46 protein-coding genes and 1 pseudogene (2 of these 47 only partly in view) are annotated in these 57,671 nt (G+C 71.2%); 18 read left to right on the top strand and 29 right to left on the bottom strand.

The features are described from left to right. Nucleotides 1-16: the beginning of a biotin--[acetyl-CoA-carboxylase] ligase gene (locus tag ACIBO8_RS04720; protein ID WP_396113695.1), read on the bottom strand. The gene continues 839 nt to the left of window position 1, outside the view; 16 of the gene's 855 nt are visible here — the first part of the coding sequence; it begins with the start codon at nt 14-16; the stop codon falls past the left edge of the window. A 44-nt stretch (nt 17-60) separates the two neighbouring features. After that, on the bottom strand, nt 61-1,584 hold the full coding sequence (locus tag ACIBO8_RS04715; protein WP_396113694.1) for a hypothetical protein: 1,524 nt from the start codon (nt 1,582-1,584) through the stop codon (nt 61-63). Nucleotides 1,585-2,490: 906 nt separating this feature from the next. On the opposite strand from ACIBO8_RS04715, the gene ACIBO8_RS04710 reads away from it, so the two are divergent. After that, entirely contained in the window at nt 2,491-4,074 is a 1,584-nt protein-coding gene (locus tag ACIBO8_RS04710; protein ID WP_396113693.1) for an acyl-CoA carboxylase subunit beta, read from the top strand. 160 nt (nt 4,075-4,234) lie between these two features. On the opposite strand, the gene ACIBO8_RS04705 is transcribed toward ACIBO8_RS04710, so the two are convergent. From ACIBO8_RS04705 to ACIBO8_RS04695, 3 genes and pseudogenes are all read right to left on the bottom strand, one after another. Beyond that, on the bottom strand, nt 4,235-4,885 hold the full coding sequence (locus tag ACIBO8_RS04705; RefSeq protein ID WP_396113692.1) for a M50 family metallopeptidase: 651 nt from the start codon (nt 4,883-4,885) through the stop codon (nt 4,235-4,237). Between the two features lie 85 nt (nt 4,886-4,970). Beyond that, entirely contained in the window at nt 4,971-5,711 is a 741-nt protein-coding gene (locus tag ACIBO8_RS04700) for a M50 family metallopeptidase (RefSeq protein WP_396113691.1), read from the bottom strand. Nucleotides 5,712-8,669: 2,958 nt separating this feature from the next. Continuing rightward, nucleotides 8,670-10,061, bottom strand: a pseudogene (locus tag ACIBO8_RS04695) (protein kinase); the annotation flags it as partial. A gap of 101 nt (nt 10,062-10,162) precedes the next feature. Between ACIBO8_RS04695 and ACIBO8_RS04690 the strand changes: the two are divergent. From ACIBO8_RS04690 to ACIBO8_RS04675, 4 genes are all read left to right on the top strand, one after another. Further along, a complete protein-coding gene (locus tag ACIBO8_RS04690; RefSeq protein WP_396113690.1) occupies nt 10,163-10,360 on the top strand; it encodes an acyl-CoA carboxylase subunit epsilon in 198 nt (65 codons plus the stop codon). Between the two features lie 277 nt (nt 10,361-10,637). Then, the gene (locus tag ACIBO8_RS04685) at nt 10,638-10,904 is read left to right on the top strand and encodes a hypothetical protein (RefSeq protein WP_396113689.1); all 267 of its coding nucleotides are present in this window, start codon (nt 10,638-10,640) and stop codon (nt 10,902-10,904) included. Between the two features lie 1,429 nt (nt 10,905-12,333). Beyond that, a complete protein-coding gene (gene mycP, locus ACIBO8_RS04680) occupies nt 12,334-13,458 on the top strand; it encodes a type VII secretion-associated serine protease mycosin (RefSeq protein ID WP_396113688.1) in 1,125 nt (374 codons plus the stop codon). Between the two features lie 58 nt (nt 13,459-13,516). Next, entirely contained in the window at nt 13,517-14,143 is a 627-nt protein-coding gene (locus ACIBO8_RS04675; protein WP_396113687.1) for a Maf family protein, read from the top strand. A gap of 44 nt (nt 14,144-14,187) precedes the next feature. On the opposite strand, the gene ACIBO8_RS04670 is transcribed toward ACIBO8_RS04675, so the two are convergent. From ACIBO8_RS04670 to ACIBO8_RS04655, 4 genes are all read right to left on the bottom strand, one after another. Continuing rightward, nucleotides 14,188-14,928 (bottom strand): polysaccharide deacetylase family protein, encoded by a 741-nt coding sequence (locus tag ACIBO8_RS04670; RefSeq protein ID WP_396113686.1) that lies wholly within the window; start codon nt 14,926-14,928, stop codon nt 14,188-14,190. Between the two features lie 83 nt (nt 14,929-15,011). After that, nucleotides 15,012-15,767, bottom strand: coding sequence for an ABC transporter permease (locus ACIBO8_RS04665; protein WP_396113685.1), 756 nt, complete (start codon nt 15,765-15,767; stop codon nt 15,012-15,014). Nucleotides 15,768-15,770: 3 nt separating this feature from the next. Further along, complete coding sequence (locus tag ACIBO8_RS04660) at nt 15,771-16,721, bottom strand: ATP-binding cassette domain-containing protein (protein WP_396113684.1); 951 nt, start codon at nt 16,719-16,721, stop codon at nt 15,771-15,773. Between the two features lie 81 nt (nt 16,722-16,802). Beyond that, the gene (locus ACIBO8_RS04655) at nt 16,803-17,360 is read right to left on the bottom strand and encodes a PadR family transcriptional regulator (RefSeq protein WP_396113683.1); all 558 of its coding nucleotides are present in this window, start codon (nt 17,358-17,360) and stop codon (nt 16,803-16,805) included. A gap of 65 nt (nt 17,361-17,425) precedes the next feature. Here ACIBO8_RS04655 and ACIBO8_RS04650 point away from each other — a divergent pair, with 65 nt between their 5' ends. Continuing rightward, the gene (locus tag ACIBO8_RS04650; RefSeq protein WP_396113682.1) at nt 17,426-19,177 is read left to right on the top strand and encodes an acetyl/propionyl/methylcrotonyl-CoA carboxylase subunit alpha; all 1,752 of its coding nucleotides are present in this window, start codon (nt 17,426-17,428) and stop codon (nt 19,175-19,177) included. A gap of 341 nt (nt 19,178-19,518) precedes the next feature. Here ACIBO8_RS04650 and ACIBO8_RS04645 read toward each other — a convergent pair whose 3' ends face one another. The 4 genes from ACIBO8_RS04645 to ACIBO8_RS04630 all read right to left on the bottom strand — a co-directional run bounded on the left by ACIBO8_RS04645 (nt 19,519) and on the right by ACIBO8_RS04630 (nt 22,777). Further along, entirely contained in the window at nt 19,519-20,097 is a 579-nt protein-coding gene (locus ACIBO8_RS04645; protein WP_396113681.1) for a GGDEF domain-containing protein, read from the bottom strand. A gap of 428 nt (nt 20,098-20,525) precedes the next feature. Continuing rightward, nucleotides 20,526-20,855: a hypothetical protein gene (locus ACIBO8_RS04640; protein ID WP_396113680.1), complete on the bottom strand. Its 330-nt coding sequence runs from the start codon at nt 20,853-20,855 to the stop codon at nt 20,526-20,528. A 99-nt stretch (nt 20,856-20,954) separates the two neighbouring features. Then, nucleotides 20,955-21,671: a hypothetical protein gene (locus tag ACIBO8_RS04635; protein WP_396113679.1), complete on the bottom strand. Its 717-nt coding sequence runs from the start codon at nt 21,669-21,671 to the stop codon at nt 20,955-20,957. Between the two features lie 707 nt (nt 21,672-22,378). Continuing rightward, on the bottom strand, nt 22,379-22,777 hold the full coding sequence (locus tag ACIBO8_RS04630) for a hypothetical protein (RefSeq protein ID WP_396113678.1): 399 nt from the start codon (nt 22,775-22,777) through the stop codon (nt 22,379-22,381). Nucleotides 22,778-24,368: 1,591 nt separating this feature from the next. On the opposite strand from ACIBO8_RS04630, the gene ACIBO8_RS04625 reads away from it, so the two are divergent. Beyond that, nucleotides 24,369-25,256: a VTT domain-containing protein gene (locus ACIBO8_RS04625; RefSeq protein ID WP_396113677.1), complete on the top strand. Its 888-nt coding sequence runs from the start codon at nt 24,369-24,371 to the stop codon at nt 25,254-25,256. 4 nt (nt 25,257-25,260) lie between these two features. Here ACIBO8_RS04625 and ACIBO8_RS04620 read toward each other — a convergent pair whose 3' ends face one another. Next, on the bottom strand, nt 25,261-26,661 hold the full coding sequence (locus ACIBO8_RS04620) for an NAD(P)H-quinone dehydrogenase (protein WP_396113676.1): 1,401 nt from the start codon (nt 26,659-26,661) through the stop codon (nt 25,261-25,263). Between the two features lie 105 nt (nt 26,662-26,766). Between ACIBO8_RS04620 and ACIBO8_RS04615 the strand changes: the two genes are divergently transcribed. Continuing rightward, nucleotides 26,767-27,228 (top strand): gamma-glutamylcyclotransferase, encoded by a 462-nt coding sequence (locus ACIBO8_RS04615; RefSeq protein ID WP_396113675.1) that lies wholly within the window; start codon nt 26,767-26,769, stop codon nt 27,226-27,228. On the opposite strand, the gene ACIBO8_RS04610 is transcribed toward ACIBO8_RS04615, so the two are convergent. The 5 genes from ACIBO8_RS04610 to ACIBO8_RS04590 form a co-directional block, all read right to left on the bottom strand. Next, nucleotides 27,225-27,509, bottom strand: a complete 285-nt coding sequence (locus ACIBO8_RS04610) for a GNAT family N-acetyltransferase (RefSeq protein WP_396113673.1) — start codon at nt 27,507-27,509, stop codon at nt 27,225-27,227. The two genes, ACIBO8_RS04615 and ACIBO8_RS04610, sit on opposite strands and share 4 nt — an antisense overlap. 33 nt (nt 27,510-27,542) lie before the next feature. Then, the gene (locus ACIBO8_RS04605) at nt 27,543-28,052 is read right to left on the bottom strand and encodes a hypothetical protein (protein WP_396113672.1); all 510 of its coding nucleotides are present in this window, start codon (nt 28,050-28,052) and stop codon (nt 27,543-27,545) included. A 124-nt stretch (nt 28,053-28,176) separates the two neighbouring features. Beyond that, on the bottom strand, nt 28,177-28,914 hold the full coding sequence (locus ACIBO8_RS04600) for a hypothetical protein (RefSeq protein ID WP_396113670.1): 738 nt from the start codon (nt 28,912-28,914) through the stop codon (nt 28,177-28,179). A 41-nt stretch (nt 28,915-28,955) separates the two neighbouring features. Further along, the gene (locus ACIBO8_RS04595) at nt 28,956-29,912 is read right to left on the bottom strand and encodes a hypothetical protein (protein ID WP_396113669.1); all 957 of its coding nucleotides are present in this window, start codon (nt 29,910-29,912) and stop codon (nt 28,956-28,958) included. A gap of 1 nt (nt 29,913) precedes the next feature. Further along, nucleotides 29,914-30,546: an MBL fold metallo-hydrolase gene (locus ACIBO8_RS04590; RefSeq protein WP_396113668.1), complete on the bottom strand. Its 633-nt coding sequence runs from the start codon at nt 30,544-30,546 to the stop codon at nt 29,914-29,916. A 112-nt stretch (nt 30,547-30,658) separates the two neighbouring features. On the opposite strand from ACIBO8_RS04590, the gene ACIBO8_RS04585 reads away from it, so the two are divergent. Continuing rightward, nucleotides 30,659-31,630 (top strand): DUF4349 domain-containing protein, encoded by a 972-nt coding sequence (locus ACIBO8_RS04585; protein WP_396113667.1) that lies wholly within the window; start codon nt 30,659-30,661, stop codon nt 31,628-31,630. 19 nt (nt 31,631-31,649) lie between these two features. Here ACIBO8_RS04585 and ACIBO8_RS04580 read toward each other — a convergent pair whose 3' ends face one another. Continuing rightward, the gene (locus tag ACIBO8_RS04580; protein WP_396113666.1) at nt 31,650-32,909 is read right to left on the bottom strand and encodes an amidohydrolase; all 1,260 of its coding nucleotides are present in this window, start codon (nt 32,907-32,909) and stop codon (nt 31,650-31,652) included. A 218-nt stretch (nt 32,910-33,127) separates the two neighbouring features. Beyond that, entirely contained in the window at nt 33,128-34,699 is a 1,572-nt protein-coding gene (locus tag ACIBO8_RS04575; RefSeq protein ID WP_396113665.1) for a methylmalonyl-CoA mutase, read from the bottom strand. Between the two features lie 208 nt (nt 34,700-34,907). On the opposite strand from ACIBO8_RS04575, the gene ACIBO8_RS04570 reads away from it, so the two are divergent. Both ACIBO8_RS04570 and ACIBO8_RS04565 read left to right on the top strand, forming a co-directional pair. Next, on the top strand, nt 34,908-36,863 hold the full coding sequence (locus tag ACIBO8_RS04570; RefSeq protein WP_396113663.1) for a serine/threonine-protein kinase: 1,956 nt from the start codon (nt 34,908-34,910) through the stop codon (nt 36,861-36,863). A 27-nt stretch (nt 36,864-36,890) separates the two neighbouring features. Then, nucleotides 36,891-38,534, top strand: coding sequence for a phospho-sugar mutase (locus tag ACIBO8_RS04565; protein ID WP_396113662.1), 1,644 nt, complete (start codon nt 36,891-36,893; stop codon nt 38,532-38,534). A gap of 7 nt (nt 38,535-38,541) precedes the next feature. On the opposite strand, the gene ACIBO8_RS04560 is transcribed toward ACIBO8_RS04565, so the two are convergent. Together ACIBO8_RS04560 and ACIBO8_RS04555 are read right to left on the bottom strand one after the other, a co-directional pair. Beyond that, nucleotides 38,542-39,225: a GPP34 family phosphoprotein gene (locus tag ACIBO8_RS04560; RefSeq protein WP_396113661.1), complete on the bottom strand. Its 684-nt coding sequence runs from the start codon at nt 39,223-39,225 to the stop codon at nt 38,542-38,544. A gap of 58 nt (nt 39,226-39,283) precedes the next feature. Next, complete coding sequence (locus ACIBO8_RS04555) at nt 39,284-42,757, bottom strand: CDP-glycerol glycerophosphotransferase family protein (RefSeq protein ID WP_396113660.1); 3,474 nt, start codon at nt 42,755-42,757, stop codon at nt 39,284-39,286. A gap of 71 nt (nt 42,758-42,828) precedes the next feature. On the opposite strand from ACIBO8_RS04555, the gene ACIBO8_RS04550 reads away from it, so the two are divergent. After that, on the top strand, nt 42,829-43,311 hold the full coding sequence (locus ACIBO8_RS04550) for an NUDIX hydrolase (protein WP_396113659.1): 483 nt from the start codon (nt 42,829-42,831) through the stop codon (nt 43,309-43,311). Here the strand turns inward: ACIBO8_RS04550 and upp are convergent. Further along, on the bottom strand, nt 43,308-43,940 hold the full coding sequence (gene upp, locus ACIBO8_RS04545; RefSeq protein ID WP_396113658.1) for a uracil phosphoribosyltransferase: 633 nt from the start codon (nt 43,938-43,940) through the stop codon (nt 43,308-43,310). The genes ACIBO8_RS04550 and upp overlap by 4 nt on opposite strands. Before the next feature lie 62 nt (nt 43,941-44,002). On the opposite strand from upp, the gene deoC reads away from it, so the two are divergent. The 6 genes from deoC to ACIBO8_RS04515 all read left to right on the top strand — a co-directional run bounded on the left by deoC (nt 44,003) and on the right by ACIBO8_RS04515 (nt 51,440). Further along, nucleotides 44,003-44,953 carry a deoxyribose-phosphate aldolase gene (gene deoC, locus ACIBO8_RS04540; protein WP_396113657.1) on the top strand — a complete coding sequence of 317 codons (951 nt, stop codon included), beginning with the start codon at nt 44,003-44,005 and terminating at the stop codon, nt 44,951-44,953. Nucleotides 44,954-44,958: 5 nt separating this feature from the next. Beyond that, a complete protein-coding gene (locus tag ACIBO8_RS04535) occupies nt 44,959-46,386 on the top strand; it encodes an aldehyde dehydrogenase family protein (RefSeq protein WP_396113656.1) in 1,428 nt (475 codons plus the stop codon). Nucleotides 46,387-46,561: 175 nt separating this feature from the next. Further along, entirely contained in the window at nt 46,562-47,332 is a 771-nt protein-coding gene (locus ACIBO8_RS04530; protein WP_396113894.1) for an aldehyde dehydrogenase family protein, read from the top strand. Nucleotides 47,333-47,437: 105 nt separating this feature from the next. Continuing rightward, nucleotides 47,438-48,343, top strand: coding sequence for a DNA primase (locus ACIBO8_RS04525; protein ID WP_396113655.1), 906 nt, complete (start codon nt 47,438-47,440; stop codon nt 48,341-48,343). Between the two features lie 75 nt (nt 48,344-48,418). Continuing rightward, nucleotides 48,419-50,647: a transposase gene (locus tag ACIBO8_RS04520; RefSeq protein ID WP_396113654.1), complete on the top strand. Its 2,229-nt coding sequence runs from the start codon at nt 48,419-48,421 to the stop codon at nt 50,645-50,647. A 157-nt stretch (nt 50,648-50,804) separates the two neighbouring features. Continuing rightward, a complete protein-coding gene (locus ACIBO8_RS04515; protein ID WP_396113653.1) occupies nt 50,805-51,440 on the top strand; it encodes a hypothetical protein in 636 nt (211 codons plus the stop codon). A 55-nt stretch (nt 51,441-51,495) separates the two neighbouring features. Here the strand turns inward: ACIBO8_RS04515 and ACIBO8_RS04510 are convergent, their stop codons facing one another. From ACIBO8_RS04510 to ACIBO8_RS04490, 5 genes are all read right to left on the bottom strand, one after another. Continuing rightward, a complete protein-coding gene (locus ACIBO8_RS04510) occupies nt 51,496-52,083 on the bottom strand; it encodes a GTP-binding protein (protein WP_396113652.1) in 588 nt (195 codons plus the stop codon). Between the two features lies 1 nt (nt 52,084). Then, nucleotides 52,085-52,459: a DUF742 domain-containing protein gene (locus tag ACIBO8_RS04505; protein ID WP_071807367.1), complete on the bottom strand. Its 375-nt coding sequence runs from the start codon at nt 52,457-52,459 to the stop codon at nt 52,085-52,087. 93 nt (nt 52,460-52,552) lie between these two features. Next, a complete protein-coding gene (locus tag ACIBO8_RS04500) occupies nt 52,553-52,957 on the bottom strand; it encodes a roadblock/LC7 domain-containing protein (protein WP_014447580.1) in 405 nt (134 codons plus the stop codon). Then, nucleotides 52,954-56,598, bottom strand: coding sequence for a nitrate- and nitrite sensing domain-containing protein (locus ACIBO8_RS04495; protein ID WP_396113651.1), 3,645 nt, complete (start codon nt 56,596-56,598; stop codon nt 52,954-52,956). The genes ACIBO8_RS04500 and ACIBO8_RS04495 overlap by 4 nt, the downstream gene beginning before the upstream one ends. Nucleotides 56,599-57,045: 447 nt before the next feature. Then, nucleotides 57,046-57,671: the 3' portion of an adenosine deaminase gene (locus ACIBO8_RS04490; protein WP_396113650.1), read on the bottom strand. 442 nt of this gene lie beyond the right edge of the window; 626 of the gene's 1,068 nt are visible here — the last part of the coding sequence; its start codon lies off the right edge, out of view; the stop codon is at nt 57,046-57,048.

Genomic DNA, 57,671 nt, shown 5'->3' with positions numbered 1-57,671 from the left:
ACGGCGAGGAGGCCATCGGGTCAGCCTAGCCTCGGGGGTGCGACCGGCTCGATGTGCCGGTCAGCTCGGTTCGGCGGCGTGCTTGCTCACGTAGACGGTGCTGCGGGGCTCCGGCTGGCCCGCGTTCGGGCGTGGCCGAGGCCGGGGACGGGGCCGCGCCGGTGCCGCCTCGATCGCCGGGATGTGCTGTGTCGGGTCTCCGCCCCCGCCGCGACGGCGCCGCACCGGGATGGAGGAACGCCGGTAGCGCCGCGACTCCTGGTCGTCCGCGGTGCTGCGCGACCAGGCCAGATCCGGCAGCGCGGCGTCGGGCAGGTCCGGGACGGTCCAGATCGGGCCCTCGGCGCTCTCCGGCCGTCCGGCGTAACCGGTCCCCTGCGCCGACTCCGGGCCCGGCTTGTCGGAGTTCGGGACGGGCACGATGTCGGCGTCCCGGCGGCTGCGGTACGGCGCGTCGGGCTCTTCCGGCACGCTGTTCGCGTCGTCCGCCGCCCAGTCCTCGGCGGCGGCCTGCTCCAGCCGCCGGCGCCGCGGGGGGAACTCGCCGCGTGCGTCGTCGCCGGACCATGCGCGCGGGACACCGATCCGGTCGTCCGGGCGCGCCGGTGGCCACTGTGGGACCACCGCGGTCGGCTCGGATTCCACTTCCGGGACCGGGTCGAAGCCCGACGACGGCGGGTACGGCGGGGCGGCCGGGATCCGCTCCACGGGCACCGGCCAGCCGTACCCCGCGTCGGGAACGGGCGTCCAGTAGTCACCGGAGGCCGGTGCGTCGCGGTACTGCGGGCGTACCCAGCCCTCGACCCGGTCGCCGTAGCGGCGCTCGGACAGGTGCCGGCGTACCGGAGGGTCCGCCTCGAAGGGGTCGACCTCGTAGCCGCCCACCGCGAAGGGGTCGAGGGCTGCCGGGAAGCTGCCGGAGGCGTCGGTGTCCTGCACGGCCTCGAAGTCGCCGGAGAGCTCCGGGTCCTCGAGGTCGCCCTGCTCCCGTCCCACCGGAACGGCAGCGAACGGAAGATCCGCGAGCCGTACGTCCTCCTCGGCGAGCCAGTCGGCGTCGGCCGGCTCAAAGCCGTCGTCGCCGGGCGTCTCGCGTGCACCGGGCTCGAACACGTCCTCGGCGGCCAGCCCGAGCGCGGCGAGACCGTACGGCTCCCGGTCGTCGGAGTGTCCGTCCAGGTCGTCCTCGTCGTCGCCCTGCCGGTCGAGCTCGGGGGTGACGTCCAGGTCAGGCGTGGCGTCCAGGTTCACCAGGCGTACGTCCGTGGGCCCGGCGGTGGGAGCGGCGGGTGTGCTGTCCGCCTCCTCGGCGGCCGGACGCGACTTCCGCAGGCCGAACGTCGTGCGTCGGCCGCCGCGGTTCTCGTCGCCGACCGGCTCGTCCGTGAGGCGACCGGCGGCTGGCGGCTCGAGTGCGTCGGGCGTCGTCGCCGGCTCGGACCGTTCGGCAACCGCCTCACTCGCCGCGGACTCGGTGACGGGCGAGATCGGCCAGAAGCGGCGGGAGCTGCGAGGCCCCGGCACCGGCACGGCGTCCCGCTCGGCCTCGACCGACCGACCAGCACCCTCTGCCCCGACCGACAAACCGGCACGTTCCATCTCGGCCGTGGCGGATCGCCGCCCGCCCGTGACGCCGTCGCCCTCCGCGCGGGACGGACGACGCCGATCCTCAGGACCGTCCTGTCCGCCCGGCCGGCCGCCCGGCGGCCGACCACCCGACTGCCGCCCGGCCGATGCCTGTCCCGCCGGCACCTGTCCGGCCGACGACCGCCCCGCCGGCGCCTGTCCCGCCGGCACCTGTCCAGCCGACGACCGCCCCGCCGGCGCCTGTTTCGCCGGCACCTGTCCCGCCTGCGACCGTTCCGCCGACGACCGTTCCGCCGATCCGTCCCGGCCACCGGACCGCGGACCCGGGCCACCGTCCTCGCCGGCACCCCGCGATCGCCGTCCGCTGCCGGCACTCACGGATGCCCCAGCACCGTCACGCTCCAGATCAGCGACGGAACGACGTCCGGCCCCCACATCCGCCCGCGAGTCCGCAGCCGAATGCTGCGCAGCGCCGGCCCCGTCCGGGCCGGCCGCAGCCGAGCGGCCCCGGCGTCGTCCGGGAACACCGCTGCGCCGTTCGCGCTTGCCCGTAGCGGCGGCGCCGTGGGTTCGCACTGGCCCGTTGGTTCCGCGGTTGCCGGCGAAGAGCGCCTTGCGGAACACGATGAGCGTGGCGATGCCACCGACGATCAACAGCACGCCGACGGGGGTCATCCATGTCGTCACGGGGGATGTAACGAATGGTGCATTAGGAACGAAACGATCCCGGCTCGACGCTGCCGGAGCGCACCGCCGCGCGCTCCTCGATACGATCTCCAGCGGCACGGGCGCAAGGCCGGCCACGTACACGAGGTCGCGCAGCGCGGGCGGCGCAAACAGCGAGCGAGCGCGGGACAACGCGCCCACGGCAACAGCCGTACGGGTGCGGCAAGTGGAGGCACAGTGACGACCCAGCAGGACGTGGAGTCCGACATCCGCACCACGGCCGGCAAGCTCGCCGACCTGGCACGCCGGACCGATGAGGCGGTGCACGCCGGCTCGGCGCGAGCCGTGGAGAAGCAGCATGCGCGCGGCAAGAAGACCGCCCGCGAACGCATCGAGATGCTGCTCGACCCGGGTTCGTTCGTGGAGCTGGACGAACTCGCCCGGCACCGCTCGACAAACTTCGGCCTGGACAAGAACCGGCCGTACGGCGACGGCGTCGTCACGGGCCACGGCACCATCGACGGCCGGCAGGTCTGCGTCTTCTCCCAGGACTTCACCGTCTTCGGCGGCTCGCTGGGCGAGGTCTTCGGCGAGAAGATCGTCAAGGTGCTGGACCTGGCCATGAAGATCGGCTGCCCGATCATCGGCATCAACGACTCCGGCGGCGCGCGGATCCAGGAGGGCGTGGTCGCGCTCGGCCTCTACGCCGACATCTTCTTCCGCAACGTACGGGCGAGCGGCGTCATCCCGCAGATCTCACTGATCATGGGCCCGTGCGCGGGCGGTGCCGTGTACTCCCCCGCGATCACCGACTTCACCGTCATGGTCGACCAGACGTCGCACATGTTCATCACCGGACCGGACGTCATCCGTACGGTGACCGGCGAGGACGTCGGCATGGAGGAGCTGGGCGGCGCCCGTACGCACAACACCCGCAGCGGCAACGCGCACTACCTGGCGGCCGACGAGGACGACGCGATGGACTACGTGCGCGCCCTGCTGTCGTACCTGCCGAGCAACAACCTGGACGAGCCGACGGCGTTCGACGCCCCCGCGGAACTGACGCCGGGCGACGCCGACCTGGCCCTCGACACGCTGATCCCGGACTCGGCGAACCAGCCCTACGACATCCACCACGTGATCGAGGCGGTCGTCGAGGACTTCCTCGAGGTCCAGCCCCTGTACGCGCAGAACATCGTGGTCGGCTTCGGCCGGGTGGAGGGGCGCCCGGTGGGCGTCGTCGCCAACCAGCCCATGCATTTCGCGGGCACCCTGGACATCGCCGCGTCGGAGAAGGCCGCGCGCTTCGTCCGTACCTGTGACGCCTTCAACATCCCGGTGGTCACGTTCGTCGACGTGCCGGGCTTCCTGCCCGGCACCGGCCAGGAGTGGGACGGCATCATCCGCCGGGGGGCCAAGCTCATCTACGCGTACGCCGAAGCCACGGTCCCCAAGGTCACGGTGATCACGCGCAAGGCGTACGGGGGCGCGTACGACGTCATGGGCTCGAAGCACCTCGGCGCCGACATGAACTTCGCCTGGCCCACGGCGCAGATCGCGGTGATGGGCGCCCAGGGAGCGGTGAACATCCTCTACCGCGGCGAGCTGGCGGCGGCCGAGGACCCGACCGCGCTGCGCGCCGAGCTGATCAGCGAGTACGAGGACACGCTGGCCAACCCGTACATCGCGGCGGAACGCGGCTACGTGGACGCGGTCATCGCGCCCTCGCAGACGCGGATCCAGGTCACCCGCGCCCTGCGCACCCTGCGCACCAAGCGCGAGACGCTCCCCCCGAAGAAGCACGGCAACATCCCGCTCTAGGGGGTGTCTCGCGGATCATGGCGTCGCCGAGACGGAGTCCAGGTTTCGTCTCGTAAGTGGGCCGGGCGGCCGGATACCGGGGTTGTATCGGGCCGTTCGGACCGCGCAGCGAGGCGGAAGCTGGGCCCGTCGCAGGCCGTCATGATCCGCGAGCCACCCCCTAATGGCGGAGCAGGAGCGCCCCGCCGTAGACGAGGGCGCCCAGCGACGCCAGCCAGAAGACGAACAGCCAGACCACGTCGCCGATGAGGGTGTGCTTCTCCAGCAGGCCCGCATCGGTGGCGGGGTCCGTCCGCATGGCCCAGAAGAGCTCCGGCACCTGCCGCACACCCCCCATGAGCAGGAACCAGACCCATACGTACGCGAAAGCCAGCTGCACCGCCTCCGCCGACCGCATGGCGACCACCCACAGGATGGCGCCGACGACGAGGATGACGAAGACGCCGAAGAGGTTCCGGACCATGATCAGCACCCCGGCGAGGAACACCAGGCTCAGGAACAGCACGGACCGCGGGTCGGCGTCGTGCACGAGCAGCTGCACCCCGGCGAAGCCGAAGATCGACGGCCCGAGGTAGCCGGCGAGCAGCGACACGAACTTCGAGACCCAGTTCTCCTTGCCGGGCACCATCTCCCCGGCGCCGCCGTGAAAGATCTTGACGTGCTTGACGGCCGAGCCGAAGAGCCACCCGAACACCGCATGGCCGCCCTCGTGAGCGATGGTGATCGCATTGGTGGTGTATCGCCACAGGGGTACCGCACCGACGAACGCCACGACCCCCGTGCTCCACGCCATTCCCAGCCCAGCAGCCATGCCGCCGAACCTACCGACCTCGAGAGTGGCGTGCATCACACTGTCACCGATCGGCTACTTCACCCGGCGCCGGACGCGGGTCCCGCTAGGTCGCGGCGCTCAGCTCCGGCAGCCACTGGCCGGCGAGCATGAACCCGCCGATCACCAGGGCGGCCACGTCGACGGCGAGGAAGACCCCCACCCAGAACAGCGCCGGTACGTGCGAGAGCCCGGCCAGCTGGTCGGCGTCCGAGTCGGGCATCCGGCCCCGGCTGCGGAGCTTCTGCAGCTCGAAGACCGGCCGCACGCCCCCGATGAGCAGGAACCACACCCCGACGTACGCGAAAGCCGCCTGCACCTGCGGAGACGCGTACCAGGAAACAGCGAAGACGATCGCCCCGGTGACCACCACGGAGACCGCACCGAAGACGTTCCTGATGTTGATCAGCATGAGCAGCAGCAACCCGACGGCGAGCCACAGCAGCAGCGTGATCCGGTTTCCGCCCAGCAGCCAAGCACCGCCCAGCCCGATCAACGACGGCGCGATGTAGCCGGCGAGCAGCGTGAACATCATGCCGGGCCCGGTCGGCCGCCCGGCGGACAGCGTCAGCCCGGACGTGTCGAACTCCAGCCGGATCCCGCGTAGCTTGCGACCGGTCAGCAGCGCGACCAGGGCGTGCCCGCCCTCGTGCGCGATGGTGATCGCGTTCCGGGCGATCCGCCACAGCGGCCGGAACCCCACCACCAGCGCCGCGATCACCGCAGTGACCAGGACGAGGAAGCCGGGCGGGTCGGGCTGAGCGCTGAACAGCGCCTCCCACAGGTCAGTCACCGAGTCGATCGACACAGCCCGGCAGCGTAGCCGATCACCGCTCCCCGAGGTTCGAGGACGGCGCCCGCGCGCCCATCCTCACGACAGCGGCTTGAACCCGTCGTAGATCACCTGCAGATCCTTCTTCGCCGCATCCCAGTCCTCCGGCGACGTGTACCAGTTGATGCTGTACGCCTGCTTCGGCCCGGTAAGGAAGTTCCGCTTCACCGCGTGCTGCCGATTACCACTCGACGTGGTGTACAGGAATTCCCAGTCCACGGCCTTCTGGAAATAGTCGACCGGCACCATGCGAATACGCTCGTAATCCCGGTACTTCCCACCGGACCGAGTCGCCTCCTGATCCTTCCAGTCGGCCATCGGATCGGGCGCCGGCTGATCGGTCTGTGCGAGCAACAACAGCCGGTTGTCCCACCGAAACTGGATCTCATCCCCATTCGACGCGTCGATCGAGGCCCCCTCGGGCACCGGCACGGAGAACCCGGTCCGCGCGTCCCCGTACATCCGCCACCCCTTCGGCAGCGCCGCACCAGCGGCAGCGGAACTGGCCGGCGCGCTGGGCGCCGGCGCCGCGCTGGTCTGCTGCTTCGGAGGCGGCGCAGCGGCCGTCGACTGCTGCGGCTTCGCGGCGCTCGTCGCCGGCGCCACCCCGGCCTGACGGCCCCGGCCAGCAGCCGCATCATCCCCGCCGCCCGCGAACGCCAGGGGAATCACCAGCCCGAGAAGCAACAGTACGGCGGCCAGCAAGGCAAACCCGATCACGGTCTGCCGCCGGGTGAGCGTGACCCCGAAAACGGTGAGCCCCCGCCGCCCACCGGTCGGAGTGCGGAAATCCATCGGCTGCCATGCGGGGCGGTTCGCAGGAGCAAGCCCGGGACCGGACGAAGCACCGACCCCCTGCCCGGGAGAGCCGATGACCCGGGTGCGCGCCGGAGAGTCCGCGGCCTGCGCAGCAGCAAGCCTGCGAGCGCGCCGAGGAGGCATGTACGGCTCCGCGACGACAGTGGCGTCAGCGTTCGAGGCACCGGCCGACGCAGCGGCAGAGCCGCTGGTCGCCGGGCTTTTCGCTGCGACGCCGCCGGATCTGGTGCCGGCGGCCTTGCTCGCGCCGCTCTTGTCGCCGGCGTCGTTGCTCGTGCTGCCCTTTTCGCCGGCGTCATTGCTCGTGCTGCCCTTTTCGCCGGCGTCCTTGCTCGTGCTCGCCTCTTCGCCGGCGTCGTTGCTGACCTTGTTTTCGCCGGCCGTGACGCCGCCGGCGTTCGGGACGCCGCTCTTCGCGGTGCTTTTGTTCGCGAGGCCGCTGGTTGCGCCGCCGGTCTTTGCGCCCGCGTCGTCGTTCACGCCGCTCTTAGCTGCGCCGTCGCTCTTCGCGGTGCCTTCGCTCACCCCGCGACTCGTGGCGGCGCCTGCGTTGGGGGCGCCGCTCTTCGCCGTGCCCGCGTGGGGGCCACCGCTCTTCGCCGTGCCTGCGTGGGGGCCACCGCTCTTCGCGGTGCCCTCGCTCGCGCCGCCGCTCTTCGCGGTGCCGGCGTCGGGGCCGCCGCTCTTCGCGGTGCCCTCGCTCGCGCCGCCGCTCATCGCGGTGCCGGCGTCGGGGCCGCCGCTCTTCGCGGTGCCCTCGCTCGCGCCGCCGCTCTTCGCGGTGCCGGCGTCGGGGCCGCCGCTCTTCGCACTGCCGCTGCCCTTGGCGCCGCCGCTCTCCACACGGCTGCTTTCAGCACTGCCGCTCTCTGCGCTGCCTTCGGAGTCGGCCTCGGTGAGCTCAGCTCCGGCTCCCGCGCTGCCCAGCGGGGAGCTTCCGCCGCCCTTCGCCGACTGCTTGGTGGCCGCCGATCCGTCGGCGGCGACTGTGGACGCCGACCCAGCGGCAGACTCGCTCGCAGCCGACTTGCCACCACCCGGAACCGACTTATCGGAGGAATCACCCGAAGCCGGCTTATCGGTAGCCGACCCGCCCGTTACCAGCTCGTCCGCGGCCTGCTGATCCACTGACGTGTCGGAGGCTGAGGTGTCCCCGCTGAGCTTGCCCTCGGCCGTCTTGTCCCCGGCCGCCCTGTCCCCAGCCAGGCTGGTAACCGCGGCGGCGGTCGCAGCTTTGGCAGCCTTCGCAGCGGCGGTGGCCGCCTGCCGACCGCGGCCCTTCTTGCGGGCAGCCTTGGTCGAACCGGCACCGGCCCGGGCACCCACGGCCGGCTTGGCAACCTGACCGGTCGTGCCGGTGTCGGACGAGTCAGCCGTAGCCGAATCCGCACCGCCGGACTTCGCGTTACCGGAGGACGTTTCGCCTTGGGCGTTATCGCTCGCGTCCCGCTTACCGTCCTGCGGAGCCGGGTCCTCAACGGAGCTCGGAGCCTCGGAAACCGCCAGGTCTTCAACGGCGGTCGAACGCGCCCCGACCGACGACGCCGGGGCCGAGGCCTCCTCGACCGACGTGCTGGTCGTGTCGCTCTCCGACTGGACGGCCGAGCCCGAAGCCACCTCCGACTGCGCGGCCGCCCCCGTGGCCACCTCAGACTGCGCGCCCGACGCCGGAGCCACGTCAGACTGTGCACCCGACGCCGTAGCCTTCCCCGACTGCGTACCCGATGCCGTAGCCGCCGGCTTCGCGGTCGACGCTGAAGCCGAATCCTCCCGAGCGGCCGGCACCGACGGCGGCTCCGGCCGAGTGACCGGCGCGGATGCCGCTTCCGGCTGCGCGGCCGGCGTTGCGGCTGCACCCGGCTGCGTGGCCGGCTCCGCCTCGGTGACCTTGGCGGAAATCCGCGTCGTCGCGGCCGGGGCGGGCTCCGGCTTTGCGGTCGACGGTTCGGCTGTCGTCGCCGGTGCGGCTTGCGGTGGGGTGATGGTGGTAGGGGTTTGGGCGGCCCGGTGGCGGCGGGCTGCTGCGACTTCTTCGACCGTGAACGACCCCAGGGCGGAGCCCGCGCCGCGCATCGTCGCGTCCAGGGCGGGGGGTGCTTCCGCTCCTGTTTCCGCTCCTGGGGGCGGCGGGTTTGCTGTGCCCGTACGGGAAAGGCTTTCTCGGACCGGAGGAGGGCCCACCTGGGTCTGGTCGAGGGCGGGGCTCTTGGGGTCGATGCGCGTCGGAGCGTCGGCCGGACGCGGCGAGCGACCCACCGTGGCCTTGCCCGGGGTGAAGATGGGCGCACGGCCGGTAGGCGCGCCGCTCTGCGGAGCGGCGGGATCGATCGGCGGGCGCGCCGGAGCCGTCGGAGGGGTGGCGGACGCGCGGGCGGACGTCACCGGTGAGCGGCCCGCTGGAGTGACGCCGGCGTGCCCGGGAGTCACCGGCGGCGTGGCCCGGCCCGGGGTGGCGCCCGTGCGGCCCGGAGTGACCGGTGGTGTCGCCGCGGCCGCCCGGCCCGGGATCGTCGGCGGCGGCGTGCTGGCACGACCCGGGGCGATCGGCGGGCGACCGGACGTGATGGGCGGGCGAGGACCGGGAACGACCGGCGCGCTGGCCGACACGCCCGGCACGACCGGCGGGCGCTCTCGGCCGACGCCGGGACGGCGCATCGTCGGGCTCATCGGGAAGCTCAGCTTCGACCGCCGGCCGGTGGCGCGCAGCAGCAACCGCTCGGCCTCGTCGGCGTTGATCCGGTGCGCGGGGTCCTTGCGCAGCAGACCGTTGAGGACCGGCTTGAGCGGACCGGCGTTGCGGGCCGGCGGCGGGTTCTCGGTCGCGAGCGCGGCCAGCGTGGCGATCGCGGACGGGCGCGCGAACGGGGACGCCCCCTCCACCGCGGCATAGAGCGTCGCTCCCAGCGACCACAGATCGGCGCCAGGTCCCGCTGTGCCGTCCCGGGCACGCTCCGGAGCGATGTACGCAGGAGAGCCCAGCACCAGCCCGGTCCGGGTCACGTTCGGGTCGCCGGGCACAGTGGCCAGGCCGAAGTCGGTGAGCACGACCCGGCCGTCCTCGCCGATCAGCACGTTGCCGGGCTTGACGTCCCGATGCACGACCCCGGCACGATGAGCGGCACGCAGGGCACCGAGCACGCCTAGGCCGATCTCGGCCGCGCGCACCGGGCTGAAGGGCCCGTCGCTCGCGAGAATGTCCTGCAAGGAGCGCGAGGGCACGTACTCCATGACGATCCACGGATCGGCGTCGGTCCGCAGCACGTCGAAGACGCGCACCACATTGATGTTGTTGAGCCGCGCGATCGCCCGAGCCTCCCGCAGCGACCGCTCCCGCATCTCCTGACGCTCGTCCGGCGTCAGCCCAGGAGGAGGAACCAGCTCCTTGATGGCGACATCACGATGCAGGACGACATCGGTCGCCCGCCAGACACGACCCATCCCGCCCTGACCGAGCGGCGCGACGAGCCGGTAGCGGTCAGCGACAACGAGCGGGGGGGAAGTAGACATCACGCAGAAAATACCCGGTCATGTCGAGCCGCAGCGAATCGATCAGCCGAGTGTGGGACGCGTGTCACCGAGTACCGGCGGGTAGACCGTACGCTTGATCAATGGATGAGGAACCCCTGGTCAGCGTGGTGCGCGGCGTACCGACCCCAGAAGAGCTGGCCGCCCTGGTAGGAGCATTGATCAGCACATCAACCGGTACGGATCCAGCCGGCTCACGCCCCTCGAGGGACGCGTGGCTCCGCAGCGCCCGCCCGACCGCCGGTCACGGCTCATGGAGAGAGTCGGGCCTGCCCCGCTGAACCGCCCGCGGAGATAGACCGTGTTCAGTACGGCGACTGTCCACAGCTGTGGGTACGGGGTCGAAACACGGGCGGTCACCGACTAGTCTCGCGGGAGATTTCGCAGTCTCGGGGGAGGGCACAAGCAGTGCAGGACAACGGGCCAGAATCGACGTTCACTGCCGGCTTTACGTCGATCGAGACGGACATCCACGCCATGGAGGACTTCGCAGCCGCCTTGGCCAAGGAAGTGCAGTCCGGTTATGAGCCACACCTGCAGCAAGTAGTCACAGCCATGATGACGGAGTTACCGGCGGGTAGTCCGGACTTCCCTGAGCTGCGCGGCTTCCTCCAACACCACTACGACGTGCAGCTCCAGACCTTCTCCAACACGTTCAACTTCCGCGACGGCACCCACCAGTTCGCCACGGTGGCTCAGTCGATCAGCGAGGAGTACGCGAACAGCGACGCGTACGCACGCGCCAAGGTCAAGGACGTCAACGACGGCTTCGAGGCCGCCAACAACCCCCTTGCCGACGAGACCGGAGAGAAGGAATCCCTCTGATGTTGGACGCGGGCGGCGGTGGCGGGTACGGCGGCACGGACTGGAACTCGAAGGACGTCCGAGCCATGTGGGCGGCGATCGCCAACCAGGAGACGGACTCGCACTTCGAGGTCGTCCAGGGCTGGCGTCGCACGGCGGACCTCACTCTGGCGCACCTAGGGCAGGTCACCAAATATCGGGATGACTTGGCCAGCGTATGGCCCCCGTCGAAGAGCGCAGCGTCAGCTTCATACATCGAGCGCTTGAATCAACTGATCGCGGATCTGCAGGCCACACATGAAGCCGCATCGGCTAACTACACGGCGTTCTCGACCGTGACGCTGACGCTGAGCTTGGCTCGCACAAAACTCAAGCCGATCCTGGAGCAGTACGAGACCAACGAGCAGTTGAACCTCGACTGGCAAGCCAAGCAGGATGCCGCGAAGGCGCAGGCACCAGCTCCGCTGGCACCTCAGTTCGCAATGCCCCCGGTGCCGACGGCCCGCCAAGAGCAGCTGAACAATGAAGCCCGCGTCATCATGTACGACCTGAGCAACACAGTGATCAGCGGACGCGCGGCGCTGGTGAAGCCGAAGCCGTACGACCCAAGCCACAATGGCGACAGGACGGACGAATCCAGAAGGGGCAGCGATGACAGCGGCTCCAGCTTCGTCGCCCCGCCGATCATCCCGCCGCCGGGCGGTGGCTCTAATCAAAATGCCAGCTCCAGCGTTAGCCACCCGCAAACTCCGACCTCGTTGGCACAGCACCCGACGACGGCTCCGAGCGGCATCGGAGCGGGAGTGGGGGCTGGAGCAGGAGCGCATGGTCCGGTGCTTGGGGGCATCAGCCAAAGCCCGGTGATTACTCCGGCCGCCACAGGGCTTCCGACTCCGCCAATCACGAGTCCAACGCCGGGCACACCCGGCTTGGTACCGGGAGTAATCGCTCCTAATGGGCGGCCGCCGCTACTTACGCCAGAAGGCGTGACTTCCAACCTGGTCAAACCGCCCGGAAGCACGCCTTTCAAGTCGAGCGTCCCACTTGGTCCCTCAGGGCGCATGGCGATGCCCTCCGGCACTGTGATCGGTGAACCCGAGGGGTTCGTCGGCCAAGTTCCAAGCAGTTCGGGCGCGCCCCGAGGAAGCATTACAGCCCGCCCCAATCCCGTCGGCGGGGTAATTGGCCAGCCCAGCCCAGGGCAGGTTGGGGGCCCAGCTGCACGCGGAGCAACTGCAGCGAGACCCGCAGCCGGCGCCGGAGTTTCGTCGGGCCAGGGCAGTCATCTCCTGGGCCAGCCTGGGCGTCGAAGCGACGGAACCGAGAGATCTGAAGGCAACCAGTGGGATCCCGACAATCCATGGGCCACGGATGAAGGTGTAGCTCCGGTCCTCCTTCCTCCCTCAGCAGCTGGACCGATAGATCCTGGGCCCGCCATCGGCTTGAGTCGATGATCGCTCGGAAACTCGTGGCCGGCGCCTTGGTCGCCGTCATCGGCAGCGTTTCACTCAACGGGTCTCCGGCCTTGGCGGACGAATGGCGTGACAGGCAGTGGCACCTTGATTACCTGAAGGTTGAGGAGGCCCACCGACTAGCCAAAGGGAGCGGGGTCACCGTCGCTGTCATCGACTCCGGGGTGGCCGACCATCGTGATCTGGCCGGCTCCGTCTTGCCTGGCAAGGACTTCGTCAAGACCGGCGGGAATGGGCATACAGATCTTACCGGACACGGCACAAGCATGGCCGGGTTGATCGCCGCCCACGGAGAAGGCGATCGAGGCGTTCTTGGCATTGCGCCCGAGGCAAAAATCTTGCCTATACGAGTACTCGGGAGAGGGTCGAGCCAGGTCAATTACGGCCCCGCGCTCGAATACGCCATCTCCAAGGGCGCCAAGGTGATCAACATGTCGCTCGGCGGAACCGTAAATCCTTCCACTATTCGTGCCATCAACGCCGCCAAAGAGGCAGATGTTGTGCTTATTGCCGCCGCCGGCAATAAGCCGGAAGACCAAGGAGTTATCGCCCCCGCGATACTCGACGGCGTCTTGGCAGTCGGCGCCACGGATCGCAAGGGCAATCTTGCGACCGTCTCGGTGACTGGACCGGCGATCGACCTAACAGCACCGGGTGCTGACATGACCACGACTAACAACAAGAACGACTACGCATTCGAACAGTCGGGTACCTCGGACGCTGCCGCTGTCGTGTCCGGTGCTGCGGCCCTTCTTCGTAGTAAGTATCCCGACATGACCGCCGAAGAGGTGGTTCAGCGCCTCGAGGACACCGCCACCGACAAGGGCCCGCCCGGCGTCGATGACGAGTACGGCCACGGCATCGTCAACATCGTCGCGGCGCTGAAAGGCTCCAACGTCCCCGCCTCAGGCCAGCCAAGCAACCCCGCCCCCACCGCGTCCACACCTCCGACGGCTCCCACGCAAACCGCCCAAGCCGCCCCCGACCCCGACCCCGCAAGCAACAACACCCCCCTCATCGTGGGCGCCGCGATCCTCGCCCTCCTCACCGCCCTGACCGGCATCATCTGGATCCGCCGCCGATCGACGAACCGCCCCACCTGACCCTCCACCGCGAGCCGGACAACCCACCCCCACCCAGCAGCTTGTACCGTAATTCCCCGTGCAGAATCACGACGGTTACCGGCTAGTCCTCGCCTCCGCCAGCCCCGCGCGGCTGGCCCTCCTGCGGTCGGCCGGATTCGACCCTTCCGTCCAGGTCAGCGGCGTGGACGAGTCCGTTGTCGACTCGACCGATGCCGCCGAGCTCTGTCTCGCGCTGGCTCGGATGAAGGCGAGGGCCGTCGCCTCCACCATGGCTCCGGATCCCGATGTGCTCGTTCTCGGCTGCGACTCCGTTCTTGCCTTCGACGGGCAGGTTCTCGGTAAGCCCGCGAACCCTGCCGATGCCGTACGCCGGTGGGTGGCGATGCGGGGCCGGTCCGGGGTGCTGCACACCGGGCACCATCTGACCGATCTCAGCGGCAAGCAGGCGGAGGAGGTCGGCGCCACCGTCGTGCACTTCGCGGACCTGAGTGATGCCGAGGTGGAGGCGTACGTCGCCACCGGGGAACCGCTTCACGTTGCCGGGGCCTTCACCATCGACGGGCTCGGCGGGGCCTTCGTCGAGCGGATCGAGGGGGATCACGGGAACGTCGTGGGGCTTTCGCTCCCGCTGTTCCGGCGCCTGCTCGCCTCGTTCGGTGTCAGTGTTCCGCAGCTGTGGAAGGCCCAGCAGGACGCTCCCTAGCGCCGGCGGCCCGTCAAGGCTGCGGAAGGCCGGGAAGACACCCCCTAGAGCCGGCGGCCTGTCGGATCGGTGAAGACGTATCCGCGGCTCTTGTAGTAGCGGATGATGTCGTCGAGCGCACGGACGGTGTTGCCGCGGTAGAGCGGGGCGCCGCCGCCGTCGTGCATCAGGATGATCGGGTGGTTGCGGGTCGTCGTGGCGTCGTCGTAGATGTGCTTTTCGAAGGCTTTGTCCGGGCGCCTGGGCTGGCTCCAGTCGTCCGTGTCGATCGTCCATTGCACCGCGGTCATCCGGCGGGCGACCGCGAGCTCCTGGGTGGTGGACGTGGCGTGCCCGCGGGGTGAGCGGTAGAGGCAGGGCCGCTCCCCGGTGGCCGCGATGATCGCCGCGGTGGCCCGGTCCATCTCCGCGGCCTGCTCCGCCTTACTCAGCGGCGGCATCTCGGGGTGGCTGTACGTGTGGTTGCCGATGGCGTGGCCTTCGCGGACGATCCGGCGGGCGAGCTCGGGGTAGGTCACCACGTTGGCGCCTTTGAGGAAGAAGGTGCCGTGCACCTTGTGCCCCTTGAGCACCTCGAGGAACTGCGGCGTGTACGCCGACGGGCCGTCGTCGAAGGTCAGCGAGATGGTCTTCGGGTACGTGGCCGGTGTCGTCGTGAGCCGGTCCGGCAGAGCTCTCGCGCACGTGGCAGGAGCGGCGGCGGCCGAACCGGGGTGCGAGGCCGCGACCCCGGCGAGGATGAGCGTCACCGTGGCGGCGACGCGGCGCGACCAGGCGGTGATCATCGGCGGTGTCCCTCGGTCAGCGTTGCCATGGCGTACCTACCATCGGCAACGCTGACCGAGAGTTCACCGAAGGGCCGAAGTGATCACCGCACGCTGCGGGCGAACGATCGCGCCGCCCAGGTGACCGCTGCCACCGCCAGGACTGCCATGATCAGCAGGCCCTGCCAGACCGCGGGGGCTCCCAGGTCTCCCCGGAACAGGGCTCGTGTCCCGTCGACCGCCCAGGAGAACGGGTTCCAGTCCGCGATGCCCTGCAGCCAGCCCGGGGCGAACGTCAGCGGCAGCAGGATCCCGGAGAGCAGCAACACCGGCTGGGCGACCGTGTTCATCAGCGGGGCCAGTGCGTCCTCACTCTTCACCGCCAGTGCCACGCCGTACGACACGGCCGAGGTCATGAGCGAGATCAGGGCCAGCATCAGGTACGCCAGGAGCAGGTTGCCGAGGAACACCCGCAGGTCGAACACCAGCGCCAGCAGGGTGATGATGACCGCCTGGGCCAGCAGGGACACCGTGTCGCGCAGGGAGCGGCCCAGCAGCAGGGCCAGGCGGCTCACCGGGGTGACCCGGGAGCGTTCGATGACGCCCGCGCGGAGCTCCGCGATGAGGCCGAAGCCCTGGAAGAGGCCGCCGAAGATGGCCAGCAGGACCAGCAGGCCGGGCACGAAGATCTCGTACGCCTCGGCGTTCGTCCGCACCCCGAGGGCCGGCTTGAGCAGCGGCGCGAACAGCAGCAGGTACATCACCGGCTGGAAGACGCCGACGAAGATCCAGACTGGGTTGCGCAGCAGCAGGAGGGCCTGGCGCTGGAAGATCAGCCAGGTGTCGCGCAGCAGCTTCATCGCTCAGTCCTCCCGCAGGGATCGGCCGGTCTTGGTCAGGAAGACGTCGTCGAGGCTGGGGCGGTGCAGCTCGATCGTGCCCAGCCGCACCTGGGCGGCGTCGAGGGCGCGCAGCACCAGCGGGATGGCCGAGGTGCCTTCGTCGACGTAGAGGCGGACGCTGTCGTCGTGGGTCTCGAGTTTGTTGACGAACTCGGCCGAGCCCAGCGCCTCCGCCGCGAGGGCCGGGGAGGCGACTCCGACGCGTACCACGTCACCGGAGATCTCCCGTTTCAGAGCCGCCGGCGTGCCGGAGGCGACGATCTCGCCGTTGTCCATGATGGAGATGCGGTCGCAGAGCGCGTCCGCCTCGTCCAGGTAGTGCGTCGTGATGAAGATGGTGATGCCTTCGGCGCGCAGCCGGCGGATCTCGTCCCACATGTGGGCGCGGCTCTGCGGGTCGAGCCCGGTGGTCGGCTCGTCGAGGAAGACCACCTTGGGGTCGTGGATGATGCCGAGCGCGATGTCGACCCGGCGGCGCTGACCTCCGGAATACGTCTTGCACTTGCGGTCGGCGTAGTCGGCGAGCTGGAAGCCCTCGAGGACCCGCTCGGAACGCGCCAGCGCCTCCTGTTTGGAGATGCCGTAGAGGCGGGCCTGGAGCACGAGCTCCTCCCGGGCGGTGGAGTCGTCCCACGTCGCTCCGCCCTGGGCCACGTAGCCGATGCGGCGGCGCACCTCGGCCGGGTTCTTGAGCAGGTCGGCGCCCGCGATGACGGCGCTGCCGCCGTCGGGTTCGATCAGGGTCGCCAGCATGCGCAGTGTCGTGGTCTTGCCGGCGCCGTTCGGGCCGAGGAACCCGAAGATCTCGCCCTCGTCGACGGTCAGGTCGACGCCGCGTACGGCCTCGACGGTCTTCTTCTCCTTGCCTTGGCGGGACGTGAACGACTTGCGCAGTCCCCGCGTTTCGATCATCTCGGCCCCCAGTCGTGGGCAGGCAGGTGCCCGCCGCCGGAAGGCAGCGTAGGTCCGTCAAGCCTGACTAGTCAAACTTGATTACTGGGCCGGGAAGTACGGCGTCTCCGCCTCGATGAGCCGCGCCACCCGCTCGCACCAGCGGATCTCGGCCTCCGCCCGGTCCATCGCCAGCTCCCACATCCAGCTGACGTACACCGGCTTCTGCTTCGCCCACTCCGAGCCCATCGCGGCCGAGAGCTGCTTGTTTCCCGCCGAGAGCTGCATCGCACGGTTGCGCAGCGCGGCCACGGCCTCCTCCCGCGGCATGGCCGGCAGGAACGAGAAGGCCGCCATGAACGGGTCCGGCGCACCGGCGAGGTTCCACCAGTTGCTGCGCAGCAGGGCGTGGAACTCGTCCGTGCCCTTGTCGGTGATCTCGTACGTCGTGCGGGCGGGCCGCGCACCCACCTGCTCGGTCGCCACCTCGCGCAGCAGTCCCTCCTCCGAGAGCTTGCGAAGGCCGTGGTAGATCGAGCCGGGCTGGACGTTCGCCCACTTGTCGGCGCTCCAGCTGAGCAGCTCGCGGCGGACGTCGTAGCCGTGGACCGGCTGCATCCACTGGACGACGCCGAGGATCATCATGCGGGTGGCGGACATGCGCTCAGCGTAATAACCAAACTTGACTGAGCGCGCGGTCGCGGCCTGAGGATAGGCTCAGGCCCGTGCGCAAGGTATTGATCGCTAATCGCGGCGAGATCGCCGTCCGTGTCATCCGTGCCTGCAACGACGCGGGCCTGATCAGTGTCGCCGTCTACGCCGACAGCGACCGCGACGCGCCACCCGCGCGGCTCGCCGACGAGGCATGGGCTCTCGACGGCGAGACGGCGGCGGACACCTATCTGCGTATCGACAAGCTCCTCGACGTCGCGGCTCGCAGCGGTGCCGACGCGGTGCATCCCGGCTACGGCTTCCTCAGTGAGAACGCCGACTTCGCTCAGGCCGTACTCGATGCGGGATTGACCTGGATCGGACCCACCCCGGCGGCCATCCGCGACCTCGGTGACAAAGTCACCGCCCGGCACATCGCGCAGCGGGCCGGCGCGCCGCTCGTGCCGGGCACGGCCGAACCGGTGGCCGGCGCCGACGAGATCATCGCGTTCGCGAACGAGCACGGGCTGCCGGTCGCGATCAAGGCGGCCTTCGGCGGCGGTGGCCGCGGCCTGAAAGTGGCCCGCACGCTGGAGGAGATCCCGGCCCTGTTCGAGTCGGCGACCCGCGAGGCGGTGGCGGCGTTCGGCCGCGGCGAGTGCTTCGTCGAGCGCTACCTCGACCGGCCGCGGCACGTGGAGGCGCAGGTCCTGGCCGACACGCACGGCAACGTCATCGTCGTCGGCACCCGCGACTGCTCGCTGCAGCGCCGCCACCAGAAGCTGGTCGAGGAGGCGCCCGCGCCGTTCCTCACCCCCGAGCAGCGCGAGCGCATCCACGCCAGCGCCAAGGCGATCTGCCGCGAGGCCGGCTACCACGGCGCCGGCACCGTCGAATACCTGGTCGGCCAGGACGGGACCATCTCGTTCCTCGAGGTCAACACCCGCCTCCAGGTCGAGCACCCGGTCAGCGAGGAGACCGCCGGCATCGACCTGGTCCGCGAACAGTTCCGCATCGCCGACGGCGAGGCGCTGGCCCTCACCGCCGACCCCGAGCCGCGCGGCCACTCCATCGAGTTCCGCATCAACGGCGAGGACGCCGGCCGCAACTTCCTGCCCGCTCCGGGCAGCGTCACGGCCCTCACCTGGCCGTCCGGTCCGGGCGTCCGCGTCGATGCGGGCGTCGAGGCCGGCAACGTCATCGGCGGCAACTTCGACTCCATGCTGGCGAAGATCATCGTGACCGGCGCCACCCGCGCCGAGGCGCTCGACCGGGCCCGGCGCGCGCTCGACGAGACCGTCATCGAGGGCATGGCGACCGTGCTGCCCTTCCACCGCCTCATCGTGCGCGACCCCGCGTTCACCACCGAGCCGTTCACCGTGCACACCCGGTGGATCGAGACCGAGTGGTCCGGCGGCGTGCCACCCTTCACCGCCGCGGCCTCCGCGACGCCCGAGGCCGAAGAGCGCCGCACCGTCGTGGTCGAGGTGGGCGGCAAGCGCCTGGAGGTGCGCCTTCCGGCCGATATAGGTACGGGCACACCCGCCACCAACCGCACCACCGCCCCCCGCCGCCAGGGCACCCGCACGGCCGCGGCAGCCCCCGGCGGCGCCGCCGCCCTGACGGCCCCGATGCAGGGCACCATCGTCAAGGTCGCCGCCGCGAACGGTGACACCGTGGCCGAGGGCGACGTGATCGTGGTCGTCGAGGCGATGAAGATGGAGCAGCCCCTGCAGGCGCACAAGGCGGGCACGGTCAACGGCCTGACCGCCGAGGTGGGCAGCACCATCACCGCGGGCACGACCATCTGCACGATCGACGACTGAGCCGACCGCCGGGCTGAAGGTGCAGCGTCAGGCCGCCTTCGAGCGGTCTGCCGCCGGGCGTTAGGGCGGCGTCAGGCCGCCTTCGGGCGGTCTGCCGCCGGGCGGTAGGGCGGCGTCAGGCCGCCTTCGGGCGGTCTGCCGCCGGGCGCTAGGGCGGCGCCGGCCGCGTTCGGGCGGTCTGCCGCCGGGCGCTAGGGCGGCGTCAGGCCGCCTTCGGGCGTTCTGCCGCCGGGCGTTAGGGCGGCGTCAGGCCGCCTTCGGGCCGTCTCCGGGCCGGGGCGCCTCGGCCCGGTCGCGTCCGCGCTCCTTGGCCCGGTAGAGGGCCGCGTCGGCGGCCGCCATCAACCCGGGCACGTCGGTGGCGTGATGCTGAGCGTGGGCGCACCCCCGGGCGAGCCGGTCGCGACGGCGAGGGTCCGACGCATCCGCTCGGCCACCCGGCCCGCCGCGGCGCTGCCGCCCCGCACGATGAGGGCGAACTCGTCGCGGTCGAGCCGAGCGGCGAAATCGTCACCGCGGGCCACCGTACGCAGCGCGCCGGCGACGATCCGCAGCACCTCGTCGCCGGCGGCGTGCCCGAAGGCGTCGTTGATCGCCTTGAACCGGTCGAGGTCGACGGCGAGCAGCGACAGCGGATGCCGCGCCGGGTCGGCAACCTCGTCCTGCAGGTGCCGCTCGAACGCCCGCCGGTTCGGCAGCCCGGTCAGCGGGTCGGCGAGCGCCTGACGCCGCAGCTCGGTCACGAGCCGGTCCACCCGGCCACGGAACCAGAGAATGACCACGGTGGCCATCACCACCGCCGTGATCAGCGCAGCGGCGTCGACGATCGCCGCGGCAGCCGGCTTCAGGGTGAAGACCACCGCACACTCCGCCGCCGACACGGTCACCAGCACGATGATGATCAGCGGTCGGCGCAGCAACGTCGCGGCGTACAGAACGGGCAGGAGAAAGAAGAGCTGCCCACCCGCGCTCGAGTCGCCGGTGAGCAGGTCCAGCCCGGCGGTGAGAGCGACGCCGACGAACGGCGCGGCGCTCCCGACGGTGGCCGGGATGCGATGGGCCCACCGCCGGCAGCAGTACCCCGATGCCCGCCGCGGCGAGCTGGTCGAACCGAGTGGCGCCGGCCGCGCCCGGAATCAGCGCGGTGATCCCCACGAAGGCGGCGGCGGCAACCAGGAACAGCGGAAATGCCCGCTCGGCGTCGGGCCGGACGGTGGTCAGGTTCGCCGTTGGCGCGGGGCTACGTTCCACGCCCGTTCGATCGGCGGGCAGCCGCCGGAGCGAAGTAGATCATCGGGATGCAGCCGCGGAATGACCGCGTGGCACCCGGCCGCTCCGGGCGACGGCCCTACGCGCGCCCACGTTGGTTACGGCCCGGCAGAGGTGCGCCATGGAGGAACGCCTCGTACACGTCGCGGACGTCATCGTCGATCATCGGCCGGATATTGCTGTAGCGGGTGTCGGCCCGGTCGCGGTGCGGACCCGAGAGCCAGTACTCCTCGTCGGTGTCGAGGTCGTAGAAGTTCGCGTCGAACATTCCCGGCCAGCGGCGAAGGGTCTTGCCGTGCCAGTACGCCGTCTTCCAACTCCGGTTGAACCGCACCCAGCTGATCCAGGCCGGCCCCTTGTCGGTGTCGTAGCCCGTCTTCACCTGCACGAACATCACCCGGTCAGCCATGGCCGACATCATGGCAATTGATTCTGCCGACACGCAGCCGCATTTCGCGGCCGGAAGGGTGCGGGGTTCCGCGGCCGTCCGAAGATCGAGGCGATCTCCTCATCCTGAGTCGCCATGGCGCCGTGCGGAGACGGCGACGCACGCGACCGGCATCGGCCCTTCGCTGGAGGGCGACGGGCGCAATGTCAGGACCTGGACGCCGGCATCGACGACCTCGTGGCCGGTGACGTCGTCGTGGCCGGTGCGCTGCCAGCAGAGACCACCGTTCAACCGGCGCCGGACCTCGTCGCGGTGCTGTCCGAGCATGATCGAACCGACGCCCGTTCCCGGGGTGACGAGGTACGACGAATCCGCCGGCGTCGCGTCCGCACCGCCCGGGAAGAAGACGATCTCGCCGTGCATCTCATGCCCGGGCCCGAACGCCGTGACCGCCTCGACGCACGCATCCGGCTGCGAGGAGGGCGTGTACAAGGCGATCGCGCCGTCGGCAAGGAGCCAGCCCGAGCCGTCGTCAGCGGCGACCTCGATGCCCGCAGCCCGCAAGTCCTTCAGGACCCCCGCCACCGTGCCGCTGAGGTGAACGCCGCGGTAGTGCAGGCCGTCCGGGTCGGGGATCTCGATCAGATACAGGCCCTCGTCGTCGGAACAGGTGAGCATGAGCGTGCCGGCTTCGTACTGATCTGTCAGGTCCGACGTGGGGCTGCGGCGGAATGCCCGATGCGCTCCCAGGAGCGCTTGCAGCTCGCTCCGTGCGGTGCCGAACCGCAGCGGGCCGACTCCGGAACCGGGATCGACTTCCCATGATCGCTGCGACACGCCTGGATGGTACGCAGCCGTTCGATCCCGCCCGCTCGACTGACTGCACACGGGCGCCTTCCGGCGCCGATGGGGCCGATCGTGAACAGGCCTGGGAGGGCGGGCCGCCGGTACGGGACCGAATGCTTCGATCATGCGGTTCTTCTGTGTCAGAGGGCTCCAGGCCGCGAGGCCGACCGGCAGCCGAATGCTTGATCGAAATTCCCCCGAAGCACACCCGCCCCGCGGAGACGTCGGGCAGAGGGTGCCGAAACAGACCGCTATCGCAGATCACCTGGCGGACGCACGTTGCAGATCATTCGACGGAGGACACAGGCATTGCCCTCGTTGTGGTGAGAAGTTGTACGGGTTCAAGAGCGCGACACACGATGAAGCCCCGGAGCCGCTGATGAAGCCAGCAGATCCGGGGCTTTCTCGTTGCCTGAGAACTCTTCACCAGGACGCCTCCGACCGGGCGCTCGGGCGCTCCGGGATGGGGGTGCCATCCCGTCACCCTTCGTCCAGGCGAAGCCGAGCAGGGCCTGCCTGGCTAAGGTCGGTCAGACATAGGGTGCTCCACCTCGACCAGGCAGGCAATGTCCGCTCCACAACGTGTGGACGAAGGCCGACGGGATGGCGGGTGAACGGTGGGGCCGCTCAACCGATCGCTCATGCCAGGCGGTGTCCTCGGCGCCGCAGTAATCACTCAGTGTCTGGCCGTGTTGTGCCTAACAACGCGCAACATCAATGACACCATTTCCGTTGTCATCCCAAAGGTCCTGGGCGACAAAATTGTCCGTCGAAATCCAGCCCTTGTTGTTCGTGCCGCCCACTCGAACGTAAAACCAGAGATGACCGTAAATGTTATACCGCTGGCACTGCCACCAAATTATCTCGCCGCCGTGGAGGACGACGCCGGTGTTATCGCACGTCGAGTAGGGAGCCTTCTTGAGGTGCCAGTTGCCCGCAAGCACGATCCCTGACCCATCGCCATTCGCGTGTGGGCTACTCGAACCGATACAGTCGTCGGAGGCGTGCGCCGGCGAGGCGGCGACAACGCCGAGCCCTGCGGCTAGCAGTACGGAGGCGAGCGCCACACGTAGCGCCCGGGTGTTGACCAAATGCATTAAATTACTCCGTCCTTGTAGGCCGTACCGCCTAGTCGTCTTGCGCTGCCGGGCGACGCTAACATGGCCGTCATAGTGTTGTCAGTGCTGCACCGACAAGGCGGCAACCATCGAAGCATGACGCTACGGATGCGCTTCGCAGCACAGCGTAAAAAGGTTCATCCCGCTCTGGGTGGTGGCTCGCGAAACTGCTGTAATCGACGTGCTCCCTAGCTGTCAATCCATTCACAGGCGACCATCCACTGTTCACGCAGTGGAACTTGTGCTCAGCATTGCCCACCCCGCGGACAGGACGGAGAAGCGAACCCGCAAGGCGTCGGCGGCACTGTGATGAGGCCGACCCTCGGCGCGTAGGCGCAACTTCGCTGCAAGCGCTGTCGCGCAGGCAAGAGAGGCCGGAGTAGGTGAGACCGAGCGGGTCGGGGGTCTCCCACCCCGGGCCGTACAGCAAGGTACAGCAGCGGAACGAACCGGACCGACCCCAGCTCAACCGCTATACGGCTCGGACCTGCGACCACGTCGGTACGCGAGTGCGTCGCCTCTAATCCTTCGCAATGAGGTCATCTGGGGGCCCCTCGATTAGAGGACAGATGCACGCACGAAATCAGTCCTCGCCGGACGGCAGGCCCCCGGGACGATGGCCAAGCGGCTCCGGTCGCATACCGCCAGGCCAGAAACGTTTCTACCGCGATGACCCTGGAGGCGACGGACGAGTCGGCATGTACGCCGGATAGTGCTTCGGTCCTGGGCTTGCCGATCAGCAAGGATGGACCTTCGGGAATCACAGGCCCCGCAACTCCCGTCGGCCGGCGCAAAATCAGCGGCGGTGGCGCCCCCGCTTGCTCTCCCGATCGCCAAGCCAACGTTCAGCCCGCGCTGCGCCAATCTTCCGATGAACGCACCTCCCGCCGAAGCCGGAAGGCTCAAGAGATGGTCCATATGCGTTCCTCTCACCGGGGCCGGCAAGAGCTGCGTGGAACGCTCGGCGCAAATCCGCAAGCATCACGGACCATGAGGTGCTTGCGGGTTCGGCATCCCTCGCAGCCCCTTCCGGAACGTTGGCCCGCGGCCGGATCCGGAAAGGGCTGGAGGATGCCCCACGTGCGAACGGTTGCACGACAGCGCCAGCGGGGTCGCGGGTCAGGAAGCCCGGGATCGAACCCAGGCCGCCGGAGGTTCACAAACGTTGACCAGCAACGGCCATCGATGCTGGGTTTGCCCAGGTCATGAACACGGCCTGGGAGGGCGGGCCGCCGGTACGGGACCTACCGACGGCCCAGGGGCGCATCGCACCCGGCGTGACCGGGTGGGCGCCGGTCGTCCGGGCGCCGAGAACGGGGGACCCGGCGTTCCGAACTGCCTCCAAGGTACGCGCGCCCGAGCCGCATCAGAAGCAGACGATCGCGGCGTGAATCAGGCGAGAATGGCGGAAAGCGCCCGCGTTGTGGACCACGCGTACGCCGCGGACGACGTACCGTGTCGGGCATCACCGTTAGCCGGGGTCGAGCGGGGCGCATGCTGAGCTCAGCCCATTCTCAGGTGCGAACACGGACAATGCCGTGGATCCTGGAGCCGTGAGGTGGCCGAGCCGATGACCGACCTGTTGACCGTCATGGCGACACCGGCGTGGGCCTATCTCGCTCTCTTCGGTTTCCTCGCCGTCGACGCCATGGTCCCGGTGGTGCCCACCCAGGCCATCATGATCACTTCTGGTGCGCTCACCGTCTACGGCAATCTCAACCTCGCGCTCGTCATCGCCGTCGGCGCCCTGGGCATGTTCGCCGGCGACTCCATCGCCTTCGTGCTCGGGCGGACGGCGGGGCACGTCGGCGGCAATTGGCTCAGCGAGCACCTCACCGCGCTGCGCAACCGGTTCGCGCCCCGGTCCGAGAACGGCGACAGCGCCGGGTCGCGCACCAAGCGGGCCGCCGAACGATTCACGCGGGGGCTGCGCAAACCCGGCCCGCTGGTGCTGCTGCTCTGCCGCTTCGTGCCGGGTGGGCGGATGGCGGCCGGCTACCACGCCGGCCGCGCCGGTTACCCGATCAAGCTCTTCGTGCTCTACGACGGCGGCGCCGCGCTGGCCTGGGCCACGTACGGCGGACTGGTCGGCCACGTCGGCGGCACCGCGGTGACCCAGTCGGCGTGGCGGCTGTTCGCGATCGCCGCGACCGCCGCAGTGATCTTCGGTACGGCCGGCTGGATCCTGGCGCTCTTCGGCGGCCGCAAGGACGCCGACGAGCCGGCCGACGAGCCGGCCGAAGCCGGCCCGGAGAGGGCCGAGGCCGACCGGAAGACGGCCGAGGCCGGCCGGTCGAAGACCCAGGCCGGCGGGCAGAAGCCCGACGCCGGCCGGCAAAGGGCCGACGCCGGCCGGTCGAAGACCGAGGCCAGCGGGCAGAAGGCCGACGCCGGCCGGGAGAAGGACGAAGCGGGCCGGGAGACGGCCGAGGCCGCCGACGAGCCCGCACCCCGATAGCGCGCTACTGCAGCTCGTGCAGCATCAGCTGACGGGCGGCCTCCGCGATCGAGCCGGACAGCGACGGATAGATCGTGATCGTGTGGGCCAGCTGGTCGACCGTGAGGTTGTTCTCGATCGCCATGGTGATCGGCAGGATCAGCTCGCTGGCCTTCGGCGCCACCACGACGCCGCCGACGATCTGGCCGGTTGCCGGGCGGCAGAAGAGCTTCACGAAGCCGTCGCGCAGCCCGGCCATCTTGGCGCGGGCGTTGCCGGTCAGCGGCAGCATCACCTGGCGGGCCGGGACCTTGCCGAGGTCCACGTCGTTCTGCGAGACGCCGACGGTGGCCAGCTCCGGGTCGGTGAAGACGTTGGCAGAGACCGTACGCAGGCGCAGCGGCGCGACGGCCTCGCCCATGGCGTGCCAGATCGCGATGCGCCCCTGCATGGCGGCGACGCTGGCGAGCGGCAGGACGCCCGTGCAGTCGCCAGCGGCGTAGATGCCCGGCACGTTCGTCCGGGAGACCCGGTCCACGGTGACGTAGCCGCCCTGGGCGACGTCCACACCGTACTCACGCAGGCCCAGGTCGGCGGTGTTCGGGACGGCGCCGACAGCCATCAGGGCGTGCGAGCCGGTCACCACGCGCCCGTCGGCGAGGGTCACCTCGACCCCGTCGCCCGTGTTGACCACCGAGTCGGCGCGGGACTGGTTGAGGATCGTCATGCCGCGCTCCCGGAAGACGCGCTCGATCGCCATCGCGGCGTCGGCGTCCTCGTGCGGCATGACCCGCTCGCGGCTGGAGACCAGCGTGACGCGGACGCCCATCGCCAGGTACGCGCTGGCGAATTCCGCGCCGGTCACGCCGGAACCGATGACGATCAGGTGCTCGGGGAGCTCGGGGAGGTCGTACACCTGACGCCAGTCGAGGATGCGCTCGCCGTCGGGCCGGGCGGTGTGCAGCACGCGCGGCGTCGCACCGGTGGCGATCAGGACGGTCGCGGCGTCCACCGCGTACGGGGAACCGCCGTGCGGGGTGATCAGCACCTGGTGGGTGTGGCCCAGGGTGTCCTCGCCCAGCCGCGCCCGCCCCTGCACCACGTCCACGCCGGCCTTGACGAGCTTGGCCTGGATGTCGCCGGACTGGGCCAGCGCCAGCTTCTTGACCCGTTCGTTGACGGCCTTGGCGTCGACCGTCACGCCCTCGAGCCCGGCCGACCGCACCCCGAACCGCTCGTTGTGGCGGTAGCCGGTCACCACCTCGGAGCTGGCGATGAAGGTCTTGGAGGGTACGCAGTCCGAGAGCACGCACGCGCCACCGGCGCCGTCGGCCTCGACGAGGGTCACGTCCGCGTCGAGCTGTGCGGCGACCAGAGCCGCCTCGTACCCGCCCGGCCCACCGCCGATGATCACGATCCGACTCACGTGCTCAACCTCCATTGTTACGTTTCGTCACTTACGTGACTGAGATGTGCCGACACGCACGCCTCGTATTCTCCCTCAACGGCCCGCCGGGCTATCGTCATCGCCGTGGGTCATTACGCCGCGTACGGCTCCAACCTCGATCCGGCCCGGATGCGGGCCTATTGTCCGCACTCGCCGATGGTGGGTGTCGGGTGGGTCGAGGGGTGGCGCCTGACCTTCGCCGGCGAGGGGGACATGGGCTGGGAGGGCGCGGTCACCACGATCGTCGAGTCCCCCGGCGACCGCGTCTTCGTCGCCCTCTACGACGTGCACCCCTGGGACGCCGCCCAGCTCGACGAGGTCGAAGGGGTGACCGCGGGGGCGTACCAGAAGCTCACCGTCCGGGTGTCGACGCTGGAGGGCGACCTGAGCGCCTGGGTCTACGTCTTCGACGGCTACGAGGGCGGCATGCCGACGGCGTGGTACCTGTCGGAGATCGCCAACGCCGCCGAGAAGGCCGGCGCGCCCGACGACTACGTCAACGACCTGCGCAAGCGGCCCACCCGCACGTCGTCGCCGGAGATCTAGATCACCCGCTGGTAGATGTTCGCCTCGTAGAGGGGATGCATCCCGACCGCCCGGTAGAGACGGGCGGCCCGCGTGGGGTTCGCCAGGTCCACCCCGAGCCCCGCGGCGGTGCGTCTCTTCCCGGCGTAGGCGGCGAACGCCCGGCGCAGGAGCGCCTCACCCACACCCCTTCTCCGGTACGCCCGCAGCACCGCGAGCGCCCGCACCCACCCCGACCGGTCCCCGGCGTTCGAGTCCGACGACTGCAGCACCCCGGCCCACGCCCCGTCGGCCAGCCCCACGAACCACTCGTCGTACGAGATGCTCGTCTCGGCTTATATCCGCGCGCGCCAGGTCTCGTAGTCGGTGGCGCGGTGGTCGCTGTCCTGGAACGCCTCCTGAATCGTGGCGTGGAAGCGGCGCATCTCGGCCTCGTCGTGCGGGCGGACCGGGCGGACGGTGATCCCGGCGGGCGGCGCCGGCGCGACGGGTGACACGCCGGCCAGCGACATCGTCATCCGGGCGTGCTGCTTGAGGAAGGCGAATCCCGCTCCGGTCAGCGCCTCGATCCACGGCTTCTCGGTGGGGACCGCTCCCGCCCGTACCGTATAAGGCTCGTGACCCAACTCGGCACCGCGCTCGGCGGCGCGGCCCAGCAGCAGGTCGAGCAGCGGACGCTGCGCCGGCTCACCGCGCCCGGGCCACACGTAGACCTCGACGAAGTCGCGGGGCCCGCCGTCGGCGTTGTGCGGATACGCCCAGCCGACGATGACACCGGCGGCGTCCAGCGCCACCCAGCAGTCCCGCGTCATGTCGGTGTGCGGGCCGCTGAGCGCCTCATGCATCTCCGCGGCGGCGAATGTCGGGCTCCCCCACCGCCGCGATGTCACTGGTGTGCGCGAGGGCGAGGACCTCCGGGCCGGCGGGTACGCCAGCCGGCGGGCAGCGCGGTCACGACCGAAGACTGCCCTATCGGGCAAGCCGATGCGACAGGGATTCCAGCAGACCGATCAGCTCGATGCGCTCGGCGCGGCCGAGGGCCCCGTACGCCTGCCCGGCCAGCGAACCGGCGACGGACTCCGCCCACATGAGACGCCGCACGATCGGGCCGGCCGGCGGGTACGGCGGCTGCCACCCGAACGCCACCGCGCCGGTCTCCCCCTCGGGCCCGGCGATGATGGCCTGCAGCGGCGTCAGGCCACTGGCCCGCACGGCGACGACGTGCACCCCGAGCCAGTGCTCGTGCAGCAGGTGCAGCAGAACGGCGGCCTGAGCGCCGGGCGACGCGTCCGGCACGGGCATCGCCCGCCACGCGGCGAACAGCGGCAGCCCGGCAGTGTCCACCGCGGACACGACCGCTTTGGACAGATCGAGCAGGCGGGCGAGCCGGGGGAAACCACCCAGCTCGTCGGCGCCCCAGCGGCACAACTCGTGCAGGTGCCATGTGGCGACCTCGACCGGCGGGGTGGTCTTCGCGGCCGCCTCCCAGCCGTCGGTCACGGCGTCCGGCGCGATGAAGCCGATGGCCGCCGCCACGGTCTCCGGGCGTACGTCACCGAGCGCCCCCGCGCGGGCCGACACGTGGTACGCCCACCCGGACAGCCCCATCAGCCGGGCGCGGCGCAGCGTCTGCGGGGACTCGGCGAACGCCCCGACGAGGGACGCGAGTCCCGGCCGGGCATTGGCGGCTGCCTGTTCGGGGGTCACCCGCCCGATTCTGCTCTTCCTGACCGGATCTGGAAAACCGGCTACTTCTCCGGTTCGTCGGCGTCGAGGTCCTCGAGCGCCGCCTCCACGTCGCCGACCCGCCGGCGCGCCGCCGAGGCATCGCGCTCGGCGGACCGCCGCTCCAGCTTGCGTCGCGACACCTCGGCCTGGGCGACGATCCGTTGCCGCTCCAGCTCCGCGATCTGCTCCTCGATCTCGTCGACCGCATGGCCGGCGGCGAGCTCGGCCTCCTCGGCGTTCTCCAGGGCGGCCTTGGCCTTGCGGTCCGCCGCCCGCGCCGCCACCAGCTCCCGTTGCAGCTCCCGGCGCTTGGCCACGCGCTCGGCCCGGGCCTTCTCCTCGGCCCGGCGGCGCCGCTCGTCCAGGGCGGTGACGGGCCTGGGCTGCTCCGCCTCCTCCGGCTCCGGCTCCCCGTCCGCCCCCGCCTCCCCGTCTTCTGCCTCCCCGTCGTCGTCCGCCGTGACCAGGCGCAGGCGGGGGCGGGGAACCTCGCCGAAGCCCGCGTACGTGGCCGCCTTCACCAGGCGGCCGCTGCGGACCTGCTCGGCGATCCGCGGCTCGGCCAGGGCCGCGCCCAGCGTCGCCTCGACCTCGGCCATCGGCAGCTTCGCGGACCGCAGCGACGGATCATCCTCGACCGCCAGCTGCTGCGCGGCCCGGACCAGCGCGGAGACCACCTGGCGGCGCTGGTTGGACAGCTCCCGGAGCTGGTCGCCCTGGAGGGTGCGCTGGGCCTGGCGCAGCGCGGTGGCCAGGCCGACGAGATCCTCGATCAGCTCGGGACGGCGCAGCGCCAGCAGGTTGACCAGCCAGGCCGCCACGGTCGGCTTGCGCAGGGCGGCGAGGCGCTTGGCCGCCTCCTTGTCGCCGGCCTTCTTCGCGGCGGCGACGGCGGCGGCCCGGCCCGCGACGAAGCCGTCCGGGTGCGACTCGTACAGCTGCCGGATGATCTCGTCGGTGCCCGGGGGCGCGGCCACGTCAGTCGATGGTGGTGCCGGGGGCGACGTGCGCGTACTTCGTGCCGCCGAGCCGGTCCAGGTGGCCGTCGGAGATCTGGGCGCCGGTCGGGTTGAGCAGGGCGTCGTGCAGCGCGTACGCCCGCCCCGGCCGTACCGCACGGACGAAGTCGATCGCCTCGCTGAGCTTCATCCAGGGCGCGTTGAGGGGAACGAAGAGGGTGTCGACCTCCGCCTCGGGGACGGTGAACGAGTCGCCCGGCGTGTACACCGAGCGGGTGCCGTCCGAGACGAGGTAGCCCAGGTTGGCGATGCGCGGGATGTCCTCGTGGATCACCGCGTGCGCGCCCCCGTACGCCCGGACCGTGAAGCCCGCCGCCGTGAACTCGCCGCCCGGCTCGACGGTCGTGACGGCGTCGGCGAAGGCGGTCAGCTTCGGCAGGACGTCGGCGTGGGCGTACACCCTCGTCTGCGGCCGGCGGCCCAGGGCCTCGGCCAGGCCGTCCACGTCAACGTGGTCGAAGTGCTCATGGGTGACGAGTACGGCGTCCGCCCCGTCCAGGGCCGACCGTTCGCTGAACGCCCCCGGATCGACCACCAGGACGCCGTCGCCCTCGATACGTAGGCAGGAATGCGTGAACTTCGTGACGCGCACGGGTCTCCTCCGCTGCCGAATCGTGACCACCCACCCCGCAGTCTGCCGGAACCGGCGTGCGCGCGCCGCACGTCCCAGGCTGCAGACCTTCACGGGGACAGGAGATATCACCATGGCTGTTGCGGGTTCGACGAATATCAGATCGGTACATGGCGCGCGGCACCGGGTCGTCCTCGGCGCCTGTGCCCTCGGGCTCGCCGCCGCGACGGCGCTGGCCGGTTGCAGCGCCGACAGCAGCGCCGACCGCGGCGACTCGGTCGCGAGCGGCGGCGGCAAGGAAGCCGTCGCGCCGGCCGAACAGGCCGGCGCGGCCGACCAGGCAGCCCCGAATCAGGCGCAGGGCAAGGACACCGCCGCCCGGGGCCCCGACCTCCACGTCGACCAGCGGTCGATCGTCTACACCGGCTCGATCACCGTACGCGTCGACAACGTGAACATGGCCGCCGCGAAGGTCACCGGCATCGTGGCCGCCGCCGGTGGGTTCATCGGCGGCGACAAGCGCAGCAGCTCCGGCCAGGACGGGCCCTCCGATGCCACGCTGACGCTGCGGGTGCCGGCGGACAAATTCACCTCTGTGGTGGATCAGCTTGCCGGGCTCGGCCACGAGGAGCAGCGCGGCATCAACACCGAGGACGTCACCGAGGAGACCGTCGACCTCGACGCCCGCATCGCGACGCAACAGGCCCGGGTCGCCAGCGGCCGCAAGCTCCTGGCCCAGGCGAAGTCCCTCGAGGACCTCGTGATGCTCGAGCGCGAGGTGGCGACGCGGGAGTCGGATCTCGCCTCGCTGGAGGCGAAGAAGCGCCGCCTCGCCGACCTCACCGCACTCTCCACCATCACCGCCGTGCTGCTCGACCCCGAGGCCGAGGCGAAGCCGGCGGACGACGGGCCGGCCGGCTTCCTGGCCGGGCTGACCAACGGCTGGCACGGCCTGCTGGCGTCGCTGGGCGTGGTCGCGACCGTGCTCGGCTGGCTGCTGCCGTGGCTGCTGGTGCTCGGCCTGCCGGCCTGGGGCGTCCTCTGGTATGTGCGTCGCAACCGCCGCCCGGCCCCGACTCCGGCCCCCGCGGATCAGCAGGGCTGAGGAGTAGCCGCCCTGGTCGTCAGAACGCGCCGGTCGCGATGGCGGCCAGGGCGGTGTGCACCATGACGCGTACGCCGTAGCCGATACAGCGCTCGTCCACGTCGAAGTTGCTCTGGTGCAGGTCGAACTTGGTCTCGGCGCCGGGCGTGCCGGTGCCCAGGCGGATCATCGCGCCGGGCACCTGCTCCAGGTAGAACGCGAAGTCCTCGCCGCCCATGCTGATCTCGGCCTCGACGACGCGGTCGGCGCCCAGGGCCGCCCCGGCGGCGCCCGCGATGACCGCGGAGGCCATCCGGTCGTTGATGACCGGCGGGACGCCGCGGTTGTACTGCACCTCGGCCTCGGCACCGGTGGCCGCGATGACGTCGCGGATCAGCTTGGTGATGAGCTCGGGCGCGTCCCGCCACGCATCCCGGTTGAGGATGCGGACCGTGCCCAGCACCTCGCCCTCGCCCGGGATGGCGTTGAACGCCTCGCCGGCGTTCACCGCGCCCCAGACCAGGGACACCCCGGCGCGGGGGTCGACGCGGCGGTCCAGCAGCGCCGGCACGTCCACGATCACCCGGCCGAGGGCGTGCACCAGGTCGGCGGTGAGGTGCGGCCGGGCGGTGTGGCCGCCGGGGCCGGTGAGGCGTACGCGGATCGTGTCGGCGGCCGCGGTGAACGGCCCCGAGCGGACGCCCACCAGGCCGGCCGGGAGCTGCGGGTAGCAGTGCAGCGCGAAGATGGCCGCGACGTCCTTGAGCGCACCGGTCGCGATCACCTCGGGGGCGCCTGACGGCACGTACTCCTCGGCCGGTTGGAAGACCAGCCGCACCCGGCCGGGCAGCTCGCCCTGCTCGTTGAGCTGGGCGAGGGCCAGGCCGAGCCCGAGCAGCACCGTGGTGTGCACGTCGTGGCCGCACGCGTGCGCCACCTTCTCGACCGTCGAGCGGTACGGCACGTCCTTGGTGTCCTGCAGCGGCAGCGCGTCCAGGTCGGCGCGGAAGGCGATCACCCGGTCGCCCTGGCCGATGTCGCAGATCAGACCGTTGCCCTTGGGCAGGAGCTGGGGGCTCAGCCCCGCCACGGCGAGCTCGCGGGCGATCAACGCGGCGGTCTCGAACTCCGCGTTGGAGGGCTCGGGGTGCGCGTGGATGTGACGGCGGATGGCAACCAGCTCGGCACCCCGGGCGGCGAGCCAGCGGTCCAGCTGGCCGGGCAGGGGTTCGGCCCCGGGTGGCGGTCCCGGGAAGGTCGCCGTCTCAGCGCCTCCGGGCGCCGTCAGTGCACTCGTCACGTCGATGTCTCTATCGCTCTCGGTGTTTGGTCCGGTTTCCGCAACGGGCGACAGCCTAGACCCATTTTGGTGACGCTGTGCAACGTCATTCCCGTATTGACGGGATCGCGGACTGTCACGAAAGCCCTGATAGGAGCGATCTCCGGGCGGCATCCGTCTACCACCTCCTACAACGGGTTACGAATCGCGGAGGTGACGCGGTTCAAATCCTCGTGCGGTCAGAAATGTTCCACCGGGTGGTGAACACCCCAGACGCCGCGCAGCGTGTGACAGACCTCTCCCACCGTGGCACGGCGGCGCAAGGCCTCCCGCATGGGAGGCAGCACGTTGTCCGTACCCTCGGCGGCCTTGCGCAAATCGGCCAGGGCGGCATCGACCGCCGCACCGTCCCGCTCCGCCCGCAGGGTGGCCAGCCGCGCGGCCTGATCCGCCTCGATCTTCGGGTCGACCCGCAGCGGCTCGTACTTCTCCTCCTCGTCGGCGCTGAAGCGGTTGACGCCGACCACGACCCGCTCGCCGCCGTCGATCTCCTGGGAGATCCGGTACGCCGAAGCCTCGATCTCCTGCTTCTGGAAGCCCTGCTCGATCGCGTCGACCGCGGAGCCGTACGAGAAGACCCGCTCGATGAGCGCGGTCGCCGCCGCCTCGACCTCGTCGGTCATGGCCTCGATGACGTACGAGCCGGCGAACGGGTCCACGGTGTCGACCAGCCCGCTCTCGTACGCAAGCACCTGCTGGGTCCGCAGCGCCAGCCGCGCCGACTTCTCCGTGGGCAGCGCGATGGCCTCGTCGTACGCGTTGGTGTGCAGCGACTGGGTGCCGCCGGCGATCGCGCCGAGGGCCTGCACGGCGACGCGTACGAGATTGACCTCGGGCTGTTGCGCGGTGAGCTGGACGCCCGCCGTCTGGGTGTGGAAGCGCAGCATGTGGGACTTCGGGTTCTTGGCGCCGAAGTCGTCACGCATGATCCGCGCCCACATCCGCCGGGCCGCGCGGAACTTCGCGATCTCCTCCAGCAGCGTGGTGCGTGCGACGAAGAAGAACGACAGGCGTGGGGCGAAGTCGTCGACCGCGAGGCCGGCGGCGATCGCGGCGCGGACGTACTCGATGCCGTTGGCCAGGGTGAACGCGATCTCCTGCGCGGGCGACGCGCCGGCCTCGGCCATGTGGTAGCCGGAGATCGAGATCGTGTTCCACTTCGGGATCTCCGTGCGGCAGTACGCGAACGTGTCCGCGACCAGCCGCAGCGACGGCTTGGGCGGGAAGATGTACGTCCCCCGGGCGATGTACTCCTTGAGGATGTCGTTCTGGATCGTGCCCTGCAGGGCCGACCCGGGCACGCCCTGCTCCTCGGCGACCAGCTGGTAGAGCAGCAGCAGGACCGAGCCCGGAGCGTTGATCGTCATCGACGTGGACACCTTGTCCAGCGGGATGTCGTGGAAGAGCCGGCGCATGTCGTCGAGCGAGTCGATGGCGACGCCGACCTTGCCGACCTCGCCGTGGGCGATCGGCTCGTCGGAGTCGTAGCCCATCTGGGTGGGCAGGTCGAAGGCGACGGAGAGGCCCATCGTCCCGGCCTTGAGCAGCTGGTGGTAGCGGGCGTTGGACTCCGCCGCGGTGCCGAAGCCCGCGTACTGGCGCATCGTCCACGGCCGCTTGGTGTACATCGTCGGGTAGACGCCGCGGGTGTACGGATACTCGCCGGGCCGGCCCAGCCGCTCGCCGATGTCCTCGGGCAGGTCGCCGCTGTCATAGACCGGCTTGATCTCGAACCCCGATTCTGCGTTCACAGGGCGATCCTAAGGCGTCGTTCAGCTCGCGTCAGGTCCGAGGGATTTTGCCCCCAGCGTCCGAAAAGTTCCACTCTGCGCGACGCCCTCGTGACGCACGGTCGAGATCCAGAGAACACCGGGCGACCCGCTTTTCGAATGGGGGTGCAACGCGGCAAGATAGCGGGGTTGGCCGACCGCCCCCTAACCCCCTTCGGTGGCATCTCACGTGACTCAGATTCCGACGTGGAGCAGTGGCAACACGGCTCCGACCAGCGGACGCGCAGCCCCGGGCACGCTCATCGGCGGGCGTTACACGCTCCGCGCCGCGGTCGGACACGGCGGCATGGGCACGGTCTGGCGTGCCGCCGACACCCTGCTGCGGCGCGACGTGGCGATCAAAGAGGTCATCCTCCCGCCCGGTCTGGCCCCCACCGACCGCGACGCCATGTACGAGCGCACGATGCGCGAGGCCCGCGCCGCCGCGGCCCTGCAGCATCCGGCCGTCGTCCAGGTATACGACGTCGTGCACGAGAACGGCCGGCCGTGGATCGTCATGGAGCTGCTCGAGGCTCGCAGCCTCGCGGACATGGTGATCGAGGACGGCCCGGTCGCCCCGCGCGTGGTCGCGAAGATCGGCATCGCCCTGCTGGGCGCCCTCGAGGTGGCCCACGCGCACGGCGTCCTGCACCGCGACGTCAAGCCGGCCAACGTGCTGATCTGCACGGACGGCCGCTGCGTGCTCACCGACTTCGGCGTCGCCCGGATGCCCACCGACGTGCAGCTCACCACGCCCGGCATGGTGCTGGGCTCACCGCACTTCATCTCCCCCGAGCGGGCCATGGGCAGCGACTTCGGGCCACCCAGCGACCTGTTCTCGCTCGGCGTCACCCTCTACACCGCGATCGAGGGCCGGCCGCCGTTCGACAAGGGCGACCCCATCGAGACCATGCACGCGGTCGTCGAGGACCCGCCCACCCCGGCGGTGCGCGCGGGCTCGCTGACCCCGGTGCTCATGGGCCTGCTCGAGAAGGACCCGGCCCGCCGCTTCGACGTGCAGACCGCGCGCACCATGCTTCGCCAGCAGCTCGCCGGCCCGCTGGCCAGCAAGGCGCCGCCGCACCTGATGACGGATCCCTATTCGGTGGTGCCGTCGCAGCGGCCGCCGGCCGCGGAGACCCAGCCGATCCCGCCGCAGCCCAGCGGGCAGATCGGCGGCCGCGCCATGCTGGCACCGGGCGACTCGCTCTCCGGCCATCTGGCCAAGCTCAAGCAGGGCGGCAAACGCCGGGCGGAGACCCCCGCGGCGGCCGACCAGCCGACCGGCAACTACCCGCCCCCGGCAAGCCCGGCGCCGACGAGCCCGTCGCCCATGAGCCAGGACGGCGACCGCACCAGCATGATCCCGCCCTCGGCCGGTGGGGACACCACCGGCGTGCTGCCGCCGCGGCGGCAGTGGGACGGCGCCCGCGCGGCCCGAGAGCCCATGGCCGGCGGTGCCGGCACCGTGGTGATGAGCCCCGGAGCCAAGCGCAAAGCCGTGATCGACAAGGCCGTCACCACCGTCCGCGAGGCCACCGGCAAAGCCGTCACGACGGTGAAGGGATGGCCGCGCAACACCCAGATCGCCGCCGCGGGCGGGGTCGCGGTGCTGCTGGTGCTCGCCATCGTGCTCACCTTCTCGGGCGGCGACGACTCGGCCAAGACGCCCGTGGCCGCAGGTGGCCGGCAGGGCGGCGGCACCCCGGCGGCCGCCTTCCCGACGGTGGCCTACAAGGGCCGCGGGACGAGCGTGTCGGTGCCCAAGGGCTGGAAGAAGCAGAGCGGCGGCAGCTGGGTCGACTACGTGGACCCCGGCGCCGAGCGCAAGGTGCGGCTCCTGGTCGAGTCGGGCCGGGGCACGCCGCAGGGCTTCCTCAAGATCGCCGAGGGCAACCTGAAGAAGAAGGGCTCGAGCTGCCCGAAGCCGTACGCGCAGGTCGGCCTCACCGACCGGACCATCGCCGGCAAGGCGGGCGCGGTCCTCGAGTACACGTGCTCCGACACCCGGCACGGGCTCTGGGGCGCCATCATCCAGGACGGCAAGGCGTACTCGTTCTACATGACCAGCACCGAGCAGCAGTTCGCCGACAGCAAGCCGATCTTCGAGGAACTGGTCCGGACCTTCACCCTCGACGCCGGCTAGAGACCCCGGCCGTGCTATCCACTGAGCATGGCAACAACTGACGACCTCCGCACGCTGGCCGAGACCTGGCTGGCAGACGACCCCGACCCGGCGGGCCGCGACGAGATCCGTGCGCTGCTGGACCGGCTCCCGGACAGCGCCGCCGAACTCGCCGACCGGTTCGCCGGCCCGCTCACCTTCGGCACGGCCGGGCTGCGCGGCCGGCTGCGCGCCGGCCCGAACGGCATGAACCTCGCGGTGGTCACCCGCGCGGCCGCCGGCCTGATCGGCTGGCTGGCCGCCCAGGGCGGCGAGGGACCACTGATCATCGGGTACGACGCCCGGCACGGCTCCAAGGACTTCGCCGAGCAGACCGCGCGGGTGGCCACCGCCGCCGGCCGCGAGGCGCTCCTGCTGCCGCGCCCGCTGCCGACGCCGGTGCTGGCGTACGCGGTGCGCAAGCTGGACGCGGTCGCCGGCGTCATGGTCACCGCCAGCCACAACCCGCCGCAGGACAACGGCTACAAGGTCTACCTGGGCGCGCAGCTCGGCGGGCCGGCCGGCGCCGGGGCGCAGATCGTCCCGCCCGCCGACGCGGGCATCGAGGCGGCCATCCAGGCCGTCGGGACGCTGGCGGAGGTCAAGCTCGGCGAGCCGGGCACGGTCCTCGGCGAGGAGATCGTCCAGGGGTACGTCGAGAGCGCGGCGGCCGTCGTCGCGGGTGGCCCCCGCGGGCTCAAGGTCGCGTACACGCCGCTGCACGGGGTGGGCGGCGAGGTGCTGGCTGCCGCGTTCACCGCCGCCGGTTTCGACGCGCCGGCCGTGGTGGCCGAGCAGGCCGAGCCGGACCCGGAGTTCCCGACGGTGGCGTTCCCGAACCCGGAGGAACCGGGCGCGATGGACCTGCTGCTGGCCCTTGCCACCGAGCAGGGCGCGGACATCGCCATCGCCAACGATCCCGACGCCGACCGCTGCGCCGTGGCGATCCCGGCCGGCGACGACGGCTGGCGGCCCCTGCGCGGCGATGAGCTGGGCGTCCTGCTGGCCGACCACCTGATCCGCCGCGGCACGCCGGGCACGTTCGCCACCACGATCGTCTCGTCGACCCAGATGAAGGCGCTCTGCGCGGCCCGGGACACCCCGTACGCGGAGACGCTCACCGGCTTCAAGTGGATCGTCCGGGGCGCCGAGGAGCTGGCGTTCGGCTACGAGGAGGCGCTGGGCTACTGCGTGGCCCCCGACCTGGTCCGCGACAAGGACGGCATCACGGCCGCGCTGACCGTCGCCGAGCTGGCCGCCACGCTCAAGGCCGAGGGCAAGTCGCTGCGGGACCGGCTGGACGAGCTGGACACCGAGCTCGGCGTCCACCGCACGGACCAGGTTTCGGTACGGGTCGACGACCTCGCCGAGATCACCCGCGCGATGGCGCACGTACGCGCGAACCCGCCGGCCACCCTGCTCGGCCAGCCCGTCACCGAGGTCGAGGACCGGGCACCGGCCGCCGACGTGCTGACCCTGCGTACGGCGGGTGCCCGCGTCGTGATCCGCCCGTCGGGCACGGAGCCGAAGCTCAAGGCGTACCTGGAAGTGGTGGAGCCGGTCCGGGCCGGCAAGCTGGTCGACGCGCAGTTCCGGTCCGGGACCGGAATGGCCCAGCTCCGCAGGGAGGTCTCCGCGGCGCTGGGCCTCTGAGCGGGCCTCAGACCACCTTCGGGGCGCCCAGGGCGGCCGAGATCGCGCGGCTCAGCGTCGCCACCACCAGGGCGACGCTGGGGCGCACGATCGAGTCCTCCAGGTTGGCGCCGCCGGCGAACCCGGCCCCGCTCGCGATCTCCTCGAGCCGTTCGTGGGCGCGGGCCTGCTCCTCCGGGGGCAGCCGCAGCGCCGGCTCCATCCGGGTCGCGACCAGCAGCGTCGCCAGGGCCGCGGTCCGCTCGTCCGGAACCGCGTCGGTGATCAGCGCGTCGGCGAGCCGCTTACGGATCTCCGCCTCGTACGCCGGGTCGGTCGTCGGGTAGCGGTGCACGTGGATGGCACCCATCTGGGTCTCGTCGACGTCACGGATCACGCCGCGGGCGACGAGATCCTCGAGGACCCGCTCACGCAGCCGGTGGCGCAGGCGCTGCACCCACTGCGCGGGCGTGTGCGGGTCGTCCGCGGCGGCCTTGGCGAGCACCAGGTCGGCGATGGGCTCCCCGGTGGGGGTGGCGTCGTTGACCACGATGTTGCCCGCGACGTAGGCGATCCGGCCGGCCAGCGCGAGGTCGACCAGCACCGCCGCGGCCATGCCGAGGTCGAGTCCGATGCGGGAACCGGTCGCCTTGCCGGTCTGGTCGTCATACGCGAGGAGAAGGAGCTCCTCAGCGAGCGCGATGGAGGTCATGCCGGAAACGATAGTGGCCGGTGTCACCGTGGCAACTTCCCGAGGTCCGCCGAACGGGCTACTTCCCTGCATCGAGCATCCGATCGACCAGCCGGGCGGCGGCGTGACCGTCGTCGAGGTCGCACGCCTTGGCGGCGAAGGCCCGGTAGCGGTCGGCGTACTTCGGCGCGAAGGAGTCGACGTCGCGGATCGCGGCGATGACCTCCTCCGACGTGGCGAGCAGCGGACCCGGCGCCTCGGCCTCGAAGTCGAAGTAGAAGCCCCGCAGCTCGTCGCGGTAGTGCGCCAGGTCGTACGTGAAGAACAGCATCGGCCGGCCGGTGTTGGCGAAGTCGAACATCACCGAGGAGTAGTCGGTGATGAGGATGTCGGCGGCGGCCAGCAGGTCGGCCATGTCCGGGTACGCCGACACGTCGTAGACGAACCCGTCGCCGTCACCGGGGATCTCGTCGAGCACGTTGGGGTGGCGGCGCACCAGCAACGCGTGGTCCTCGCCCAGCTTCGCCGCCGCGTCGCGGACGTCCAGCTGCATCGAGATCTGGTAGCCGCCGCCGCTGTAGTCGTCGTCGCGCCACGTGGGGGCGTACAGGACGAGCTTGCGCCCGGCCGGCACCCCGACCGCGGCCCGGACCCGCGCGGCGATCTCGTCGCGGTCGCGGAAGAGCGCGTCGTTGCGCGGGTAGCCGATCTCCAGCAGCTCGCCGTCGTACCGGAAGGCGCGGCGCAGGATCGGCGAGCTGAAGCTGTTCGGCGAGACGAGCATGCTCCAGTTCGGCGCCTCCTGCTCCAGCTTCTCGAGGTAGCGCTGGTCGGTGAAGCGCACGTCGGCGATGTCGAAGCCGATCCGCTTCAGCGGCGTCCCATGCCAGGTCTGCACCACGACCTGTCCCTCGCGGCGCCGGAACCACTCCGGCAGGTGCTGGTTGGTGACGATGTAGCGGGCGGTGGCCAGCGCCTCGTACCAGCGCCGGCTCCACAGCGGCACGGTGTCGGCGGTGTGCGGCACCGGCGCCTGCCCGTCCACCGAGACCCACAGGTGCTCCAGCGGCAGACCCCGCGCGAGAAGCTCCTCGTGGACCGCGCGCGGGCTGTCCGAATACTGGCGCCCGGTGAAGCTGTTGTAGAGCACGACGTCGCGCAGCGGATTCTCGCGGCTCGCCGGATAGTGCTGGGTACGCAGCCGCGCCTGGTTGCCGCGGCCGCGCTCCTCATCGTCTAGCGCGGACCGTACGCGCAGCACCACCCGCTCGTCGGTCAGCCACTCCAGCGAGACCCGCGGCGCGTCCCCGGCCAGCGGCAACGGCAGGCTCGCCAGGGCCGCCGCGGTGGCGGGCAACGGCTCGATCGGGTCCTTACCGATGCGGAACAGCACGTTCCAGGTTCCGGACCGCATCCGTACGGTGGTGCCGAAGCTCTCCACGGCCACCGGGTCCACGTCGGCGTACCAGGTGTCGCCGTCCCGGCGTACCGGGAAGGTCTTGGTCTCCCGGGCATTCCCCGGCCGCAGGACCAGCTTGAAGTCGCCTTCGACGCCGTTCAGCCGGCCGGTGAAGCGGTACTGGCGCTCGGCAGTGCTGACACCGGTGAGCACCGGCCCGCTCGGCAGCGCCACGAGCACCGGTTCGCCGGACGGGCGGGCATGCACGTGAACGGTGCGCATGCCGACGTCGATCGGGTTCCAGTCACCGTCGTCGGCGAGCGCGACGGGCAGCTCGCCCTTGCGCTTCGTCCCGGTGGCCAGCTTGATCGTCCAGCGGTCCGCCGGCTCGCCGATCCGCAGCCGCGGGAGCGGCGCCGACTCGGGCTGAAGATCGGCGACCGGCACGCGGAAGGTGAACCGGTCCCCGTCGAGCTCCAGCGGGCACCGGCGCCACACCAGGCCCTCCACCCGGGACAGGATCGCGGTCGCCGGCGCGGCGCCCCGCACGGTGCCGGTGAAGACCATGCTGTCGCCGTCACGCCGGACGCTGTCCAGCGTCGCCCCGACCCGCTCCACCCGCAGGCGCAACCGGCCGGCGGCCACGAACGGCGTGATCCGCACGTCGCCCGACCGGTACGCGGGCAGCGGCAACGGGTTCGCCGGCTGCCCCATCTCCAGCGAGCCCTTGCTCTTGGTGCCCAGCCCCACCACGCCGACGACCACGGACCACTCGCCGTCGTGCCACTCGCCCTCGGGGGTGCGCAGCGCCTGGGCGTCGATCACCGCCTCGAAGCCGGACCAGTCGTACGAGGTCCGCGCCGAGCCGTGGTCGGCCGTCGCGTCGACGCACCGCCGGTTGACCAGCGGGGTACGCCGGGTACGCCGGCCGCCGGTCTCCTTCAGCCAGATCAGGCGCGACGTGCTCCACGGGCGCGCGGAGGACTGGCCGGGGATGAACGCGTGCCCGCGGATCCGCAGCTTGCCGTCCTGCCACGAGACCTCGTGCACCTTGGTCCGCGGGCGCGGGGTACCGGCGGCGAACAGCTCCGGCGGCAGCTGCGGCAGCTTCTGGTGGAACAGGTCCATGTCGTGGTAGCGGCGCAGCCCGCGACGGGCGATCCGGCGCTGCTTGCGCAGCACGGGCAGCAGCTCGAGAAGCTCCGGCATCATCCGCTGCCGCACGAGGGTCCACAGCACCCGCTGCAGGGTCGGCAGTTCGAGGATCGCCTCCGGGTCGACGGTGTCGAGGTACGCGTTCGTACGCTCCAGGAACACCTCGCGATACTCGTCGTCGACGCGCGGCAGCACCCGCAGGAAGAGCATCAGGTCGCTCTTGAGGACGGACTCGTCGTACAGGCGCTTGAGTTCGTGATGGCCCGCGCCGCCCAGCACCCGGCTCACGCCCCAGCAGTTCTCCAGCCGGTCGATGAAGGCCTGGATCTCCTCGCGGCGCTGGGTGATCGACTTGTCCGGCCCCTCCCGCTCCCGCCAGTAGTAGACCGGCACGTCCAGCACGTCGACCGACTTGGCGAGCACGTGCGCCGGAACGGTGACGGGGATGTCCTCGTACAGGACGCCCTCGGGGAACTCGAACTCGTGCTCGTCCCAGAAGCTGCGGCGGTAGACCTTGTTCCAGGCGGTCCGGTCACCCAGGAGGACGGGCAGCTGGCTGACATGGGTACGCAGCTTCGTGGCGGCGAACGGGGCCTTGTGCATCGCGGACTGGCTCAGGCCCTTGCTGTTGAGCCGCAGCACGTTCGCGCACGAGAAGTCGGAACCGGTCTTCTCCAGGCTGCCCACGAGCAGCTCCGCCGCGTACGGCGGCAGCACGTCGTCGCTGTCGACGAACATCAGGTAGTCGCCGGTGGCGTGCGTGGTGCCGGTGTTGCGGGCCGCGCCGAGCCCGGCGTTCGCCTTGCGGACCAGCCGGAACCGTGGGTCCCGATCCGCGAAGCGCTGCGCGATGGCCGCGCTCTCGTCGGTCGAACCATCGTCGACCATGATCACTTCCAGGGCATCCCGATACTGTCCGGCGAGCGACTCGAGACACTCGTCGAGATAGGGGGCCACGTTGTAAATGGGCACGACGACGCTGAGAACCGGGCTTGCCATCAGGGCAGGATAGGGCAGCGCGTTTCGGGCCCGTTCGCACCTCCTTCGATTCGCACCCTTAAGGTGTCGCCGTGCAGGCGATCCTGGCGACACTGGGCTACGTGGCCTCGCCGGACGGTGACGAAGTCCTCATGATCCGGCGGGACACCCGCCCGGACGACATCCACTTCGGTTACTACAACGGCCTCGGCGGCAAGCTGGAACCGGACGAGGACGTGGTGTCGGGGATGCGCCGCGAGATCCGCGAGGAGGCGGGCCTCGAGTGCCTCACCGTCGATCTCGCGGGGACCGTCTCGTGGCCCGGTTTCGGCCGGAACGGGGAGAACTGGTTCGGTTTCCTGTTCCGCATCCCGGCCTGGACGGGAACGCCGCATTCGGGCATCGACGAGGGCAGCCTGCACTGGGTGCCGAAGGCGGACATGCTGGCGGGCCGGATCCCCATGTGGGAATCCGACCGCCACTTCCTGCCCCTGGTCTTCGCGAAGGACCCCAAGCCCTTCCACGGCGTCATGCCCTTCGCCAACGGCAAGGCCCAGAGCTGGTCCTACTCCTAGAACCTGGGCATGCCGCCGAACTGGCGGTCGCCGGCGTCGCCGAGGCCGGGGACGATGTACATCTTCTCGTTGAGGCCGTCGTCGATCGAGGCGGTGACCAGGCGCAGCGGGAGGCCGGAGTCCTTGAGGCGCTGGATGCCCTCGGGCGCGGCCAGCACGCAGCACACGATCACGTCGGTGCAGCCGCGGTCGACCAGGAGCTTGCAGCAGTGCACGAGCGAGCCGCCGGTGGCCACCATCGGGTCGAGGACCAGCACCGGCAGGCCGGAGAGGTCGCCGGGCAGCGACTCCATGTAGGCGCGCGGCTCGTACGTGTCCTCGTCGCGGGCCAGGCCGACGAAGCCCATGGAGGACTCGGGCAGCAGGGCCAGCGCCGAGTCGGCCATGCCGAGGCCGGCGCGCAGGACCGGCACGATCAGCGGCGGGTTGGCGAGCCGGGTGCCCTGGGTCGGCGCGACCGGCGTGTCGACCGGGAACTGCTCGACGGCGAAGGAGCGGGCCGCCTCGTAGACGACCATGGTGGTCAGCTCGTGCAGGGCGGCGCGGAACACGCCGGAGTCCGTCTTGGCGTCGCGCATGACGGTGAGTCGGGTCTGGGCCAGCGGATGATCAACGACAAGTACGTCCACGCCGCTCAACCTACCGGGGTTCTCCAAGATCAACTGCTGGTGGGCCGCGTAGAATCGTTCTCATGACTGCGACGACGACGTCGAGGCTGCCCGACCTGCCCGGTTCCGCCTTCAACCTCCGGTCTTTCCTGCACGGACTGCCCGGGGTCGACAAGGTCGGGGTCGAGGCGCGGGCGGCGGCCCTCGGCACCCGGTCGGTGAAGACCAGCGCCAAGGCGGCCGCCATCGACCTGGCGATCCGGATGGTGGACCTCACCACCCTCGAGGGCGCCGACACCCCCGGCAAGGTACGCGCCCTCTCCGCCAAGGCGCTGCGGCCCGACCCCGCCGACCCGAGCTGCCCGAGCGTCGCCGCGGTCTGCGTCTACCCCGCGATGGTCCCCGTCGCCGCCGAGGTGCTGCGCGGCACCGGCGTGCACCTGGCCAGCGTGGCCACGGCCTTCCCGTCCGGGCAGGCGCCCCTGGACGTCAAGCTCGCCGACACCCGCGACGCGGTCGCCGGCGGCGCCGACGAGATCGACATGGTGATCAGCCGGGGCGCGTTCCTCTCCGGGCGCTACGACGAGGTGTTCGAGGAGATCGTCGCGGTCAAGCAGGCGTGCGGCACCGCGCACCTCAAGGTGATCCTCGAGACGGGCGAGCTGGCGACGTACGACAACGTGCGCCGGGCCTCCTGGCTGGCGATGCTGGCCGGCGCCGACTTCATCAAGACCTCCACCGGCAAGGTCCCCGTGGCGGCTACCCTGCCCGTGACGCTGGTGATGCTGGAGGCGGTCCGCGACTTCCGCGCACGCACCGGCCGCCAGGTCGGCGTGAAGCCCGCGGGCGGCATCCGCACCACCAAGGACGCGATCAAATACCTGGTGCTCATCAACGAGACGGTCGGCGACGACTGGCTCGACCCCGACTGGTTCCGCTTCGGGGCCTCGTCGCTGCTCAACGACCTGCTCATGCAGCGCACCAAGCTCACGACCGGCCACTACGCCGGCCCCGACTACTTCACGCTGGACTGATCGCAATGTTCGAGTACGCTCCCGCGCCCGAATCCCGCTCGATCGTCGACATCGCTCCCTCGTACGGTCTCTTCATCGACGGCGAGTTCGTCTCCCCGGCCTCCTCCGGCGGGGTTTTCAAGACCGTCAACCCGGCCACCGAAGAGGTTCTCGCCGAGGTCTCCACCGCAGGCCCGGAGGACGTGGACCGGGCGGTGGCCGCCGCCCGGCGCGCGTTCGGCCCCTGGTCCGCGCTGCCCGGCGCCGAGCGCGCCAAATACCTGTTCCGCATCGCCCGCATCATCCAGGAGCGCTCGCGCGAGCTGGCCGTCCTGGAGTCGCTGGACAACGGCAAGCCGATCCGGGAGGCCCGCGACGTCGACCTCCCGCTCGCCGCGGCCCACTTCTTCTACTACGCCGGCTGGGCCGACAAGCTCCGGTGGGCGGGCTTCGGCGACGACCCGCGGCCGCTGGGCGTCGCCGCGCAGGTCATCCCGTGGAACTTCCCGATGCTGATGCTGGCGTGGAAGATCGCCCCGGCGCTCGCCACCGGCAACACGGTGGTGCTCAAGCCGGCCGAGACCACGCCGCTGTCCGCGCTGTTCTTCGCCGACGTGTGCCGCCAGGCCGACCTGCCGCCGGGCGTGGTCAACATCGTCACCGGCGCCGGCGAGACCGGCCGCACGCTGGTCGAGCACCCCGGCGTCGACAAGGTGGCGTTCACCGGATCCACCGAGGTCGGCCGCCAGATCGCCCGCGCGGTCGCCGGCACCCGCAAGCGGCTGACGCTGGAGCTCGGCGGCAAGGCGGCCAACATCGTCTTCGACGACGCCCCGATCGACCAGGCCGTCGAGGGCATCGTCAACGGCATCTTCTTCAACCAGGGGCACGTGTGCTGCGCGGGGTCCCGCCTGCTCATCCAGGAGTCGGTCTACGACGAGGTGCTGGAATCGCTCAAGCGCCGGATGGCCACCCTGCGCGTCGGCGACCCCCTGGACAAGAACACCGACATCGGCGCGATCAACTCGGCGGAGCAGCTCGAGCGCATCCGTACGCTCTCCGACATCGGTGCCGAGGAAGGCGCCGAGCGCTGGTCCCCGCCGTGCGCCCTGCCGTCGCAGGGCTTCTGGTTCGCCCCGACGATCTTCACCGGCGTCACCCAGGCGCACCGGATCGCCCGCGAGGAGATCTTCGGCCCGGTCCTGTCGGTGCTCACCTTCCGCACCCCGGACGAGGCGATCGAGAAGGCCAACAACACCCCGTACGGGCTGTCGGCCGGCATCTGGACCGAGAAGGGTTCGCAGATCCTGGCCGTCGCCGACAAGCTGCGCGCCGGCGTGGTGTGGGCCAACACGTTCAACAAGTTCGACCCGACGTCGCCGTTCGGCGGCTACAAGGAGTCCGGTTACGGCCGTGAGGGCGGCCGGCACGGCCTGGAGGCGTACCTTGCCTGAGTCTTCCTCGTCCCGCTCCCGCAAGACCGCCCCGGCGGCGGCCGGGAAGGCCGTCGCGGTCCGGAGGTCCTCGCCGGTCAAGGCGGGCGCCTCCGCGAGCGTTCCCGCCGTCAAGCCCGCCGCCCCGGCGGCACCGGCCGGGCGGCTCGCCGTACGCAAGACCTACAAGCTCTTCATCGGCGGGGCGTTCCCCCGCAGCGAATCAGGACGGACCTATCTCGTGGACGGCGACAACGTCGCGCTCGCCTCCCGCAAGGACGCGCGGGACGCCGTCGTCGCGGCGCGCAAGGCGCAGCCCAAGTGGGCCGGCGCCACCGCCTACAACCGCGGCCAGGTGCTCTACCGGGTCGCCGAGATGCTGGAGGCCCGGCGCGCGGAGTTCGTCGCGTGCGGCGTGCCGGCCGCCGAGGTGGACGCCGCCGTCGACCGCTGGGTCTGGTACGCCGGCTGGGCCGACAAGATCGCCCAGGTGCACGGCGGCGCCAACCCGGTCGCCGGTCCCTTCTTCAACATCTCCGCGCCCGAACCGACCGGCGTCGTCGCCGTCGTGGCCCCGCCGTCCTTCCTCGGCCTGGTCAGCGTCATCGCCCCGGCGATCGTCACCGGCAACACGGTCGTGGTCCTCGCCGCCGCACCGCAGGCCGCCGTCACCCTGGCCGAGGTGCTGGCCACCTCGGACGTGCCCGGCGGGGTGGTCAACATCCTCACCGGACACGCCGCGGAGACAGCCCCCTGGCTCGCCTCCCACGACGACGTGAACGCGCTGGACCTGACCGGCGTCACCGACCCGGCCCTCGCCGCCGAGCTGGAGCGTTCCGCCGCCGGCAGCCTGAAGCGGGTCGTCCGCCCGCCGGCCGGCGAGCCGGACTTCGGCGCCGACCCGGGCCTGGCGCCCATGACGGCCCTGCTGGAGACCAAGACCGTCTGGCACCCGAAGGGCTTCTGACCCGCGGTCGGTGGGACGCGGTCGGGCCCCGCCCAGGTCCGACCACTAAGGTGTGCCCTGACTCACCCATCCGAACAGCTTGCGAGAACCAACCCGGAGGTCAGCGTGGCCAGCCAGACGCCCGAAGAGGCCGCAGAAACCTCGTCGGTCAGGGACGGCCGCTCCGGCCGTGCGCTCTGGGACGAGGTCCGGATCTCCCCGGTGGAGATCGCCATGCCGGGTGGCGTCGCGCTGACGCTGCGGGCGTACCGGAAGGCCTCGGAGCTCACCCCCACCGAGGTCGAGGTGGACGAGGACGATCCCTTCGAGGCGCGGGAGCGTGCGGCCGCGGCGCGCGCCGCGGAGGAAGAAGAGGTCATCGTCGACGACGAGTTCGCCGCCCTGGTCGCCGAGGGGGAGGCCGATCCCAAGGCCGGCAAGTCCGGCGGGGCGCTGCGCAACGAGGACGGCGACGTCGTCGAGGAACCGGACCCGGAGGACTTCAAGGACGACGAACCGGAGGAGGCCGCCACCCAGGAGGAGGACGAGGAGGTACCCGTCTTCCTGAGCCACCGCGGCAAACTGCTGGCCTTCAAGACCCCGGAGTCGCTGGTCTCCTTCATTCAATCGGGTGCTCCCCACGACCTCGCACAACTCGACACCTGGGCGACCGTCGTGGAGCGGGTACAGTCGTCCGACGTCGACCCGCTGCCGGAGGATCGCTACGAGCTGGACCTCGTGGTGGAGAACCTGCGCGGCGGTCACGACACCTGGGACCTGCCCCTGCTCATCGCCGCGGGCGAGGTGGCCCGCGACCTGGGCCACGCGCTTCGCCTGAAGCCGGTGATCCTGGCCCTCGCGCCGGGCTCCCCGCTCGACGACCTGGACGAGTCCCTGCGGTCTGCGGAAAGTGGCGGAATGGGCGGTTTCTTCGGTCGTCGCAAGCTCCGTAAAATCGGGGCGCAACAGGCGAGTCTGGGGTGGCGCTCCGTCATCGGCAAGATCTCTGCCGCTGTGGACTGGCGCGACTGACCCCTCACCAGGGACCATCAGTCCTTGGCCGGAAACAGGTCGCGAACAACCTCACCCGGGGAGGAGGACGACGCCGTGGCGCTCGTGCGCGTGTACTGCGGTCTGGCGTCGGCTGATGAGACGGTGCGATCGGCCTCGGCCGGATCGGTCCTGACCATCGCCGTGGTGGACGACGCGGGGCGGCTGCTCGGAGTCCACGAGATCAGCGACGACCCGGCCGGATACGCCCAGCTCGGGATGCTGCTCGTGGAGCGCACCAGCGGCTTCGCCGAGGCCGCGGTGGCCGCGGACAGCGACGACCACATGGTCACCTCGCTGCTGACCGCCGCCGGACGACCGCTCGTGGTCGCCGACGACGACTCCGCCGACGACTTCGCCGAGCGCTTCTCCGACGACGACTCCCCCGAGGAGATCGCCGCGCCGCCGGCCGCCCGTCGCGCCGTGGGCCTGGCCCGCGCCCTGCAGGCCGGTGCGATCGCCGCCGTCACCATCCCCGCGCCGCGGGAGCTCGTCAGCTACAAGCCCGTGCTCGCCGCCCACGTCGCGATGCTCAACGGCCGCTACTCCGCCTCGATCGCGCTGCGCGAGGTGCTGCGCGAGCTGTATCCGGCGGCGCTGCGGGCGTACCCGGACCCCGCGCACCCGCTGGCCCTCGCCGTGCTCGACGCGGTGCCGGAGCCCGGCCGGCTGACCGCCCGCGGCAAGGACGCCCAGGAGATCGCCGAGGAGGTCGCCACCGAGCTGACCCGCGCCGGCGCCGGCACCGAGGACCAGGTCGTCTCGGCCGTGACCGCGCTGGTCGTGGCGATCAGCGAGTCGCCCCGCCGCGGTGGCGTGAACAAGGCTCTCGCGCCGGCTGCCGCCGAGACGGTTCGGCACGCGGTGGCCGCCGTCCGCTCCTGCGACTCGGCGTGCGAGGCCCTGGTCGGCACGCTCGCCGCCCGGGTCAGCCAGCAGGCCTCCGGAGTGCCGGGCCGCCGCCAGGCCGGGTCCCGCCGCGCCGCCGAGCCGGTCGCCCTGCCGACCCGCCCCACCTCCAGCCTGCCGAGCCGCCCGTCGTCCGGCCTGCCGGCCCGCCCCGGCGACACGGGCACCCGCCTCGGCCGTCGTGGCCGCCCCGAGCCCGCCACCACCGGCAACGGTCCGGCGACACCACGCCCGCTGACCACGCCGCCGGTCGCCCCGGACCCGGTCATGCCGCCGCCGCTGGCGCCGCGCCCGGTCACGCCGCCGCCGGTCGCCCCGGCCGCGAGCCTGCCCACCCGTACCCCCGACCCGGGGCCGGCCAGCCGCCCCGTCTCGGTGCCGCCGCCCCCGCCCGGCATGACGCCGATCACGCCGGGCTCCCGCCCGTCCTCGGTGCCGCCGGCCGACTCGGGCCAGCCGTTCCGCCCCACCCTGACGAACGCCGCGATGAGCAGCGCCCGCGCCGAGCGCCAGCGCACGGTCATCCCACCCAGCACACGCAGCGGCACCGGCCCGGCGGCGAACGGCGCGACGGACTACTCGCTGCCCATGCCCGTCCAGCGCTCGACCTCCGAGACGCCCGAGCCGGGCTCGCGCGCCAACTGGCCCCTGCTCAACAGCGGCGACGACGCGGCGACCCCGCCCGCCGCCGCGGTGAGCGGGCCGCCCGCCGACGGCCGGGTGAAGCCGCCGTGGCAGGACATGCCCAAGGAGCCGCCGGCCCTGCGCCTGGTCGAGCCGGGCCTGGGCGGGCTGGGAAACACCGCGTCCGACGCCGCCGCGATCAGCGAGCCGCCGCCCCTGCGCCTGGTCGACGACCGCAACGGGCGCACGAGCCGCCTCACGGCCCGCCGTACGGCACCGACGCTGACGGCACTGGACCGCAGCACGACTCCGCCGGTCCCCGCCGAGGGCGACGGTGACCTGCTGATCTTCGCGGCGGCCCGGTCCGCCTGGTTCACCGGCCACAGCGAGTCGGCCTCCACGGCCGACCTCGACTGGAGCAGCCCGATGGACACCGGCTGGCAGGCCGCGGAGAAGGCCGCCGCACCCGCGGTGGCCGCGGAGACCTCGGCCGGCCTGCCCAAGCGGGTGCCCCAGGCCAACCTCGTGCCCGGCTCGCCGCTGCGCGAGGAGCGCCCGCTGCGCATCGTCCGCGACGCCGCCAGCATCGCGGCGCACACGACGGGCTACTTCCGCGGCTGGCGTCGCGGCCAGGAGATCGGCGGGTACGCGATCGGCGGCCGGCCGGGCCGTGAGGCCGCCGGCGGCTGGGACTTCAGCCGGGACGGTCAGGAGTCCGAGGACTACCGCAACGCCGGCTACCCGGGCCGCTGAGTCGCGCGGAGAAGGCCTAGCCCCGAAGGCTAGTACTCGGCCAGGCTTCGGCGTCGTACGCCGCTCAGCGGCGGCCTGAGCCCGCCTTCCGGACCCGTAAGGTCGTCGGTCGGGGCTGATCGGTTACCGTTCGGTCGTTGATCGATCGGGGGAAGCCGTGACGGACCTGCCAGACGTACCGACCACCTCGCCGGCCACGCGCCCGCTGGCGGCAACGATCAGCCTGCTCGGCATCCTGGTGACGGGTCTCTGCCTGGCGGCTGCCGAGCGGCTCGACCGGTCCGCACCGGCACGTGTGCTGGCCGTCGCGGCGGTGGTGACGGCGCTGATCGCGGTCCTGGTGGCGCTCGCCGCTCAGCTGCCGGGGATGACGTCCGTCCGCACCATCCGGCTGGCCGCGACGCTGAGCGGCGTGGCGGTGCTGCTCGCCGGCACCGGATCACTGTTCGTGATCCTGGCTCGCGAGTCGACCTCCGCCTCCACCGAGCCCGGATTGATCGTCCAGCGCACCAGCACGGGCGAGATGGACTCCGTCACCGCCGAGCTGACCTTCCCCGGCTTGAAGCCCGGCAGCGTGCTGACCGCGACCCTCTCCGGCATCAGCACCGACAGCCGGTACGACCTGGCCAGGACGGTGGTGCGGGTCGGCGAGAAAGACCCCGCTGTGGTCAGCATGACCGCGAGCATCAACAACGGCGCCGACGTCGAGGTCGAGGCCACGGCGCCGGGGCACCACTGCACGGCACGTCTGTCCTCGGGCAACGACGCCCCGCTGAGCTGCACCAGCCGCTGACCCCGGGCACGCAAAAGTCCCGCTCCGGCATCGGAGCGGGACTTTCGACGGAGCGTCAGGCCGGCGCGACCGCGCGCGAGCGGCGCATGGTCAGGACGTACTCGACGAGCGAGATGAGTACGTTCTTCGTCGACTCGCGGTTGCGGGCGTCGCAGCTGACCACCGGGACGTCACTGGAGATCGCGAGCGCGTCGCGGACGTCCTGCGCGTTGTGGTACTGCATGCCGTCGAAGCAGTTGATGGCCACCAGGTACGGCAGCCGCCGGTGCTCGAAGAAGTCGATGGCGGCGAAGCAGTCGGCCAGCCGGCGGGTGTCCACCATGACCACGGCACCGATGGCGCCCCGGACCAGCTCGTCCCACATGAACCAGAAGCGCGTCTGGCCCGGCGTGCCGAACAGGTACAGGATCAGATCCCGGTCGATGCTGATGCGGCCGAAGTCCATCGCCACCGTGGTCGTCGTCTGCCCCGGCACCTGCCGGTTGTCGTCGACACCCACACCGGCGGAGGTCATGATCGCCTCAGTGGTCAGCGGGGTGATCTCCGAGACGGACCCCACCAGCGTCGTCTTACCGACGCCGAACCCACCGGCGATCACAATCTTCGCCGATGTCACACGCCCGGCGGTCGGCCGGCGCGCCATGTCAGAGCCTGCGAAGTCCACTCAGCACCCTTTCCAGCAGTTCCGTACCCACCGCATCGGTCTCATCCTCCAGCGATGTCGGCTCGTAGACCGCCACCAGGCCGTCGTGGGCCATGTCGGCGACGATCACTCGAGCTACCCCGAGCGGTAGTTGCATGCGTGCGGCGATCTCGGCCAGCGACTGAACTCTGCCGCCGTCACACATCGCCGCGATGTACTGGTGTTCGCTGCCGCCCCGGCCCGTACCGGTGGAACGGCCGCGGACGGTGGTCTCGACGAGCGCTTCCAGAGCGATCTCAAGCTTGGGCCGGGTCCGGCCACGGGTCACGGCGTACGGTCTGACCAGTGCGCCGGTCGGCTCATCGCGTTCGGGCATCGTCACCGCTCACCCCATCCCTCGGCCCATAGAAGTGTCTCGTGTTTGTCAAGTGTTTGGACAGATACCGGACGGATCCGGTCCACCATCCGTTCAGCCGAGAACTCCGGCCGCCGAGCGCGGAGCCGGCGTCAGAGCCTCGCCCACGCGGTCGACCAGCAGCGCCATCTCGTAGCCCACCTGGCCCACGTCGCAGCTGCGCGCCGCCAGCACGGCGAACGACGAACCGTCGGAGATGGACATCAGGAAGAGGAATCCGTTGTCCATCTCGACGACCGTCTGCAGCACGGCGCCACCCTCGAAGCAGCGCGCGGCGCCCTGGGTCAGGCTGACCAGGCCGGAGGCGATCGCCGCCAGCTGGTCGGCACGGTCCCGGGGAAGATCCCGCGAGGCCGCGAGCAGCAGACCGTCGGCGGAGACCGCGATTGCGTGCGCCACCCCGGGAACGCGGTCGGCAAAGTTGGCGAGAAGCCAACCCAGATCCTGCGTACTTGTCATGCCTCATGCTCCTTGCCAGCCTGCGAGGACTGCTGCCCTCCCGGAGTCTCCTCCGGGTTGGTCGATTGTTCCTTCGTGCGACCGCGCTGCACACCCCGGTGGTACGCGGACAGGAGTCCACGGACCGCCTCGGGAGTGCGGCGTTGAACGGAGGTCTCGGCCCGGTCGACGCCACCCGGGACGAGCTGTGCCATCGGCGTACGGCGCGGCAGGCCGGCCGTCGTCGTGGTCTCCACCGGCATCTCGGCGGCCTTGCGAGCGGCCTGCCAGCCCTCGTCGGCCGCGGTCTGCCAGGGGCTGACCGGACCGCCGTTGACCGAGCTGCCGTTCGCTGCGGCCGCCCCGGCGCCGACGGGGGCCGGGTCTCGGTCGTCGGTGCGCGGCTCGGGAGACGGGGCCTGCTGAGGCACACTGCCCGAGCGGGCGGGCTCGCCGGTCGAGAAGCGCTGCGCGCTGACCACATCGGCCGGTGCTGCCGCCGGAGCCGGGCTCTCGGCGGCCGGCGCCGACTCGGCCGGCCGGGGCTCGCTGGGCCGCGCGGTCGTGAACCAGGCCGACTCGAGCTCCCGGAAGATCGGCAGCTCCATCGTCTCGTCCGCGAACTGCGACGGTCCGTCGCCCGCTGCCCGCTGCCGGGCCGCGGCCTGGGCGGCGGCGATCTGCGCGGCGGCGGTCGCCTGGGCGGCCGCGGCCTGCTGGGTCGCCGCCTCGTGCGCCGCTGCGGCGGCAGCGGCCGACCGGTCGGCCTCGCTCTGCGGCGTCGCGTCCTGCGGCTCGGTCGGGCGGGCCACCTGCGGCTGGGCGCCCGAGCCGGCCCGGTCACCGCGATACCGCGGGAACTCGGCCGTCAGATCCAGGGCGGCAGCCAGGCTCTCCGGAACGTGCGGGGTGCCGTGTTCACGGTCCGCGGAGACCGGCGGCCAGGCCGGCGGGTTGCCGGCGGGCGGTGCCGAGTGCGGACGGCTGGTGCTCGGCGGGGCCGAGTGCGGCCGGTTGACGCCCGGCGGCGCCGAGATGGGCGCACCCGAGACGGGCGGCGACGACACCGGGCGGCCGGAGCCGTACGGCGGGGCGGACGGCACCGGCGGCGCGGAGACCGGCGGCACCGGCGGCGCGGACACCGGCGGCACGAACGACGAGCGGCCCTGCGACTCGGGGCTGGGCGGCAGCTGGCGCGGGATGGTGTGCCCGAAGGAACCCGTGTCCTCCGGCCGGTATCCCTCACCGTTGCGGCGCTGCGGCAGGCCGTCGCCACCGGCGAAGCCCTGCGGGCCGGACTGCGGCAGCGGCGGGATCGGCTCGTTGCTGCGCGGACCGTGGAAGCCGTTGGCGCCGGACGAGCCGTTGGCGAAGCCGTTCGCGCCGCCGAAGCCGTTGGCAGCGCCACCGCCGAAGCCGTTCGCCGGCGGCTCGAAGCCGTTGGACGGCGCGCCGGTCAGGTCGGACCAGGCCGGCGCGGAGCGGCCGGCGCCCGTGCCGAGCATGCCACCCGAGGGCATCGGCGGGTTCGGGTCGAACGGGCGGCCACCGTTGAAGCCGCCGCGGCCGTTGGCGCCGCTCTCGAGCGCCAGCGGCGGCTCGGCGAACGCCGGGCGGGCCGACTGCTCGACACCGGCGAAGGAACCGGCACCCGCCGGGATCCGGCCGGCCGTCTGCGGCGAGGTGAGGACGCCCACCGGCAGGCCGACGTCGGCGACGGTGCCGCGCTCGGTGTCGGCCGGGCGGAGCTCGACCTTGACGCCGTGCCGGTTGGCCAGCCGGGCGACCACGACGAGGCCCATCATGCGGGAGACGGCCACGTCCACCATCGGCGGGTTGGCCAGCCGCTCGTTGAGGTCGCGCAGCTGATCGCGGCTGATGCCGATGCCGCGGTCCTCGACCGAGAGCACCGCGCCGTCGCCGAGGCGCCGGGCCTCGACCACGACGTGCGAGTTCGGCGGGGAGAACGCGGTCGCGTTGTCGAAGAGCTCGGCGACCAGGTGGACCATGTCGTTGACCGCGTGCGCGGCCACCTCGATGTCCCGGTCGATCATGCCGAACTCGATGCGCGTGTAGTGCTCGACCTCGGACTGCGCGGCGCGGAGCACGTCGATCAGGGCGGCGGGCTCGCGCTGCACGCGGGTGGAGTCGGCGCCGGCGAGGACGAGGAGGTTCTCGTCGTTACGGCGCATTCGGGTGGCCAGGTGGTCGAGCTGGAAGAGCTCGGCCAGGCGGTCCGGGTCCTCCTCGCCGCGCTCGAGGCGGTCCAGGTGACCGATGAGCCGGTCGACCAGGATCTGCGAGCGGCGGGCCAGGTTGACGAACATCGTCGCGACGGAGGACCGGAGCGCGGCCTGCTCGGCCGCGGTGCGGACGGCTTCCAGGTGGACCGCGTTGAACGCCTCGGTCACCTGCCCGAACTCGTCCCGGCTGCGCACCGGCAGCGGCTCGGCGACCTGGTCGGCCACCTGGGCCGGGGTGAGCGAGCCGGTCAGGGCCGGGTCCCGCAGCCGCTCGACCGCCTGGGGCAGGCCGAACTGGGCGACGTTCAGCGCGCCCTGGCGCAGTTCGCGCAGCGAGCGGGCCATCGACCGGGCGACCAGCCAGGCGAAGGCGATGGCGAGCAGCAGCATGCCGAGCAGGATGCTGGTCTCGATGAAGACCCGGCGCTGCACGTTGTCGCGGATGTCGGTGGCCTGGGCCACGATCTCCGTATCGAGCTTGTTCTCGACGCTGCGGAACAGGTCGTTGTAGCCGACCATCGAGGTCTCCCACTGCTCCCGGTTGAACGGGATCTGGGTGGACCGGTTGGCGGCGAGGTTCTGCAGCGGCTTGGTGAGGTTGGTGGCGGCACGGGCGGCGGGGCCGTTGATGACCCGGTCGATGAGCGCCTTGTCCTCGTTGGTGGCGACCTGCCGCATCGAGGCGTCGGAGATCGTGTAGCCGGTGTCGGTGAGCAGGAACTCGCGCCGCAGCGAGGGTGTGAAGTCGGCGGCGCCGAGCACCCGGTGGCCGACGTCGCGCTGCTGGGAGATGTAGTTCTTGGCCCGGGCGACGCCGGCGACCACGCGGAGGCGGTTGCTCAGCGCCGTGTCCTGCGCCAGCTGTGCGGAGGCGTCACGCACGTTGAGCAGGTCCTCGATCAGAGGGCTGTAGTTGGCCTCGACTTCCACCGCGTCGAACTGGCCGTTCGCCGTCTGGCTGCGATACGACGGCAGTTCCTCGAGGTTGCGGTCGAGGCGCACCAGCAGGGTGTTGACCTGCCCGGGAACCGCGTCCAGCGCGGCCTTCTGCTGCGAGTACGGCAGCTTGGCCGCGTCCACCTTCGGGTGCTCGCGGGTGTAGGCCAGCACTGCCGCCTCGCGGTCCGGCGTGTCCGGCTTGGTCGTCGCGATCATCACGCCGTAGGCGCGCTCGTTCTGCAGGTGGTCGACGAGTCCACCGGCGGCCTGTGACAGCACGGAGAGCGTGCGGGCGCGTTCGGCGTTGCTCGCCTCGTTGATGTGGTCGATCAGGCCCTGGGTACCGACGATGATCGTCGCCAGCGTGGGTACCAGCATGATGAGCCCGAGCTTGGACCAGATGGGCAGATCCCGCAGCCGACCGGCCGGTCGGCGGAGACGCGACATGACAGCGTTCGCCGTCTGGGGGCGCTTGCTCACGTCACCGTCCTCCTGATTCGGACCCGGCCTTCGGATCACCGGGCGCCGCACACGGCCGACTCGCCGGGTCGGGCCCCCGAGATTCCATCACGACGAGTGTCAAAGAGAAAGAGCAGCCTGACCCGGACGGTTTGTGTGATGCGAAGTCGCGTCCGAAGTCGCGAGCGTCGCCGCCCGGTCATCACTGCTCGTATGGGAAACATCTCTTTGTGTCACTCGCTCCGATCGGCGCACCGGGGTCATAGAGCGCGCCGATCCGACCGGATCCATCTGCGATCGCGGCAGCACAGACGATGGCTCGCACACGACCGGACGGCAAGGCAAGATGCCGGATTATGCAGTGTTTGTAGACAGCACTCTGGCCGAACGGACGACCCGGCTGACCGAATCGCCAGTTTCATGCGACGAAAGTACGCCCGTGTCCCTCATGCCGGTTAAAAGCGGACTTCACGCCAGCAACTTCGCGTACGCCGGCTTGATCACGTCGTTGATGATGGCCAGCCGCTCGTCGTACGGGATGAACGCCGACTTCATCGCGTTGATCGTGAGCCACTGCAGCTCACTCCAGCCCCAGTCGAACGCCTCGACCAGCAGCGCCATCTCGCGCGACATCGACGTACCGCTCATCAGCCGGTTGTCGGTGTTCACGGTGACCCGGAAGCGGAGGTCCCGGAGCAACCCGATCGGGTGCTCCGCGATCGACGGCGCGGCACCGGTCTGCACGTTCGAGGACGGGCACAGCTCCAGCGGGATGCGCTTGTCGCGCACGTACGACGCCAGGCGCCCGAGCTTGCCGGCGGTGATGTCGTCGACGATCCGTACGCCGTGCCCCAGCCGGTCCGCCCCGCACCACTGGATCGCCTGCCAGATCGACGGCAGGCCGAACGCCTCACCCGCGTGGATGGTGAAGTGGAAGTTCTCCCGCTGCAGGTACTCGAACGCGTCGAGGTGCCGGGTGGGAGGGAAGCCGGCCTCGGCACCGGCGATGTCGAAGCCGACCACGCCGGTGTCCCGGTAGCGCACGGCGAGCTCGGCGATCTCCTGCGAGCGCGCGGCGTGCCGCATGGCGGTCA

The sequence above is a fragment of the Actinoplanes sp. NPDC049681 genome, assembly GCF_044465265.1.
GTDB lineage: Bacteria > Actinomycetota > Actinomycetes > Mycobacteriales > Micromonosporaceae > Actinoplanes.
This window is presented reverse-complemented; position numbering and strand designations above follow the sequence as displayed.

What these genes read in the sequence shown, in the direction of transcription:
- ACIBO8_RS04705 (WP_396113692.1), bottom strand. Translation starts at nt 4,885, where the DNA reads ATGGCTGCTGGGCTGGGAATGGCGTGGAGCACGGGGGTCGTGGCGTTC.
- ACIBO8_RS04690 (WP_396113690.1), top strand. Translation starts at nt 10,163, where the DNA reads ATGGATGAGGAACCCCTGGTCAGCGTGGTGCGCGGCGTACCGACCCCA.
- ACIBO8_RS04685 (WP_396113689.1), top strand. Translation starts at nt 10,638, where the DNA reads ATGACGGAGTTACCGGCGGGTAGTCCGGACTTCCCTGAGCTGCGCGGC.
- mycP (WP_396113688.1), top strand. Translation starts at nt 12,334, where the DNA reads ATGATCGCTCGGAAACTCGTGGCCGGCGCCTTGGTCGCCGTCATCGGC.
- ACIBO8_RS04670 (WP_396113686.1), bottom strand. Translation starts at nt 14,928, where the DNA reads ATGATCACCGCCTGGTCGCGCCGCGTCGCCGCCACGGTGACGCTCATC.
- ACIBO8_RS04665 (WP_396113685.1), bottom strand. Translation starts at nt 15,767, where the DNA reads ATGAAGCTGCTGCGCGACACCTGGCTGATCTTCCAGCGCCAGGCCCTC.
- ACIBO8_RS04660 (WP_396113684.1), bottom strand. Translation starts at nt 16,721, where the DNA reads ATGATCGAAACGCGGGGACTGCGCAAGTCGTTCACGTCCCGCCAAGGC.
- ACIBO8_RS04655 (WP_396113683.1), bottom strand. Translation starts at nt 17,360, where the DNA reads ATGTCCGCCACCCGCATGATGATCCTCGGCGTCGTCCAGTGGATGCAG.
- ACIBO8_RS04640 (WP_396113680.1), bottom strand. Translation starts at nt 20,855, where the DNA reads ATGGCTGACCGGGTGATGTTCGTGCAGGTGAAGACGGGCTACGACACC.
- ACIBO8_RS04630 (WP_396113678.1), bottom strand. Translation starts at nt 22,777, where the DNA reads ATGCATTTGGTCAACACCCGGGCGCTACGTGTGGCGCTCGCCTCCGTA.
- ACIBO8_RS04625 (WP_396113677.1), top strand. Translation starts at nt 24,369, where the DNA reads ATGACCGACCTGTTGACCGTCATGGCGACACCGGCGTGGGCCTATCTC.
- ACIBO8_RS04605 (WP_396113672.1), bottom strand. Translation starts at nt 28,052, where the DNA reads ATGCATGAGGCGCTCAGCGGCCCGCACACCGACATGACGCGGGACTGC.
- ACIBO8_RS04585 (WP_396113667.1), top strand. Translation starts at nt 30,659, where the DNA reads ATGGCTGTTGCGGGTTCGACGAATATCAGATCGGTACATGGCGCGCGG.
- ACIBO8_RS04565 (WP_396113662.1), top strand. Translation starts at nt 36,891, where the DNA reads ATGGCAACAACTGACGACCTCCGCACGCTGGCCGAGACCTGGCTGGCA.
- ACIBO8_RS04560 (WP_396113661.1), bottom strand. Translation starts at nt 39,225, where the DNA reads ATGACCTCCATCGCGCTCGCTGAGGAGCTCCTTCTCCTCGCGTATGAC.
- ACIBO8_RS04555 (WP_396113660.1), bottom strand. Translation starts at nt 42,757, where the DNA reads ATGGCAAGCCCGGTTCTCAGCGTCGTCGTGCCCATTTACAACGTGGCC.
- deoC (WP_396113657.1), top strand. Translation starts at nt 44,003, where the DNA reads ATGACTGCGACGACGACGTCGAGGCTGCCCGACCTGCCCGGTTCCGCC.
- ACIBO8_RS04535 (WP_396113656.1), top strand. Translation starts at nt 44,959, where the DNA reads ATGTTCGAGTACGCTCCCGCGCCCGAATCCCGCTCGATCGTCGACATC.
- ACIBO8_RS04510 (WP_396113652.1), bottom strand. Translation starts at nt 52,083, where the DNA reads ATGGCGCGCCGGCCGACCGCCGGGCGTGTGACATCGGCGAAGATTGTG.
- ACIBO8_RS04505 (WP_071807367.1), bottom strand. Translation starts at nt 52,459, where the DNA reads ATGCCCGAACGCGATGAGCCGACCGGCGCACTGGTCAGACCGTACGCC.
- ACIBO8_RS04500 (WP_014447580.1), bottom strand. Translation starts at nt 52,957, where the DNA reads ATGACAAGTACGCAGGATCTGGGTTGGCTTCTCGCCAACTTTGCCGAC.